Raw genomic sequence first — 57671 nt, forward strand, 5'->3', positions numbered from 1 at the left:
CTTTGCGACCGCTGGTACGCAGTGAGCGCTTTCAGGTGCAGATCAATGCTGCGTTTGACCAAGTAGTGGAAGGATGCGCGGCCCGTCCCCAAACCTGGATTAGCCCGCAGCTCAAGCAGATCTATAGGGCTTTGCATCGGGCGGGGTTTGCCCACAGCTTTGAAACTTGGCAGGGAGACACACTGGCGGGCGGGATCCTGGGCATCACGATTGGGGCGGCGTTTATCGGTGAGTCAATGTTCTACCGCATTCCCAATGGTTCCAAGGTGGCGATGGTGAAGCTGGTGCAACACTTGCGGGCGCGGGGGTTTCGTCTGTTCGATGCTCAGTTGATGAACCCCCACTTGGCCCGTTTTGGTGCCTTTGAAATGGATGGCCCAGCTTACTGGCAGCTGTTGCAACAGTGTATTGGGATCCCCTGTACCTTTGCCTAAACCTGTTATTCAGCCTGTTGCGAGGGAACCGCAAAATCCTCTTTATCTAGCGGGCGGATTGAGCTAATCTAAAGCTATTGTTAATTTCTCGCCTTCAAGCATCTTGATGTCGCAGCCTGTTTCTCCTGACACAGAGCCCAAGGCTTCCCCCACAGCTCCACAAATGAGCTATACCCGCTTGGCCATGCGCAATATGGTGCGGAAAGGCAAAACCTCTCTGCTGCACTTCGCCCTCACCTCGCTGGGTTTGATCGGCGTTTTGGTGGGGCTAGCCTTTGCCTTTCATTAGCTGCCCCAGCCAACAGGGAAAGGTGTTACTCGTTACACTTAATGACGCTCCTTAAGCTTTTCGTAAGGTTAGGTGTTAGCAAGGATAAAGAGGACGGATGAGGATGGGTTCTAATCCCAAGGGCACTACAATCCCTGTTGCTCAAACGCCAACCTCTAGCCCTTACGGATTTGGCCTATGCAAACTTCTTCGCTAGATCGAACCTCCACTCGCTCTGGCCTTCGCCTGTTGTTGTTCGCTAAGAGTCGAGCCAGTATCGCTGAACTTGCCGAGCAGTTGCGTCAACATATTCAAGGGTTAGCAGGTCAATACCCTGCCAAGTTGGAAGTGGTGTTGTTGGAGGATCACCCCTATCTGGCGGAGCATTACAAGCTGGTGGTTACCCCAGCCTTGGTGAAGGCTGAGCCCTTGCCTGCTCAGGTGCTGGCGGGAGAAGATTTGTCCACACAACTGGAGGTGTGGTGGCCCCGTTGGCAAGGACAAGCGGCTTTGGCTTCCAATCAGGAGGATGCCGGGCAGGATCCTACCCCTCCGCCCACGACAGAGGCCCTGTTGCAAATGTCAGAAGAGGTGTTTTTGCTGCGCCAGGAACGGGCACAGTTGCGGGAACAGCTTCATTTCAAAGACCGCATTTTGGCGATGTTGGTTCACGATTTGCGCAGCCCCCTCACCGCCACAGCCCTAGCGGTAGAAACCCTACAGCAGGGGCGCGAGGGATCCCTGGACAAAGAACTGGAGCAACAACTGTTCGACCATGCCCGCCAGCAACTGCGCAAAATGGATGGCATGATCACCGACATCTTGGAGTCCGCCCGGGGCACGACATCGGAGCTGACCATTCGGGCTGTGGAAACCCAGTTGCCTAGCCTTTGCCAATCGGTGATCGAGGAGCTGTGGCCCCGCATCCGCGGCAAACAGTTGCAGTTTCAATCGGATATTCCGACGGATTTGCCTTCCGTGCAGGTGGATGGCGACAAGATTCGCCAAGTTTTATTCAATTTGCTGGACAATGCCATCAAATATACCCCTGCCGGGGGATCCATCCGCCTCAATGTTTTACACCGCACCAGCCAAAAGGTTCAGGTCACCGTCAGCGATACGGGGCCAGGGATCCCGGCAGCCGACCAAGAGAACATCTTCTTCGACTTGGTACGCCTGTCGCGGGATCAACAGCAGGAAGGCTATGGCATTGGCCTATCCCTGTGTCGGCGGATTGTGCGGGCCCATTACGGGCAAATTTGGGTAGAGTCTACCCCCGGTAAGGGCAGTAGCTTCCATTTCACCCTGCCGGTGTATCGAGTTTAAGTCAGTTGGGCGGGATCCAACCCCATTGTTGGGTGGAGGCGAACCAATCCAGCTCATTCCCGGTAAGAGGGATCCTCTCGATCCAACTTGCGGATAAGGGCTTGCCATTCCCGTTGCCCAATCGGGCCACCCCCCCGCTCAAACTGCCTGGCGGTATGCTCACAAACAGAGGCGGGCGGAATGACTAGGTTAGCGCTGGCGGACTGGGCTGCGATCTGGATGCGGCAGGATTGCTCCAGGTAGTACATGCGCACAAACGCTTCCGGGATGGTGCGACCCACCGTCAGCAGGCCATGATTGCGCAGGATCAGACTGTGATGGGAGCCCAGATCGGCAATCAACCGTTCCCGCTCGGCCAAATCGAGGGCAATACCTTCATAGTCGTGGTAGGCGAGATGACCATAAAACTGCATCGCAAATTGGCTGATCGGCAACAAACCCTCTGGCAAAGCGGCGACCGCCATCCCGGCGGGGGTGTGGGTGTGCAGCACGCAGCAGATATCAGGACGGGCACTGTGGATGGCACTGTGAATCACAAAGCCGGCGGGGTTAATCGGCCAGTTACTGGGTTCCACAAGGGTTCCATTTATGTCGATCTTGACCAGATTGGAGGCAGTCACCTCCTCGAACAGCAAGCCAAAGGGGTTGATCAAAAAATGGTCTTCTGGCCCCGGCAGGCGCACCGAAATGTGGGTGTAAACCAGATCATCCATGCCAAAACGGGCGATTAACCGATAGCAGGCCGCCAACTGACAGCGCAGTTCCGCTTCCGTCAGACCTTGGGCCGTGGGAGATGAAGAAGTGGGGGATGAAGAAAGGACAGAGGAGGTCATGGCAGCACCCCAACAAAGACAGTAAAGCCCCCTAGATATAGCCCATTGCCGCTAGAGAATCCGTATCCCAGGTGATCTGTCCTCGCCGATCCCTACGTCCCAACACCGGGATCCCCAACTGAGTTTCCAGGTGTGTGGCCAGGGCCGAATCCCGTTCCTCCCAATCTTCTAGATCCGAAGACACGGGAAAGTCTGGCTGGGATCCCAGCCTTTCACCCGTAGCCGTTGCACGGTCAAATCCTGGCTCACCGAGCAAAACCCAGCCCAAACAGCGGGCCCGCGCCTGGTGCACCAACGCCGCAAAGGCAGCCGCTTGGCTGATTGCTCCCCTCCTTGGCAGCGTCAGCAGAACCGGTAAGTTCCAAGCTCGGGCCAGATCCGCCCAGGTTTGCCCCGCCCCAATCGGATCTGCAAGGCTACCCCTCAAGACCAATAGAGGTTCTGCCCTCCCTTCGTGATTTAAGGTCGAGATCTGCTGCCAAAGATCCCGCAGATGTGCTTCCGTTTGCGCAAGTGGGGCGTAGCCCATGGGATCCCCATTCAGCCAGTGGTAGGAATGCCGAGAGCAAGCGACCCAAGCCTGAGCCACCTCCGCAACACTGGGGATCCCTGGCCCTGCCCAAGTGGCTGCCACCATCACACTCATGCGTCTCCACCTAAAGTCTCTGCCTCCCACAGGGTCAAAAACTGCGGCTGGATCTCGAAACCAAACACCAAAGCCATATCCCGCAGCATGGAAACCGTTCGCGTCAGCGGAACCGAGTCCTTGTCCAACGGCTGCTGTTTCAGCCAGCGCATCAGCACGAATAGTTTTTGGTAAACAAAGATTTCCAGAGCCTCTGGGTTATAGATGATCCCTTCGCGGGGGTTAAAGTGATGGGGCACCAACATCGCCGCATAGCGGGCTAGCTCCCCCCGTCGCCAATCGAGAAAGTAGGGGAACCAGGGGTAAACCGTATCCCAGCGAATGAACCAGAGGCGTACCTCCGGGATTTCCGACAACTCCCGTGGATCGTCAGGGCTACGCGGGTAGTCAATCACGCATTGCACCTGTTGGGCAGCCCGAGCGGGATCCGCCATCACGGTTTGCATCAACTCATGTCCCGGAGTCAAATCCAGGGTTTGGATGGCTTTGGCAGATAGGTAAAGGGTGATCGGCACAATTTCACAGCTAGGCGAGCACACTTGAAACAAAGCCGGGGATGTTTCACCACGTGGCCTTCTGCAGCTTATCGCAGCTCTGGAGCACCGGGATCCCCCACCTGCTCCACCGGGATCCCTAGGCGGCTGATCTCCAGGGCAAAACCCGCCGTTACCAAAAAGACCTGATCCGCCACACCTGCGACTTTCTGGGTTAACTCCCCCAACCGATCCCGAAACAACCGACCCATCGGGTAGGCTGGCACAACCCCCCACCCCACCTCCTCCGCCACCACAATCACCCACCCCGTAAAGTTCTCCAGGCTGGCCAGAAAAGACTGCACCCAGGGATCCCATTCTGAGGGGAAATAGTCTAATCCCTGCGCCACCCAACCCCCCAAGGAATCTACCAGCACACAGCAAGGTTGAGGGAGATCCCGTAGGCTGAAATCCAGTCCTGTTTCCCGAGTTTGCCAACTGGAGGGGCGCCGCTGCTGATGCTGTTGAACCCGTTCTGCCCATTCCGAATCGCTTGCTGGATCAGGTTTAGGCCCAGTCGCCAGATACAGCACCGATAAACCCGAAACCGTCGCCAGCTTTTCGGCCAGACGACTTTTGCCAGAGCGAACCGGGCCACAAATCAGGACAATCGGCATGGGGGTTAGGATGGGAACACATTCACCTAGGGTAACGAGAGCCTTGCCATGCAAGACAGACAGGATATCCAAAAAGATTCGAAAAAAGCAGCCTCTCAGTTCCCTTCGGCTCTGGGGATTGATCTTGCCCTCAGCTTGATCACTGTCCCGATTTTGCTGGGTTTGGTTGTAGCGGATCAAGCCAGAAAATGGCTGGGATCCCTCACCTGGGAGGATCCCGGTTGGTGGTTGGGGGAGCGGCTTCCCAACTTAGACAACACCACCCTCCAGGCCCGTCAGCAACAGAGGCAAAACCCTGCTCCCCTTGACCTTCAGGATCCTTGACCTTTCGTATCATGGATAAAGCAGTCTGAGTAGCAGGAGCCCCGTCCGTTGAGGAGCCGAGCCACACCATCACGAGATCTCACCTCCACACTCTCTGGGGTGTTGCTCTGGTTGAGTGCGTTTCTCTTCACAGCTGTGTTGAGTGCTTGTCTAGGTTATCTGTTTGGCCAACGAGCCCTCTCAGGGGTTTCTTCACCCGTTACTGACTCTGGCAATGCTGCGACTTCTGGCGAAGTCCGGGATCCTCGCACAGTGCCCTTGGTTAACGAAGCGCAAGTGATTACTGAAGCTGAGGCCAAACTCAAACCTCCTCCCACCCCAACGCCTCTGGTCGCCGCTACCCCCCCTCCGACCCCAACGCCAACCCCGACCCCCACCCCCAGCCTTTCCCCGGAGCTGGCGGAGGCCCCCACGCCTCCACCGACGCCGGTTGCTGCTACTCCAACTCCACCCCCAACTCCAACACCCTCTCCAGTCATTCGCACCCCTCCGCCTCAGCAAATTGCTGCTAGCGGGCAGGTTTCTATGCAGGTACTCTCAGCTCGTCGAGAGGGAGGTCAGGTGGTTCTCAATGTGGCCATGCAAAACAACTCAGCGGAAACGGTGCGCTTCCTCTACAGCTTCATGAACATCACCGATGACAATGGACGGGCGATCAATGCCCTTACCCAGGGTCTGCCCGGGGAACTGCCCCCCAATAGTCAGGTGTTTCAGGGAACCATCCGTATCCCCGCTTCTAGCCTGGCCGGATCCCGGGCACTGTCGGTGAGCTTAGCGGATTACCCTAGCCGACGCCACCAGTTGAGAGTGAGTGGGATCCCTGTGCCGCAGTAGGCTTACAGCCCTTTTGCGAGTTTTCTACAACAATGCTTGTGTCCCTGACAGCTTTTGGAATGAGGGACTGGGTTACATATGTACCCTGTGCAGGGTGACTAGCATTGCCCCATGGGCCGCCATGACCCTCCGGGTCGTCCGTAGGACAATGACCCTCCCGTCCGTAGGACGAGAGGCGTTGGCAAAGCAGACAGACGCGCTAGCGTGCCCTGGGTGCAAAGGGCTATAACTCAGTGCAAAGCCATCGTCAGCAATCCCTGCTGTCCCAGCAAGATCTCCCGCAATAAAGTAACCAAGCCTACCCAAACGACCGGGGCCATATCTACTCCTCCCAAAGGGGGGATCAGCTTGCGAGTTGGCCGCAGCAGAAATTCCGTTGCCCCGATCACCCAGGAGTAGGGCAGACGGGAAGTATCCAGTTGTGGGTACCAAGAAAGAAAGATCCGCAGTACGAACAGCAGGGTGTAAATTGCCAGCAATGGGCTAAGCACCCAAGAGGTAATAATCGGCAGCATAGATTGCCCAGGCAACAGGTTTGCAGGTTGAGGTTCCTTCCATTGTGACAGCCTGCCGGGATCCCGCGATAGCCCTATACTCAGCAGGCAGGGCTCGGTCAGCACTCCAGAGGGGATCCCTGTCAAAACTGTTTTGGATTTTTCTTTAGGATCTCAACCCGACGGTTACCCTTAGACCGCTATGCCGAAGGGAAAATCCTCCGAAACCCTCAACTCTTTTGCCGGAAATGGCCCCAACTGCCCGAGTTTGGGATAGCACTGGGAAGACTAACGGCATAATGGTCGTATCTCGCTGGACTTTAGGCAGGGATCCCATGCAAGGGAAACTACAAGAGATCGATATCCGCAGTATCCTCCAGCTGATCGAGTTGGGCCAGCGCACCGGGGAGCTTTTCGTAGAGGCCAGCCCCTCCGCCTACTGGTTTGTGTTTTTCCTCAACGGGCGGATCATCTATGCTTCCGACACCGAAGGTAACATCACCCGCCTGCGAGACTACCTGCACCGGTTCAAGGTGGAAGCCGCCCTCGACCAAATCCAAATCCCCCACAAGGCCGCCGTCAACGCTCCCGAGTACAACCGCCTCTGGGCTTTGCTGGAAAACCACAAACTCAACCCCAACCAAGGCAAACAGATCCTCCTGAGCATGGTACGGGAAGTGCTCTTCGATCTGCTCAGCCTCCACCACGGTTCCTTTATTTTCGAGGCCGGATCCCCGTTAGCCCCCCAGCTCACCACCTTCCCCGTTACCCCGCTTCTGACGGAGATCGTGACGCAAGTGCAGGAATGGAAAAAGTTATACCCTTACATCCAAACCCCCAACCAAGCCCCCACCATCCTCAACCCCACCCCTTTGCAGCAAAACCTGCCTGCTCCTGTTTTCAAGGCCTTAAGCGAGTGGTCAAATGGGAAAACCAGTATCCGCCAAATGGGGCGTTACCTCGGTCGAGATACCCTGACTGTAGCCAAAGCCATCTACCCCTATGTTCGCCAAGGGGCCATTCAACTGTCGGAGCCTATCCTGATCGCAGAGCCTAAACCCAGTCGTCCTCTTAGCCTGAGCGGCAAACCCAGCCACATCCTCTGCATCGACGACTCTATGGCCATCCAAAAAAACGTGGAGTTTATCTTGCAAAACGAAGGTTATCAGGTGACCACCATTGGCAACCCCCTCAAGGCGCTCGGGCAGGTGTTTCTCCTCAATCCCGACATGATCCTCTGTGATGTGGCCATGCCCAAACTGGATGGCTACGAGCTGTGTGCCATGTTGCGCAAGTCCAGCCAATTTCGTCAAACCCCCATGATCATGCTGACTGGCAAAGATGGCTTCACCGACCGCATCAAAGCCCGCATGGCCGGAGCCAATGAATTCCTCAGCAAGCCTTTCTCGGAGAAGGAATTGTTGACCATTGTCGAATCTTATGTTGGCCCTCCTCCGAAACGGGGCCCCAGTGAGTAAGTGCCCGTCAGTAAGCGGCAGTGAGGCAAAGGGGTGGCAGCCAAACCCTCACAAAGGGGAAATACTGGACAGAGGGATAAACCCATCGAAACAATAGGGGTAGCACAGCCAACCTAAAATCAGGGAGCTGGGGTGAGGTTAGAGACCCATCTCAGTAGCTGCGGCGGTTGCTTGGGGGTACAACAAAAACAACAGGAGCAAGACAACGATGAAAGTGCTGGTGGTGGATGACAACCGTACCTACCTGGAGACCATTTCCAGTCTGCTTTCCGACAGTGGTTTGGAAGTCTCAACAGCTATGGATGGTGTAGAAGCCATGGATGCCATCCGTGAGCAAAAACCAGACTTAGTAGTGCTGGATGTGGTGATGCCGCGCATGAATGGCTACGAGGTGTGTCGAGAAGTGAAGGGGGATGAAAGTACCAAGCACATTCGCATCGTCATGTGCTCCACCAAAGATCAAGCCTTTGACATTGAGTGGGCGAAGCGCAACCAGGCGGATGCCTATGTCACCAAGCCCTTCAAACCTCAGGAATTGTTAGCGACTATCAAAAATCAGTTGCGGGAGATCAACCGGAAATGAGTCGTGTTTTGGTTGTAGAAGACAGCCAATCTCAGCGGGAGATGATCAGTAACTTGCTGAAGCAGAGCGGTCTAGAGGTGACCGTTGTTGCGGATGGATTGGAAGCTCTGGAAGCGGTGCAGGGCGAAAGGCCGGATTTAATCGTGTTGGATATTGTCATGCCACGCATGAATGGCTACGAAGTGTGCCGCCGCCTAAAAGCGGATCCCCTCACCCAAAAAACACCGATTGTGATGTGTTCATCCAAGGGGGAAGAATTTGATCGGTATTGGGGGATCCGGCAGGGGGCTGATGCCTATATTGCCAAACCCTTTCAGCCCCAAGAATTAGTGGGTACGATTAAACAATTGTTGAGAGGTTAAGAACTGCCCGTGACCCATCCCTTCCGGTGATGCCCGAAAGGTGTGCTGTATTCGAGCACTCTTGGAGAAGGGCAGGCTGACCACTCATATGCATCAAACCATCACGCGGGGGAGCGTCATGCTGGGGGATCTGGATTTATTAATGGGGGATGAGACCCAAGAATTGCAGGAGATAGAGGCCCCAGAAGGGGAGCTATTCCTGAAGTTCAAGGTGTCGACTGGAGAGCAATTTGCCCTGCCAGCAGTTTCGGTGGTGGAGGTGATGAGCATCGGGCCTGAGAAAATTACTCCCATGCCCAATGTGGCACCTGTTTTGCTCGGCACCCTCAATCTGCGGGGTGAAATTATTTGGGTTGCTGATCTCGGGCAGTTTTTGGGAATTAGCCCCCCCCTGAATGTGGATCGCACTGAGCTGCCAGTGGTGGCGATCATGGAGCAACAAGATTTGCTCATGGGCCTGGCTGTGGATTTAATTGTGGGCATGGAGTGGCTGAAAACCGAATCGGTACGGCCTGCTCTCACGGCCCCCGAAGCCATGGCTCCCTTTCTGCGGGGGGAATGGATGGTGGCCGAGACAGGGTTAACCTTGCCATTGCTGGATCAGTCAGCCATCCTGAGATCTAATCGTTGGGGTTGATGAAGCGTCGGCGGGGAGAGGGTGTATAGTTCGTATCAAACGATCCGATCGAACCCATTTTGGATGGGGAAAGCTGAGATACCCTTAACCCTTGACGGACAGTCACCCGGTTCTCTAGGGTGCCTCTTCCCGTAGCTTCCCCAAAGCAGAGGCTAGAGATTTGAAAGGCAGAGGCCGCAGACCCCACTGGGGAGATGACTCATATATACCACGAGGGGTTCTGAGGTATGGGTGTTGAGGAGAGTTCCGTTAAATCCGTGTTAGTGCGCGAACAGAGGTAACGAAGCAGTGAAGGGAGGATCCATGGTTTCGAGCGCGAACAATCAAAGAGACTACACCGATGCGGTGGCCGCATTTTGGCAAGGAGACTACGTCCAGGCGGTGCGGTTGTTCAACCAGGTGGTCGCTGCTCAGCCGCAAGATACTGCTGTCAAGCTGTTGCTGGCTTCTGCGCAAAGACAAGCGGGCCAGTTGCGAGAAGCCCGTCACACCTACGACACCATCCTGCAAACCTCCAGCAGCCCGGATGAGTTGCAGTCGGCCCAAAAAGGCTTGGAGGAGCTGTTGCAAATGGCACCGGAATTGGCGGATATGCCCTACCCAGGGGAAGAAGTGGAGGGCTTTCAGGAGGAGAATTTCCCCACGTCCGATCCCTTTTCCGATCCAGAGGGCTTTGACCTTGATCCGAATGGGTTTCCAGAAGCGGATCCCTTTCCGCAGTTTGAGACGATGGAAGCGGAATCGGAGGACTTTTCTGTGCCAGATCCCTTTGCCGACCCCTTTGCAGCGGATCCCTTCCCAATGGAGAGCGATGAGTTCGCTGGTGGGCAGGGGGGAAGCTTTGAGGATCCCTTCGAGACTGGGCTACAGATGCCGGATCCCTTCAGCGAAGCTTCTGAGCCAAAGCCCCTATTGACACCGCCGATTGTGGTGAGTCCAGAAGACCAGATTGTTGATGACGATTTTGCCTTCCTGAACGACTTTGATCAAGAACCCCTGGAAGCGATGGAGAGTGACTCCATCACTCAGGTGGCCGGCAGCGAAGATTTTCCAGATGAGATGGGTTTCTCGCTACCTGCTTTTGCAGATGAGGGATCCCCAGAAGAAAGCCTACCCACCGAATTGGCCGCCCCGATGAGCGAGCCGATCCCGGCCCCCGAGGAAGACACCGCCAGCCCTGGCCCCACCTTATTTGACATCGACGAGCTCGACAGCCTGGATCGAGAGATTGCCGATATGGACGGCGGTGAGCAGATGGATGCCTTCTACAGGGATGAAGGCGAAGCCAGCGGTATGACCTCGATGGCGGGGGTGAGTGTGGGGATGGCCTCCGGTTCGCAACCCCGGACACCCACTTCCTCCATGCCAGTTCCGACGGCCAAGGCAGGCGGGGTATTCTCTGGCCTCTCCAATCGACCGATTGCCGATCAACAGTTGGCCATGGCCCTGATTCAAGGGGCTGTCAGCTTGGCCGCTGGGTTGGTCATCGGCCTCGGGATCCCGGCCAATGGGGGTGCTCGCCTGATTGGAGGCGTGATTGGGGGTGGAGTGATCGGTACAGGGGCAGGGGTACTGCTCGGCGCTAACAATGCCAAGCAAATTCGCTCCAGCACCAATGAATTGGCCAGCCACTTTGCCGCTTTGGCCCAGGGGAATTATTCGGTACGAGCCACTGCCGGTGCCAACGATGAGTTGGGTCGCCTAGCCAACAGCTTCAACCAAATGGTGAGTGCTATTGAAGCCAACTTCACGGAGTTGAACCAACGGGCTACCGAGCAGGGACAAGCCAAAGAAGATCTCCAACGTCAGGTGATTCGTCTGTTGGACGATGTGGAAGGGGCAGCTCGAGGTGACCTCACGGTGCGAGCGGAAGTGACTGCTGATGTGCTTGGAGCCGTAGCGGACTCCTTTAACTTGACCATCCGTAGCCTGCGAGACATTGTTAGCCAGGTAAAACGCGCTGCCATCGCCGTGAATGATGCTGCTCTTCAAAATGAGGACTTTGCTCGCAGTCTTTCTGCGGATGCTTTGCGCCAGGCGGAGGATATTTCCACCTCCCTTAACTCCATTCAAGTGATGACGGATTCTATTCAAGAGGTGGCTAGCAATGCCCAAGAGGCAGCCAATGTGACCGCACAGGCAACAGAAGCGGCCTCCCGAGGGGGAGAAGCAGTGGATCGCACCGTGAGTGGCATCTTGGAGATCCGTGAAACGGTGGCGGAAACCACCCGTAAGGTAAAGCGCCTGGCGGAATCCTCCCAAGAAATTTCCAAAATCGTCGCCTTGATTTCGCAAATTGCCTCTCGCACCAACTTGCTCGCCTTGAACGCCAGTATTGAGGCTGCCCGAGCCGGGGAATCGGGGCGGGGCTTTGCTATCGTGGCGGATGAGGTGCGCCAACTGGCCGACCGAGCTGCCAAAGCCTCGAAAGAGATCGAGCAGATTGTGTTGCAGATCCAGTCAGAAACCAGCAACGTGATGACCGCTATGGAGGAAGGAACCCAGCTGGTGATCGAAGGTACACGACGGGCTGAGCAAGCCAAGAACAGCTTGGATGAGATTATCGGCGTCAGTCGGCAAATCGATGGGTTGGTGCGGGCAATTTCTCAGGCCACTGTGCAACAGACGGAAACCTCCCGCTCAGTGGCCCAGGTGATGCAGTCGGTGGAGCTGACTGCTAACGAGACCTCGAAGGAGTCTCAGAAGGTGGCCGCTTCGCTACAACAGTTGGTGAGTATCGCCCGTGAGCTGCAAACTTCGGTGGGTCGGTTCCGGGTTGGAGATGAATGAGCAAATCTACCTTTTTGAGGGCATTCTAGGGAAAAGGATCCTTATGCTAAGGAGGAGTCATTCCTCTTCATTTCAGCGGGATCCCTGTTGCAACTTGTAACGAGAGTCTCCGCATAGGCGAGCTTCAACCTGTCTGATCTGTTACTACTGATTAATACTTGTGGGCTGTAGGAAGGGCCTCCTGTCATGAACGAAGAAGCACAGAAGCGGATCCTAAGTTATTTCATTGAAGAAGCCCGCGATCACCTGGCAACGATCGAACAAGTGCTCCTCAGCCTACGGGATAGCATGAACGACCCGGAGCTGATCAACGAGCTGTTTCGAGCGGCCCACTCTATCAAAGGGGGATCCGCCATGCTCGGCCTCACCAGCATCCAGCGGACGGCCCACCGTATGGAGGATTTTTTCAACATCTTTCGCTCTCATCCGGGTGGAGTGCCGGTGGATCAGCACCTGGAAACCCTATTGTTGCGGGCTTTTGATAGCCTGTCGATGCTTTTAGAGGAGCTGCAAAGCCCGCGGGGCCTGACTGAAGAAGTGGGCAATGCAACCTTGGCGGAGTTGGAGCCTGTTTTTCAGGAAACCGAAAAGCACATTCAAAACCTCCTCGGCGAGGGATCCGTTCCTAGCCCTCCTCCCCGGATCCCGGCTCCTGTAGCCCCAGCGGCAGCCCGTACTCCCCAACAGGACATGACCGAGGTGGTGCCCCAACTGTTGCGGCAGATGTTGGATCTGTTCAAACAGCGGGATCAGCCTGGTATACGCGAGCGCTTGGCTCAAGTGAACAGGGCCTTGGCCGAGATTGGCCAGACCCATGCCCTCTCCAGCTGGCAGCAGCTCACAGAAACAGTGGGGCAAGCCATCCAAAACCCCGACACGGATCTGCGCAATTTGGCCTTGGTTGCTCTACGGGACTTGAAGCAGGGGCAGCAATTGATTTTAGAAGGCAAGCCTGAACAAGTGGCGGCTTCTGCAGAATTGCGACAGCTGGCCCAACCCGCAGCCCCCAGCGCCCCACTGGATCCCCTAGAGGTACTGGTGCAACAGCAGATCCCACCTTTGCTGCGCCAGATGTTGGATTGGTTCAAACGGCCCGACGACCCGGCAACCCGCCCGGCACTGCAAGCCTTGACGCAATCTTTGCACAATCTGGGACAGTCCTCAGCCGTAGATATGGGGGGATGGACATCTCTAACGGGCTTGATTGGTGAAATTTTGGCGGATCCCGGACAGGATCTGCGCCAGCTAGCTCTGCCGGTGTTGCGGGATCTCAAGCAGGCCCATCAAGCGCTGGCAAGGGGTGCGGCAAGCAGCATTGAGCCTTCCGCTGAGCTATTGGCCTTCCGTCCTGTTCCGGTAGTCCCTGAGGAGCCAGAAGGCCTTGCAGCCTTCGACCTTGGTCTCACCTGGGAGCCTGAGCCTGAAGCCACAGCAGAGCCAGAGCCTCTCCTCCCAGAACCCGACAGCATCGGTACACCGGAGGATTGGGCAGCGGCTGCCGGGATCCCCCCAGAAGATAGTTTCAGCCCTGACTTGAGCTGGGAACCTGAGCCTCGACCGGAGGAGGCCCTTGATACTCCCGTTCCTGCTGGCGGCGACTTGTCGCAGGGATCCTCCGAATGGGATTGGGTCGGAGAGAGTGGATTAGCGGAAACCGAGAGTGCAGAAGCCGCTTGGGACTTGTTGGCGGAACCCCCTTCTGCTGCAGAGTCGGAGTGGACTTTGGAAGAAGACGCTGCCGCAGACAACCTGTTCATCCCAGAAATGGGGGGAGAAGCAGAACTGGATCTGAGCTGGTCGGATGCGGCTGGAACTGGCGACGGATGGGATCCGGAAGTCTCTGCCCCTGCGGCGGCTGAGGATCCGTGGGGGAATTGGGAGCCCTCCTTGGATTCTGGGTTGGGCACAACCCCACCCGAACTGGCTAGTGAACCAGAAGCCAGCTTAGTCGAAGAACGGGTTCTGGAGGCTAGCCTAGCCGCTGCCTTAGAAGGCTTTGACCCCACCCCCTTGACTCTGGAAGAAGAAGCCTCTACCGCCTTTGATGACCTGTTTGCCAATGCCGAGGAACTATCGGGTATCGAAGCACCCCCGCTGGATCTGCTCGCTCCCTCCCCCGAGCCCATCCCAGAAGATCTGGAGGATCTAAGCCAACGGCTGGAGGAGGTGAAAGCAGAAGGGGATTTGGTGGATCTGTTTGCAGAAGTGATGGATGAAGCGGTGGCGCAGTCTTTACCGGCGGAACCCACCGAGCTGGAGTGGGCTGGGGAGCCCAGTTCGTCTTGGGATCTGTCCCCGTCGCCCGAGGTTGAGACGGTATCCACTTGGCCAGACCCCCCTGCTGAGGACTCTTCCCCGTCGGCACTGGATTTTCTCACCTATTCTGAGCCAACGCCCCCCGCTGAACCCGTTCCCGAAGGATCCGTCGAAGAAGCCGCACTGGAAGAAGCTTTTGACCTGTGGATGGGTGAGGTGTCCGGTTTCACCCCTGTAGCCGAGGACGCCAATGCCGGATCCCTGGGGGATCTGCTGTCAGAGTCCGTGGAACCTACTCCAGAAGGTGCGGCTGAAGAGACAAATCTGTTGGATTCGGAACCAACCGGTTTTGAATTTCCAGAGTTTGGAGCCGAGCTTTGGGGGACAGAGCCCTCAGAGACCTCAGATCTGGAATCAGATCTTGAAAATGCTGCCGTAGACGCTTTGGCCGAGCCTCCTCTGGAGCTGGATGATGTTTCTCCCCCTGCCGATCTAGCCGATTGGGGGGATTTGGCCTCTGACTTCTCACAACCGGCAGAGACGGGATCCCAAGAAGAGCCGGAGTCCTCCAATGCCCTAGTCTTCAATGCTGAAGAGGAGAGTCTAGAGAGTCTCTTTGCCACACCTGCAGGGGAAGTCGATTCTCTATTCGTCACGCCAGAATCGGCGGAGTCAGCCGAAGTTGGGGACTTCCTGGCCGATGAGCCTTTCCCCAGCCTGGATGAGTTTGCTGCAGCCCCAGACAGCCTGTGGACAGAAGCACCCATTGACTCTTCCGTTGAATTTGAAACAGCCGCCTTTGTCCCGACAGAGGACTCAACGCCGCTACCGTCCATAGCAGACACGGAAGCGGAACTTAGTTTTGGAGATCTCTTCTCCAGTGATGACCTAGAGGAGCCCCTGAGCCCAGAGACGGCTCTCGAGCTGCCTCCGTCAGAACGGTCAGAACAGCCTGAGGCTTGGGCTGGGAACGAACCCGAATCCCCGGCAGTAGAAGTTCCCGAACCAGCCAACGCGGATGCAGATTGGGGTCTGCTGGAGGAGATCTTCCCGACTCAAGAAGACCTGTCTGTAGAACCCCAATCCACCGATTTGGGAGGCATTGCCGCCTCTACCGAAGCCTCTTTTGACCGCCTTGACGCCCTCTTTACGGACGAGTCCGAGACGGAGGGCTTAAATCTGGAAGCCAATCGCTCCCTCTCGGCCATGGATGCAGATGGGGACGGACAAGTTGATCTGGACGAATTGAGTCAGTTCTTCGCTGAAGAAGAGACCCTTACGGGCTTTGGCGAAGCGATGAACAGCCCAGCAGAAGTGGATTTGGACAGTCAGTTGGCTGGACTCTTTGCCGAAGATGACTTCTTTGCCAGCCAGCCTAGCCTGGCGGAAGAAGTAGAGACAGAGACCTTAGATTCCGGCCCCCGCTTGGAGGATTTGGCCGCCCTCTTCGATGAAGGAGAGCCAACAGCCACCCTTGAGGAGACTGCTCCTACCCCAGAACCTGTTGTCACCGGTGATGTCGGGAGTGATTTCGAGGCGCAACTGGAATCTCTACTGGGAGACTTGGACACGCCTGCCAAAGTGCCGGTTACCCCATCGGTACCAACTCCCACCGTTGCTGCTCCGGTTACCGCACCAACCCCAATAGCCCCTAGCACTCGACGAACCTCTGCCTTTAATAACCCGGTGATGCGGGTAGAAGTGCGCCACCTCGACTCCATCAACAACTTGGTGGGAGAACTGGTGGTTAACCGCAACAGCATGGAGCAAAACCAAACCCGTCTGCGCCAGTTTCTGGATGGTCTTTTGGGTCGGGTACAGCAGCTTGGGGATTTGGGCCAGCAGATGCGGGATCAATACGACCGCTCGTTGTTGGAATCGGCTTTGTTTTCCAGCCGTAGCTCCACCTACAGCGGCGCCGTTACCGTTGGCTCCGGTCGCTATGGAGAAGACAGGCCAGGCCGATCCGGTAGAGGACACTCCTCAGGCCAAGATTTCGACAAGTTGGAGATGGATCAGTTCACCGCCTTCCATGCCTTGGCCCAAGAAATTATCGAATTAATCGTGCGGGTGCGGGAGTCTTCTTCGGATATTGAGTTTGCGGTGGACGAGGCAGAGCAGATCACGCGGCAGTTCCGTCAGGTGACCACTCAGCTACAGGAGGGCCTGAACCGGGCACGCATGGTGCCTTTCTCGCAAATTGCCGACCGACTGCCCCGTGCCATTCGGGATCTCTGCGTCAAAACCGGTAAGCAGGCGAATTTGGTGGTGGATGGGCGTGACACCCTAATTGACAAAGCGATTTTGGAAGAGCTGTATGACCCGATGACCCACCTGGTGAACAACGCCCTCGTGCATGGGATCGAACCTCCTGAGGAACGTCGTCGGGCCGGTAAATCACCAGAAGGCAAGATCACCATCAAAGCCTTCTACCAGGGCAACCAGACCATTATGGTTGTCTCCGATGATGGCGCTGGGATCCCGGTGGAAAAAGTGAGAACCAAAGCCCAGCGGCTGGGGCTTCTGTCGGAGCAAGCGGATGAAGACGAGGTGTTCAACGTCCTCTTCAACCCCGGCTTTAGTGTCCGTGACGAGGGGGAGGTGGACGATCTGGCCGGACGGGGTGTGGGGTTGGATGTGGTACGCCGCAACATTAGCGAACTGCGCGGCAGCATTCAAGTGGATTCTGTGCGCGGCAAAGGCACCACCTTTACCATTCGCCTGCCCCTGACCCTGAGCATTTCTAAGGCGATGGTGTGTGTTAGCGACAAAGCTCTGATAGCTTTCCCCCTTGATGGTGTGGAAGAGATGCTGGATATTCCTGCTGACGAAGTGCAAATGGATGAGCAGGGGCGGCCTTCTATTCCCTGGCGGGATCAGCGCCTGCATTTCCAACCCCTTTCGCAATTGTTGACCTACAGTCGCAGCCACAACCGCAGCCGTTCTGAGGTTTACAGCATCAGCCAGGATGAGGGCATCATCCCGATTGTCATTCTGCAAAGTGCTGGCCAGTACGTCGCCCTGCAAGTGGATAGCTTTGTGGAAGAGCAGGAAATTGTCATCAAGCAGTTGCGGGGGCCAGTAGCCAAGCCGCCGGGCATTTCCGGGGCAACGGTGTTGGGGAACGGGCGAGTGTTGCCGATTGCTGACATCATCGAGCTGGTGGATATGGCTCATGGTCGCCGTCGGGATCTGAACCGCTTCTGGCTGGATCACCGGGGCGATGAACCAACACCGGAAGAAGTGCATCAAACCACGGTGCTGATTGTGGATGACTCGATCACCGTGCGAGAGTTGCTCTCGATGTCCTTCCAGAAGGTGGGCTACCGGGTGGAGCAAGCCCGCGATGGCCAGGATGCCTGGGAAAAACTGCGGGGTGGTTTGCCCTGCGACCTAATCTTCTGTGACATCGAAATGCCGCGGATGGATGGATTGGAATTGTTGACCCGCCTGCGGGAAGACAGTAACCTCAAGCATATGCCGATTGCCATGCTCACCTCGCGGGGGGCCGAACGGCACCGTCAAACAGCGCGGGAATTAGGGGCAACGGCTTACTTCACCAAGCCCTACCTGGAAGAGGAGCTGCTCAGTGCTGCCGCCCGTATGTTGGAGGGAGAACAGTTGTTGTCACCCAGTCCAGCGTCCTAGGCTTGAGATCCAACCGCAAACCCACCTCAACGGGTGCCGAACAGGCGATCCCCGGCATCCCCTAAGCCGGGGAGAATATAGCCGTGCTCATCCAGCCCTTCATCCACAGCAGCCGTGTAGATCGGCACATCGGGGTGCTGCTCGTGGAAGTGTTGGATCCCTTCAGGGGCAGCCACCAAGCAGACAAAGCGGATCGACTTGGGGCAAGTTTGGCGCAAACGGAGAACGGCTGCGGTTGCCGAATGGCCTGTGGCCAGCATCGGATCCACCACCAACACATCCCGATCCTCAATATCGGTGGGTACCTTAAAGTAGTACTCGATGGGAATCAAGGTATGAGGATCCCGGTATAGGCCGATATGACCCACCCGTGCCGCCGGGATCAGCTCCAACATCCCTTCTAGGAGCCCTTGTCCGGCCCGCATAATCGAGACGAGCACCAACTTTTTCTCCGCCGCCAACATGGGTGCCAACATCGAGGCCATCGGGGTTTGGATGGGTTCCGGCTTCAGGGGTAAATCACGGGTGACTTCGTAGGCCATCAGCAAGCTGATCTCCCGCATCAAGGCCCGAAATTCGGCGGTGGTGGTCTCAACGCGGCGCATGAGGCTGAGTTTGTGCTGCACCAGGGGATGGTCGATGGTAATCACCTGACCGGTCATGCCTGTGCTCCTAGAGAAAACGGATCCCGAGAGGGATGGATGTCAGGATAGCAGAAGCGCTTGACTCTCCAGTCAACTGGAAGCTTTAGGATGGGTTGTCGGTTGTTGTCAATTGGAGATGTCCTATGCCCCTGTACAAAACTGCTCATGGACGGCTCTTGACCAGTTTGGTTGCCCTTGGATTTGTAGGGATTGGAATCGGTTTACGAGCAGAATCAGCTTCCCATGTGAAAACTGCCGATCACTCTGTCCATGCAGCTCACTCAATGAGTTTGGGCCCTGCGGATGAATCCTTTGATTTGCGGTTTATCGATGCGATGATTCCCCACCACGAGGGGGCTGTGATCATGGCCAAAGAGGCATTGGAAAAATCCCAACGGCCTGAAATTCGCCAGTTGGCGGAGGCTATTTTGGCGGCTCAAAGCGAAGAAATTGAGCAAATGCAGGCTTGGCGGCTGAGTTGGTACCCAGAGGCCCCCCGTTACCCGCTGATGTGGCATGAGGAGATGGGGCACATGATGGCCATGACACCGGAAACGCTCTCCGATATGCGCATGGATAGTGATTTGGGATCCGCCGACGACCAGTTTGACTTGCGGTTTATGGAGGCGATGATCCTCCACCACGAAGGAGCTGTGATCATGGCGGAGGAGGCTTTGCAGAAATCTCAGCGACCCGAAATCTTACAACTGGCCGAAGCCATCTTGGCCAGCCAACAGGCGGAGATTGACCAAATGCGAGCCTGGCAACAACAGTGGTATCCCCAGTAGAAGCACGCTTTAGTTCAACCAAGCTCTGATACCAAGCCCTAAACTGAGCCAAGGGATCCCAATCGGGCTGCTGAACTGGTGGGGATCTCGGGGATCTTACTGGATAACCCTCCATGCCCCAACCTATGGAGCAGCAGGTGAGAAGATGATGAAGCTGGATCAAGAACGTCCAACTGGGCAAAGACTGCTGCCTACAGAGCGTAAGCGATCGGATCGCTGGCTGATCCCAATCGCAATTGGGTTGCTCTGCCTGGGATCCCCCAATCGCTGGTTGCACTGGTTTCCAGGAGCCCTGCTGGGACTGGCACCGCTGTTTTATCTTTGCGAACGACAGCAAGGGTGGCGGCGACTGGGCTTGACCTATGGCCTTTGGTTCTGCGTTTGTCTCTATGCTTTTTGGGTGGATCCCTTTTCCGTCCAGGTGCTCAGTGCCTGGGAGATCCTCGGTGGATTTGTGGTGGCTCCCCTGATTCCGCTCTTTTTCACCACTGCCACGCTGCTTAGCCTTGACCTCAGCCGGCCTCTGCCGGATTGGGTGCGACCGCTGGGCATCGCCACGGTCTGGACAGGGTTGGATGGACTGTTGGGCTTGCTCTGGTCCCCGATTCCCTTTCATTGGGGATCCCTGTTGTTCGACTGGCCCCTCGGGATCCAAATAGCCGATGTGACCGGGATTTGGGGGGTTACGTTTTTTGCCGTGTTTGTGAATGGGGTGCTCTGGCAGTTGGTGGAGCAGGGCTGGCGGCTGTGGCCGACTAACCCTTCTACTGCATCTCCTGTTGTTGACCAGTCCCGTTTCTGGCCTACCTTCGCTTGTGGGCTGGGGTTGAGTGGGCTGGTCTTGGCCTATGGAGCGGTGCGTCTAGCCCATTTTGATGCTTTGGCTGCGGGCAATCGGGATCCCAATTTTCGGGTGGGGGCAGTGCAACAGGTGGCCTGGTTAGAGGCGGATCGCAGCTGGGACTATCGTATGGAGCGCTACCGGGAGCTGCATCAACTGTCTGCACAGGCGGTGGCAGAGGGAGCGGAGCTGGTGATCTGGCCGGAAGGGGCGCTGCGGGCGCGATTGCTCAATACTGGGCTAGAACCTTATGTAATCGAGCCGATGCAAGGGATCCTCCCGCCTACAGGGGCTTTGATTACGGGGGCGACAGAGCCGGATCCCCGCACAGCCCATCTCCCGGAGGAACAACAGCGTTTTTTTAATACTGCTCTCTTATTTGATGCAGAGGGCAACTTGCTGGATTTGTTCGGCAAGCAGTGGATCTTTCCCTACTTCGAGTCGGGGCGCTATGTGCCTTCCCCGGATGGCTATCGGCCTCTGGCGGGAGGAGAACGTTTCGGGCTGCTGGGGGTGATGGTTTGTTTGGAGAGTGTGTTGCCTGCTCCCAGCCGCACCTTGACTCGGAACGGAGCAGAGTCCTTGATCGTGATTTCGGATGATAGCTGGTTTGGCGATAGCCACTGGCCGATGCTGCACGGTAAGCTTTCGGTTTTCCGGGCCATTGAAAATCGGCGTAGCGTCGTGTTTGTGAACAATACCGGCGGCAATCTGGTGGTGGATCCCTCTGGTCGGCTACAGCAAACGGGGCCGATTTTTCAGCGAGGGGTGATTACGGGAGAGGTGATGCGGCGCTCAGAGCAAACCTTTTTCAGCCGTAGCGGCGATTGGATGGCATGGCTAACCCTGGCGCTGTCTTTAGGATTGTTGCGCTGGCGTTGGGGATCCCGTTCCAGGCGAGGATGAGATAGAATCGGTAAGCTCAATTAAGGGGAAGGACAAGAACCCCAGACTTAGTGCGCCTCGGGTTCTCTGAGCCTTTCAATGGTTGCAGCACATCCTGCTGATGTAGCTCAGTTGGTAGAGCAGCTCACTCGTAATGAGCAGGTCGTCGGTTCGAGTCCGATCATCAGCTTTGGAAACCCACCTTCACGAAAGTCGCTCAACCGGCATTTTTTTAGGCTGTGCAAGGGTTTCAGAAGATCCAAAGCAAGAGGATACTGGATCGGAATCGGATCTACTCCAATCAACAGGTCGTCGGGGAACTAAATCCACCTTGACCCACCAGGTAAAGTTCAGCAATAGCTTGTGAGGCCAAACAGCCGTTCCTTTAAGATAGGATCCCGACCATTCCAAAAGGCTAAGGCAAAGCAGAGATATTGTTGGTCATCAGAGATTCCGACCAGACCATCCTCTCCCCATAGATAGACTCTTGAGCAGGATTGATCATGGCTGAAATAATCCCAGGCATCCCCCATTTCGCTATAGTCTTCTCGAACCGTGCCCACTGTCGCTCGCTCAGGTAGGGGCTCTATCGTTTCCAGGGTTCAAGGGATCCCGATCCCATCCGTAATTCTTCTGCTGTCATGGCCAAGCTGAGCCCAACTCTGGCTGGGAGCATCGCATAACTTCCTTAAACCGATTTAGAACTGGGTTTGGCGATGAGATAGCCACACTGATGTTCCCCATTCACCTGCCAGTTGATGCGCTCCACCTGGCAATCGGGCAAGGCCGCTGCAAACATTTCCAGTTCATATCCACATACACTGGGAAAGGTCTGGGCAATTTGGGCAATGGCACAGTTGTGCTCAATTAAAATGTACTGCTCCGGTGGTTTTGTTGCAGACGGGTCAGCCAGTTCTCCGCAGTAAGGATGGTACTCGGCCATATAGCCTTCCGACTGGCGCAACTCCACCAAGCGCTCCACCCGTTCCCGCAGGGATCCGGAGCCAAGCTGAGACTGGTATTCCTGTGCCTTGCGCTGCCACTGGTGCTGCAAAATGGATCCCATCTGTTCAGATCCCACGGTTTCTGCCAAGGTGTTGAGGAGGCCAAGGGCAAAATCGTCATAGCTGGCGGGAAACTGCTCTTCTCCCAGTGGGCTGAGCTGATAAACATGCTGTGGGCGACCCAATCCGTTCTGTTGGGGAAGATGAGCGATTAACCCTTCCGCTTCTAGATCTTTGAGGTGGCGTCGAATTGCTTGTGGAGAAATTTGCAGGTATTCCGCCAGAGTTTGGGCATTGGCTTGGCCCGATTTGCGCAGATAAACCAAGATGGCCTGCTTGCTGGAAGCCTGCTGAGTGGTCTTGTGTGCGCTGTTCACCCTCGTCCCCCTGGTTGATTGGTTGCCGCTGTCAGGACAGCCCCTGCCTACTTTGACAACAGGATCATTGCTAAAGTAACCTGAGGATGAGTTAAACAACAACCCTGTTGCTTTAATCTCCGGTGTGCCTTAGTCGCGCCTTTCCCCGTCGCCCTTCAAGAGTTGAAATCCATGTCTACTAGCGTCCGCACCCTGGTTAATCAGCCCTACAAGTACGGGTTTGTGACCGATATTGCCTCCGACTCCATTGGTAAAGGGTTGAGCGAGGAGGTGATTCGGCTGATCTGGGCTAAAAAAGGTGAGCCGGATTTTATGCTGGATTTTCGCCTGCGGGCCTATCGGCAATGGTTGAAAATGAGCGAGCCCTCTTGGCCGAATGTCACCTATCCGCCCATCGACTATCAAGACATCGTCTACTACTCTGCCCCCAAGCTGAAAGAGAAGAAAAAAAGCTTGGACGAAGTGGATCCCGTTTTGCTGGAGACCTTTGAGAAATTAGGGATCCCTCTGTCGGAACAGAAGCGGCTCAGCAATGTGGCGGTGGATGCCATTTTTGATAGCGTTTCGGTGGCCACCACCTTCCGGGAGAAACTGGCCAAAGTTGGGGTGATCTTTTGCTCCATTTCCGAAGCCCTTAAAGAGTATCCCGATTTGGTACAGAAATACATGGGCAGTGTGGTTCCGGTTTCCGACAACTATTATGCCGCTTTGAACTCCGCAGTGTTTAGCGATGGCTCCTTTGTCTATATTCCCAAAGGGGTACAGTGCCCGATGGAGTTGTCTACCTATTTCCGCATTAACAATGGTGAATCGGGTCAGTTTGAGCGTACCTTGATCATCGCCGAGGAGGGATCCTCCGTCAGTTACCTGGAAGGGTGTACTGCCCCCATGTTTGATACCAACCAGCTCCATGCGGCGGTGGTGGAATTGATCGCCATGGACAATGCCGAAATTAAATACTCTACCGTACAGAACTGGTATGCAGGGGATGAGAACGGCAAGGGTGGCATCTACAACTTTGTCACCAAGCGCGGTCTCTGTCAGGGTGTGAATTCCAAAATTTCCTGGACACAAGTGGAAACGGGATCCGCCATTACCTGGAAGTACCCCAGTTGTGTATTGGTGGGGGAAAACTCTGTCGGTGAATTTTATTCCGTTGCCCTAACCAACAACTACCAGCAAGCGGATACCGGCACCAAAATGATCCACATTGGTCGCAACACCCGCAGCACGATCATTTCCAAAGGCATCTCGGCAGGGCATTCTAAAAATAGCTACCGGGGCTTGGTAAAAATGGGGCCAAAGGCGGAGGGAGCGCGCAATTTTTCTCAGTGCGATTCCATGTTGATCGGGGATCAATGCAGCGCCAATACATTCCCCTACATTCAGGTGCAGAACAACAGCGCCAAGGTGGAGCACGAAGCTTCAACCTCTAAAATTGGCGAAGAACAGTTGTTCTATTTCCAATCCCGTGGGATCAGCATGGAAGATGCTGTTTCCATGATCATCAGCGGCTTTTGTAAGGATGTGTTCAACCAGTTGCCGATGGAGTTTGCCGTCGAGGCTGATCGTCTGCTGAGCTTGAAGCTAGAGGGATCCGTTGGCTGAGATGGACATGACTTACCCTGAAAAAGTGCTCCGTACCGCTACCGCGGGTGAGATAATCGGTAAGGTTTTCATCCCCACTAGGTGCGAGGAGTTTTTCATGAGAGGGTTCCTAGAGGAGTTCAAACAATTCATTGACCGAGGCAATGTTTTAGACATAGCCATTGGCGTTGTGATTGGAGGTGCTTTCGGTAGGGTTGTTTCCTCTTTTGTGGCGGATTTGTTTACCCCAGTTTTGGGTCTGGTGATCGGTGGAGTCAGCTTTCAAGATTTGGTTTGGAGAATTGGGGGTACCCCTGAAGCTCCGGTCATGATCAACTACGGCAGCTTTCTGCAGGCGGTGTTTGATTTTGTCATCATCGCCTTTGCCATCTTCCTGCTGGTGAAAACGATCAACTCCATGCAACGAAAAAGAGACGCAGCTCCCGCCGTCCCTCCGCCGACCCCGCCAGAAGTGGTCTTGCTCACGGAGATTCGGGATATCCTCAGTCGCGGATCCCGTTAAAGCCACAACTATTGGGGATCCCCTGGCCCAAAACCTACCTTAAGGTTGCTGAGGGATCCCTTGCGCTGACAACCCTAGGCCCTAGTGATCAACCTTGGAATCCAACCATGATTAGCGAGAACAGTTCTTTGATTTTATCTGTGCAGGATCTCACAGCCGAGATTGAGGGAAAACCTATCCTAAAGGGACTCAATCTGGAAATTAAGTCCGGCGAGATCCACGCCATCATGGGACCCAACGGATCGGGCAAAAGCACCTTCTCAAAAATTCTGGCTGGTCACCCCGATTACACCGTCACAGGTGGCGAGATACTGTATTTGGGGCAAAACCTCTTGGAGATGGAGCCTGAGGAGCGGGCGCGAGCGGGTGTATTTTTGGCTTTTCAATACCCGGTTGAAATTCCAGGTGTGAGCAATGTTGATTTTTTACGGATTGCCTACAACGCTCGACAAAAGTATCGGGATCAACCGGAATTGGATGCTCTAGATTTTGATGATTTTGTGCGAGAAAAGTTGGGGATTGTCAAAATGGATCCCGCCTTCTTGGATCGCTCGGTGAATGAGGGGTTCTCAGGCGGGGAGAAAAAGCGCAATGAGATTTTGCAAATGGCGATTTTGGAGCCGACCCTAGCCATTTTGGACGAGACAGACTCAGGTTTGGACATCGATGCCCTGCGTACAGTAGCCAATGGCATCAATCATCTTGCCACTCCCGACAATGCCATGTTGCTGATTACCCACTACCAACGGTTGCTTGACTATGTCACTCCCGATTACGTGCATGTGATGGAGGGAGGCCGCATTGTGACCAGTGGGGATAAGACCCTAGCTCTGGAACTGGAAGAGCGAGGCTACGACTGGATTCGGGATCAGGATCCGGCAATCGCGGGATCCCCAACGCCGTAACCAAAAGAGAATGTGATGAGCTCCACCCTGCAAAAACCACTCCATGGCCGCCCATTCCTGGATCACCTCCTGGCCCAGATGCCGGATCCGCAGGATCCTTACGCCGCCCTTAGAGGCCAAGCCCGTGCCCAACTGGCGGAATTGGGGATCCCGACCACCCGTGACGAGGACTGGAAATACAGCGATCTCTCACCGCTGTTGGCCCATGACTTTCAGCTCAGTACGCCGTTGAGCACCCCGTTGGGATCTCTCCATCCCCCTGATGTAGAAGCCTACGTTTGGCCGGAGAGCTCTCACAGTTGTGTGGTTTTTGTCAATGGCTACTTTGCCCCTCAGCTTTCGGATTTGAGTGCTTTGCCAGAAGCTGTACAGGTTGAGTCTCTGGGGCAGGCGGAGGCGGGTTGGTTGACCAGCCAGTTGCAAACCATCGCCACAGAAGATGTTTTCACGACTCTGAACACGGCGCAGTTGGGGGATGTGGTCAGCATTCGGGTTCCCAAAAACCTTGAGGGTATGCCGCCATTACAGGTGCTGTTTCTGAGCCTAGCACCCGATACCCAGCCAATTTTGACCCAGCCCCGTTGTTGGGTATCTCTAGAAGCCCATAGCCACCTGACAATCATTGAGGATCATGTGTCGTTGGGGCCAGGGATCCCTTTTAGCAATGCCGTCACCGAGATCCACCTGGCCGACAATGCCCGCCTGCACCATGTGATTCTGCAAAGACAGGGATCCGCAGCCTTTCAGATTAGTAAAACAGCCGTTCGCCAGAGCCGCGATAGCCACTACCAGCAACACGCCCTCCAGTGGGGATCCCAGTTTTCCCGCCACAACCTAGAAATTACCCAGATCGGATCCCAGGCTCATACTGACTTGAAAGGGCTGACCTTGCTGCGGGGATCCCAGCACAGCGATACCCACTCCCGCCTTGTCCACCAAGTTCCCCAGGGCAGCAGCCGCCAACTGCACAAGTGCATTGTGGATGAGACCGCTCACGCCGTATTCCGAGGGCGAGTGTTGGTGTGCCAGGCGGCCCAACTGACGGATGCTGCCCAGTCCAACCGCAACCTGCTGCTGTCCCCAAAAGCGCGGGTCGATACCCAACCGCAACTGGAGATCTTCGCCGACAACGTTAAATGTGCCCATGGGGCCACCGTCAGCCAACTGGAAACAGAAGAGATCTTTTACCTGCAAAGCCGGGGAATCGCCCAGGAGCAAGCCCGACAACTGCTCACCTATGCCTTTGCAGCGGAAGTCTTGGCCGGGATCCCGTTGGCCGCCCTTTCCCAGAAGCTGCCTCAACTGAGCCTACCCAGCTGAGGAGCGATTTCCCGAAACCGTCGTTACCCTCAAGAGCTTTTCGACTTATCGGGTTAGAGATTCGGAGTTTTCCTTGTGGAGGCTATGGGGTTGCGCCTTGCTGCAAATCTTAGGTTGGAAAGGCTCAAATCATGGCAGAATAAGGGTTTCAGCCATTGTCTTCACTGAGGAAATAGCCAGAATAAAAGTAGCCATTGCTCAGGTAATGAGCATCACAAGAACTCGGTGAATGAACATGTTTTCCTCCCTTTTTACCCCACGTGCGGCTTGGACAGGGGTGGTTCTGTCCGGGGCTATGCTAGGCATTCACTGTCAGGTAGCCATGGCCGCTCCCTTCCGCGATACTTCGGGTCATTGGGCCCAAACTTACATTCAGGCTCTCTCCTCACAGGGGGTATTGAATGGTTTTCCCGACGGCACCTTTCGCCCCAACGAGCCGGTAACCCGCGCCCAATTTGCCACCATTGTCAATACAGCCTTTCGCCTCAGCAACACCTCTGGCACCTATATCGGCTTCCGGGATGTGCCCTATACCCATTGGGCTGCTAATGCCATTTCCACCGCTGCCGCCAACAATTTGATCGCTGGTTTTCCCGATGGTAGCTATCGCCCTGAGCAGCCCGTAACCCGCACAGAGTCTTTGGTGGTTCTCACCAACGCCATCGGCAATACCCAAGCTATCCCAGCTGCACAACCCAGCGATCTCTTCAGTCGGTACCGGGATGCGGCGGCCATTCCCAACTGGGCCCTTCCCCAAATTGCCGCTGCCCATCAGGCGGGCTTGATCGTGAACTATCCCGACCCAATGCTCTTGGAGCCCAACCGCGCTGCTACCCGAGCGGAGGTGGCCGCCTTTACCTACCAAGCTATGGTCAATCGGGGATCCCTGGTGGCGCAAAATCTGGGTAGCTTTAACCCCTACAACCCCACCCCCCAAGCAGGTTTCAACCTGCGTCTTTCTACACTGGCGGCGGGCACCCTCATACCAACCACTACCACCTTCAACGAGCGCCTCTACATCGCCCCCAACGAAACTCGTCCCATTTCTTTGATCGTCAACAATCCCATCCGCAATGCCCAAGGAGATATTGTGGTGCCCTACGGCTCTCGGGTGGATGGCCGCTTTGAACCGGCTCCGGGGGGAACTCGCTTTGTGGCTGAAAGTGTGATCGTCAACAATCAGTTGTTTCCTTTAGCAGCCCAATCGGATGTGATTCACGACGTTAAGGATCCCCGCTACACCACCTCTGGCAAAATCATCCAAGATGCGGCCATTGGTGCAGCTGCCGGAGCGATCCTTGGCTTGGTCACCGGAGACAACGCCATTGCTACAGAGGAAGTGCTGGGGGCGGGGGTTGCTGGCGCGGTGATCGGTAATGTGACGGCTCCGCAGGTGGTGGTGTTGGATCCCAATCAGGTGATCGAGCTACGTCTGACTCAGGATCTGGCTATAGCCCGACAATAGTTTCTGGGAGTTTCAATGGACTGCAAGGCAACAGCACGGGATCCCAGATGGGCATTTCCCAGGACAAGGTAGAGATGTCTATATCTGTCTTATATCTGTCTATATCTAGGGATCCCGCGAGGAGGTAAGGTAGTCCTTTCCTAATACTCCTGAAGATTTGGAAGAAACTGTTAAGAAATACAAACATGTGCCCCGCCTCTTCCCCGCTCTCCTCATCCCCTCCACCCTGGATTATGGGAGTCTTGAATGTAACCCCCGACAGCTTCTCTGACGGTGGACGATTCAAGGCTCCTGAGGTAGCTATTGCTACTGGACGAACCCTACTGGCGGAGGGTGCCCATCTCTTGGATATAGGGGGAGAATCTACAGCCCCTGGCCGTCAGCCTCTTGAAGCGGAAGAAGAGCTGGCCCGCATTGAGCCGGTGGTGCAGGCTTTGGCCGGTGAGGCTTTTCTCTCGATTGATACCTATCATTCCAAGACAGCCGCCCGCTGCTTGGCTCTGGGTGCCCGTATGATTAACGATACCTCTGCCTTACAGGCTGACCCGAAGCTGGCCGATGTGGTGCGGGAACATCAGGCGTTCCTGGTGTTGATGCATGCCAAAGATGCACCTTTGCCCCACGTCACTCCTACTGAGCGGCACTATCAGGATGTGGTTGGTGAAGTCGGGGATTTTCTCGCCCGGCGGGTTGATTATGCCTTAGCTCAAGGAATCCCGGTGGAGCGGCTGATACTGGATCCCGGTTGGGGAGCTTTTTTGAGCCATAACCCAGAGTATACGTTCGAACTGCTGCGCGGGTTGGAGAGGCTGGTAACCCGCTTTCACCCCATCCCCATTCTGGTAGCCATCTCCCGCAAGGGAGCCCTTAAAGTACCCCTAGCAGAACGGGATCCCCTCTCCCAATTGGTGGCTCTGATTGCTGTGGCTCGCGGGGCACTCTATGTGCGTACCCACGCCCCCAAAATGATGGCCCAGTTTCTAGAAGTAAGCCAGCAGTGCGGTTGGCCTCTGCCGGGACTTTCAAGCTTTCAAGAAAGAGTGAACCGGAGTTAAAGGGATCCCTAGCTTTGGGGGAGATTTGTTAAAAGTTCAGCAGCCGTCCGCCCCAGGATCGGGTGGCGCCAGTCCGGCCAAAGCTCACACAAAGGGCCGAGGACAAAATCTCGTTCGTGCATACGCGGGTGGGGAAGGATGGGACAGGCCGGTGGTAGACGCACCTTGTCTTCCATCGCCACAAGGTCGAGATCCAGAAGACGGGGCTGCCAAGGCAAAAGCTCGTGGCTGCGGTCACGACCCAGCGCTTGCTCGATACGGTGCAAGACACTTAGAAGGGCTTCTGGCTCAAGAGCTGTTGCCAAGATAACGACGCCATTGAGATAGGGCGGCTGCTCCCGCACGGGATCGCTCGGATGCACAAGCGCGGGCGTTGTAATCCAACGGGAACGGGCCAGGATTGGGCCAGCTTCCCGTTCCAGCAGGGCGAGTGCCGTTTCAAAAGCATGTCGCGGTCGGCCCAGATTGGCACCCAGGGCAACGATGGCGCGGCAGTCCACTGTACTGTGCTAATCCTCAGAATATGCTAATCCTCAGAATACAAGCCTACAGCCCTTTGCCCCAAGGGGCTGCCCTACGGCATGCCGTTGCTCCGCAACACTGTCGCAATGACAGGAAGGGGCCAACGGAACCTTCCCCGAACAACGCCTCTTGTCCTACGGAGAACCCAGAGGGTCAGGGCGGTAACTCCCCCGGAGCGACTCGCATCCACTCTTGGGCGTCTGGGTGGCGGATATATACCGGGTGATTGCTGATTTGCTGCTGCAGAAAGTGTTGTGCCCGTTTGAGGAGCGGCTTGTGCAAGAAACAGGAGAGGCCGGCATCCGTCTGCGGGGTTCGGTACACTGCCTACGGTGGTTTACCTGTGTGATGTTGGAAATGGGGTTTCCCTGGCAGATTGTGCAGCCTCAAGAACTGTGGCAGGAGGTGGAACAGTTACACCATCACCTTGGGCAAATGTTGGCCACTTCAAGAATTGACTCTGGTTAGCCATTCTCAGTACAGGAGAAGCTTACGAAAACCAGCGTAAAGCCCCCGGTTTCTAACCGGGGGATATAAGCGCACAGGCTGAATTGATTCAGCCGTGGTGTGGGTCGTTGATGTATTCCAACACCTTTCCAACCGAATGCCGATAATGCTTGTACTCTGTCATGTAGATAACGGCGAAGCATCTACAGGAATAGTACAATAGCCCCCATGAAACGGGTCACCACCACACTCAAGCTCAAGTTTCTTGATCTCAACGCGGTCAAAGCAGAGATGTTTGCCCAGACGGTTTGGGCGACAACCGCACTGGCAAACGAACTGCTCCGCATCAGTCCAAAGGAACGAAAAGCATTAACAACCGCCAAAGTGGTGACACCCCTCAAGTCGGCCCTCTCCAACCAGGTGATTCGTGTCCTGAAGGGGAAAGCCGGCCAGCGGGTCAAGCACTTCAAAGTGTTCTGGCCAGAGGTCAACAACCAAAACTGGAAGCTGCACAAAGTAGGTAGCACCTACTCAGTGAGCTTCCCCACGATTCAGGGTGACAAGCGGGTTCCCCTTGAGGTTGGCAGTTCCTACTATGCCGAGCGTCTTGAGCGCATCCTGGCCGAGCAGGATTGTGAACGGGGAACCTTGAAACTGATGCAAATACGTGGGGTTTGGTATGCTGTTCTGTCTATCACTTGGGATGTTCCCGAAGTGAAGAGTACGGAGCGGTTAGGTGTTGACCGGGGGCAGAACCGTTTGGCAGTGGCGGCCACCCGTTGGGGTCGGGCGGTGTTTTTTGGGGGTGGAGAGGTAGCCTATCGTCGTCGGCGTTTCCAGAAGCGTCGTGCCCAGTTGCAACAGGCGGGTAAATACCGAGCACTCAAGCGACTGGAGCGCAAAGAAGCCCGTTGGATGAGGGCAGTCAACCACACCGTTAGCCGCCGCATTGTGCGGTTTGCCAAGGCGGTGAATGCGGATGTGTGGATGGAAGACCTCTCGGGTATTCGCCAATCCAGACAGAGCCAGAAGGCGCGTTCGGATGCCGGGAAATCGCGCCATACCTGGTCGTACTACGACCTGGAGTGGAAGGTTGCCTACAAGCTGGAAATGGCGGGTAGGACGCTGCACAAGCGTCCGGCTGCCTACACATCCAAAATCGACCACCGCACGGGGTTATTGGGTAAACGAGTTGGGCATCTGTTCACCGGGCAGGACGGGTATTGCTGTGATGCCGACTGGAACGCGGCTATGAACCTAGCCCAGTGGGACGGATTCGCGTGTCCTCTGAGTCTAAAAGAAGCCGTATCTGTAATGGGTGCGGTCGGCTCAGGGGATGGGGTACTTGGCAATCCCCTGAACTCCATGAATACCTTGCGGCTTCAAGCTGTGGGGGGCTAGAAGGGAGAATCCCCCGGTTTCTAACCGGGGGAGTGTCAAAACCTGCTGCAAGAAATGGCCCAGTGCAGTTACACACTCCTGATCCTCAAAGAGGAGGTCTCGTCGCTGCTGAATCTGAGTAGCCATGTGGTGACGGAACTCTGGATTGGATCCCAGTTGTATGGCTAAATCCTCATAGCTTGAGAGGTCTGGGGCGATCAGAGCGGTCAAACCCATTCTTTTCAGCATGGCGTAGGTATGCCGACCTCGCATCAGTTTCCCAGGACAGGTAATCACAGGCAAACCCATCGCAATAGCCTCCAGAGTGGTGATCCCTCCCGACCAACCGTAGGAATCCAGCATCACGTCGGCACAGCGATTCAAATCCAAATAGGCTTCATAATCTAATTGGGGCAATATCAAGCAATGCTTATCTAAACTCAGCTCGTAAGCAGAGAAAACGTTGGCTAAACGCTGACGAAATTTCTCAGCAATAGCCCTATTGGGCAGGGCTAAAAAGACAAACTGGGCAGTCGGCACCCGCTTGGCAATAGCGGCAAATAGATAATCATACTGTGGAAGATACTTACCCAAATATTGGCAAGTCAGATAGACAACCGCATCTTTCCGTAAGCCAAAATCTGTACGGTAGCGATTTTGTTTTGGTAAAGCTGGCTTTTCAAAACAAGTTCCCAAATGGGGCAACCGGATCAATGTCTCACTGTAGTGCTCTTGCCCATTGTCTGGCTCCATTAAATCGCTGGAGAGAAAGTAGTCAATGGTAGAGAGACCGGAAGTTACTGGATGTGCCCAGGTGGAACATTGCACCGGAGCCAAGCGTAACGAAGCCAATTGCAAAATAAGAGGGGATAAGCCAATCTCCAGATACACCAGAACGTCTAACTGATCTTGCAAAACCTGGGTTGCTACTGCTTCAAGGCCGGCTGGGATATGACGAAAAGTATCAGCATATTGACGATACAACTCTGTCATGAAATCGGTTTTGGGATCCACATGGTAGGCAAAAATCTTAAATTTCCTATCAATCCTATCAGGGTTAGCCTGATTGGTGCTCAAATCCGCATTCAAATGAGCATTCAAGTACTTTACCCAGCCCAGGGACAGGCGACTGTAGGAACATGCTCGCATGGAGTCTGAAAGGAACCCTACCCGAATGGGATCCCCTTTGGAGCGAGACCTTGGAGGTGGCGGAGAACTCCATTCAGGATAACAGGCTTTTACAATGCTTTGAACAAAATTGGCATATTTTCTTTGTAGCTCAATGTCATTAAAGCCTTGATATTGTAAGTAATGATTGGTTCCTAAACCAGAAGCTGACAAGGCAGTTTTCTGTTGCTCTTGAGTCTCTAGAGGAGTTTCCTCAATCAAAATATCTAAATGTTTAATGAACCGTGAACGAAAGTACTCAAGTTCTTGTTCATTCTGATAGACAGCAGGTAGATAGAGATGATAAAACCATCTGGCTTGTGCTAGGTCGGGATCCAAAATCAGGGCTTGTTCAAGATGACTGAGGGCAACAGAATGTTCACCTTGATCCCGACAAGCAATCGCCAAATAGAGATGCACCTCTGCCAAAGGGATCCCGCTTTGTGATGGGTGATGACCTAACAGTGAGTTAAGCAGTGGGATTGCTTCTTCGCTTCGTCTTAGATTTAATAAGAGTTTACTTGCTTGAAAAGCTGATGTAAGAGCCTGAGGATTGAGTTGAAGACTTTTTTGATAACAAGACAAGGCATTCTCAAGTTGACCCAGAGACTCATAAACAACGCCCAAATTGTGGTGGTAGAGAGCAACTTGAGGGTTTTGCTCAATCGCCGATTCGATTAAAGAAGCGGCCAGCTCCAGTTCACCCAATGCCTGAGAGACTGTTCCCAACAGATGCAGAGCATCCGCCTGTTCAGGATATTCAGCCAAAATTTCTAGGTATATTGCTTCGGCCTGCTGGAGTTCCCCTGCTTGTTGCGCTTGGATGCCCTTGAGGAGCCTCTCTTGCACAGACGGAAGGGTAGGTTCTTGCATTCAGTCCTGGCCTAATATCCACCTTTAACAGGTTTACCCCAAATCCACAGCCACCCGATGGGCACAGGCAAACCCGGAGAAGGCCACCGCATTCAGCCCCTGGCCGGGAAAGGTGCTATCGCCCACACAGTACAAATCGGGGATCGCGGTACGGTTAAAGGGCATCCCCAACAACCCCCAGGGATCCTGACTGGGGATTGGGCCATAGGTACCGTTGACGCGGCCCAAAAAACGGCGGTGGCTGCGGGGGGTACCGACTTCCCTCAGCTCGATATGGGATCCCAACTGGGGCCAGATGCGTTCCAAGCGCTGGATTAAACGGTCTGCAGCCTGTTGCTTGCGCTGTTGGTATTCGGCTGGGCTTAGCCCTTGCCAAGTCTGCATCCAACTGGGGGTAAAGGCATGCACGATGTGCCGACCTGGGGGGGCTAGGTCAGGATCCAACAGGGTAGGGATGGAGACAAAAATTGTGCCCTGTTCCGCTTCCATGGAGTCCCAATCTTCCAACAGGATGTGGTGACAATCCCGCTCACCGGAAAGACCTTCTGCCCGCACCCCCAAGTGCAAACTTAAAAAGCTGGGGGACTGTTGATAGCGGCTTTGCCAGCGTTGTTCTGCCTTCGGCAGGGATCCCGGCCACAGCTGCTCAAAGGTATCCCAGCGGGTAGCATTGGAAATCACCTTACGGGCCAAGAGTTTCTCGCCAGTGGTTAGCTCCACCCCAATCGCCCGTCCTCGTTCCTCCAGAATCCGCCGTACTCGAGCTTTGTAACGAATTTGGCCGCCATGAGCCTCCAGCCCCTGCACCAACTTTTGGGCAATCTGCCCCACCCCTCCCTTCGGATAGTTGATGCCGCCGTAGTGCCGGTCGCAAAACACCATACCTCCATTGATCATGGGGGTGCGATCCGCCGGGACCACCGACCAGCAGTAGCACTCCATGTCGATAAAACGCAGCAAATTGGGATCCCGTAAGTAGCGCCGTGCCACCTGACCGACATTCACCGGCAAATACCGCGCCAAGATCAAGCAGCCTAGGGGATGACCCACAAACGACCGCCACAGGTAGCCTAGCTCTTCCAACGAGAGCAGCTCCATCGCGTTCAGGCTGTTGAAAATCGGCCACATGGCATCGTAAAAGCGGCGGATCCCGGCTCTCTCAGAGGGGAAATAGGCGGACAACTCCTGCAAAAACCGCTCGTAATCCCGATGCACCCGTGGATTCAACCCATGGGGCAGGTGATAGGCGATCTGCACCGGGTCGGGGACAGAATCCAACGATTGGCCCACCGCCGCCAGCGCCCGTGTCAGTAGGTTGGTGGTGCCCTGGCTGCCCAAACCAAAGATCATGGAAGCGCCGACATCAAAGCGGTAGGAGCCGTTGCCATTGGGATCCGGACGGTCAAAATAACCGGCACTCCCCCCCGGGATCAGATACTTTTCCAACACCAACACGCGGTATCCCTTGGCCGCCAACTGAGTGGCTGTGACCAAGCCGCCAATGCCAGAACCAATGACAAGGGCATCGAAAGAGGGTGGCTTTGGAGAGGAGGGGGAGCAATTCGGGATAGTGGGTTGCAAAGAGGTCTGAAGAGACATGGTTTGGGTCAAGGGATCCCTCAAAACTGGCACTGGTCGCGTCAGCAGGACGGAGTCCGCACCAACATTCTCAACCTACCAGATGTGCAAAGGCTCCTCCCCTCACCAACGGGATCCCTTTTGGCTGGGTCATCAGTCATGATCCCTATGGAGTTTTTTATGGAGTTCTTTTCTGCTGGTGAGGATGAACTAGGGATTGTGGCACGGGCTACGGAACCAAGTTCACGAATTTGCTACATAGGATGCAGCTCATTTTTTGTTGATCGTTCTGCCATGTTGGTGACTCAGCATCCTGTCTTTCGGCGCTTCTGGTACCCGGTGATGCCCCTGAGCCTGTTGAGGGAGGGATCCCCGCAACCTTTTGAACTTTTGGGGGAGAAGATTGTCCTTTGGCTGGATGAAGCCGGGCAACCGCAAGCCGCTGCGGATCGCTGTTGTCATCGATCGGCACAACTGTCTCGGGGGAGCGTCTGCGAGGGTCATATTCGCTGCCCTTACCATGGTTGGGAATTTGATGGCACGGGCGCTTGTGTCAAGGTGCCCCAATTGCAGGATCCCTCCCGTATCCCAGACAGCTATCGCATTCCCGCCTATCTCTGCCAGACCCGCTATGGCTATGCCTGGGTGTGTCTGCATCCCCAACCCCTACGCGGGATCCCGGTCATTCCGGAAGCGGAGGATCCCCGTTACCGTCTCATCCACGAGTTTTATGAGCGCTGGGAATGTGCGAGCTTGCGCATCTGTGAAAATGAGTTTGATGCCGCCCACATCAGCTTTGTGCATCAATACACCTTCGGCAGCAAGGAAGATTTAGTACCCAGCCAGTTTGAGATCGAGGAGCTGGACTACGGCATCCGCAACCACACGGTGATCGGGGTTACCAATCCAGAACTGCAGCAACACAACCTGGGCATTGCCTCCGCCAAAACCGAGCGCACCACCACCTTGATCTGGCATCTACCCTTCACCAACCACATCCACATCCGCTACCCGAATGGCCGCAGCCATGTGATTGTCAATACCCCCACCCCGATTAACGACCGCGCCTCACAGGTGGTGCAGTTTTGTCTGCGCAACGACACCGAAGCCGAGACCCCGGCGGCAGAGGTTATCCGTTTCGACCGCGCCGTTACCCTAGAAGACAAAGCCATCTTGGAAACAACGGATCCCGATGTCCCCCTTACCCTCAGCGCCGAACAGCATATGTTCACCGATAAGCCTGGGATCCTGATGCGCAAACAATTGGCTGCCCTGATCAAAGCCCACGGTTCATCCTCAAACCAGATCTTCTAGGCTGCGGCTGCCGGCATAGCGGCTGTAGGCATAGATCAGCCCCAGCGTCAGGCCGGTCACCAAAAAGCTCAGGGCCGCCCCAAAGGGATAGTCAAGGCTAGAGCCAAACTGCAACTGAATCACATTGCCGATAAGCAAGGTTTTGCTCCCCCCCAGCAAATCCGGCACCACAAACATGCCAAAGGCAGGGATCCCGACCAAAATCAGCCCCGAGGCCAACCCCGGCAACGTCTGCGGGAAGAGCACCCGCCAAAACACCTGCCAACCATTGGCATAGAGATCTCGTGCTGCTTCCGCCAGCCGCCAATCGATGCGCTCCACCGCCGTGTAGAGGGGCAGAACCATGTAGGGCAAAAACGTGTAGACCATGCCCAGATAAACCGCCAGCCAACTGGGGTAAAGCGCCGTTTGGGGAGGGATCCAGCCTATCCAGGCAGCCAAGCGAGCTGGCCATCCCTCTGGCCCCAACACCAGCATCCAGGCGTAGGTGCGAATCACCAAATTCGTCCAGAAGGGTACCACCACCAACGTCAGCAGCAGATCCCGTTGCCGGGGTGGGTGAGCAGCAATAAAAAAGGCCAGCGGGTAAGCCAACAGCACACAAAAGAAGGTGGTTACCGCTGCCACCAGCAGGCTGCGTCCCAAAATCTGCCAGTAGATCGGGGTCCAGCCCAAGGGGCCATAGCCGAGAATACGCAGGTAATTGTCCAAAGTCAGGGGCAGTTGAATCTGGCCAAAATCCCCCCGACTGAGGAAGCTATACACCACCAGCAACAACCCCGGCAGCACCAAAAAAAACATTACCCACAGCACCCCTGGCCCGACAAAAATCAGGCTGCGCCCCAGTTCTCCCAGGGGCGTGAGCATTTCCCCAAATCGAACCTGCCGCCGATCCCAACCTCCTTTGGATGGGTTCGCTCTTTGTGAACTTCGTCGAGAGCTTTGTTGCCCAGAGCTGGGATCCCCTGAATATTCAGTTGGAGCCGTTTTTCCCGTCACGGGAGATTCTGCCTCAAGCATCTAGGGATCCTCCATAGGGCTGGGTGGTAGAGGAGCAGGTTGCAAGCGGATGAGGCTTTTCGGGGGCAGATGGGCCACCAGCGCTTCACCAATTTCAAAGCCAAAGTCTTCATTGTCCATGTTGAGAGCCGTGGCCTTGAGGTGCTGCCCCTGGGCTGTGCGCAACAGGTACTGGTTCTCCGCCCCGGTGTAGATCAGGTTCTCCACCCGCACCGGCACTTGATTAGGCAACAGATCCCAACCTGTGCGAGAAAGCTGAATTTTTTCCGGTCGAATCGCCAGCTGCACCGGTTCATGGCTGGCCGGGATCCCCAACACCTTCAACTTCCCCAACGGGGTGTCCACACAGTCGGTACCACAGGCGGTACCCTGTAGCAGGTTGCTCGCCCCGAGGAACTCCGCCACAAAAGCCGTTGCCGGACGTTCGTAGACCTCATCGATCAAGCCCATTTGCTCAATGCGTCCCGCCCGCATCACCGCCACCCGGTCGCTGGTCACCAGGGCCTCCTCTTGGTCGTGGGTAACAAAAATAAACGTCATCCCCAAGCGGCGCTGCAACTCGCACAACTGCACCTGTAGCTGCTTGCGCAACTTGGCATCCAAAGCCGAGAGCGGCTCATCCAGCAACAGTACCTCCGGTTCGTTCACCAAAGCCCGTGCTAAAGCCACCCGCTGCTGTTGCCCACCGGACAACTCATGGGGTTTGCGCCCGGCAAAAGCCCCAATTTCCACCAACTCTAGAGCTGCCGCCACTTTCTTACGGACAGTCTCTCCCCGTAATCCCCGCATGCGCAAGCCAAACCCAACATTTTCCTCGACGGTCATGAAGGGGAAGAGGGCATAACTTTGAAACACAGTGTTGACATTGCGCTTGTGGGCCGGCAAGTGCCCCACCGGGCGACCCCGGATCACCACTGCCCCGGCATCGGCCATTTCCAGACCAGCCAAAATGCGCAGCAAGGTCGTTTTGCCACATCCTGAAGGCCCGAGCAAACCAAAAAACTCCCCCCGGCGAATTTGCAAATCAATGCCATCCAAGGCAACAAAATCCCCAAAACGCTTGTAGAGGCCCCTTAGTTCCACATCCCAGTCGGGATCCCGAGCACCAGAAATCACAGTTGACCAGTCAGACAACAACACTTACCCAGTATGCAAGCCTGAGACTGTGTTGAAGTTACGTTGGGCACAAGTTCCTCAGATCAACATTTGATGCAGGGTTCCCCGAGCATCAGGTGAACTCCAACCGGAGAACATTTCACCCGAAGTCCATCCCGAAGAATTTGGTAGCCGCAGATACGAGTTTGGCGAACAACCTGATTCAGGATAAATTCACGATTTGCCTGCATCTTTTCACAAGGGATCCCTGCCGTGCCGACCTACACCCTCCATGCCACCCCCAGCACCGTTCATTTGGGCGGGTTTTCTTCAACTCTGCCCCCGGCCTTGCGGGTGCAATCAGGGGATGTGGTGCAGGTGGAAACCTACTCAGGGTTTGCCCACTACGGCAAAGCACCGGATCGCTTTTTCACGCCGGAGTTCATCGAAATCTGTAAAACCCTACCTGCCGAGCGCCGCGTGGGGCCAGGGCCACATCTGTTAACCGGGCCGATCTATGTGGAGGGTGCAGAGCCAGGGGATGTGTTGGAGGTACGATTGCAGGCGATAACCCCGCGTCTACCGATTGGCTTCAATGCGATTCGTCCCGGTTGGGGAGCCCTACCTGGAGAGTTTGATCAACCTCGGCTGCGCTTTATCGATCTGGATCTGGAGCAAGGGGTGGCAGAGTTTCCCCCTGGCAGTGGCATTCGTGTTCCCATTCAACCCTTTTTCGGCATTCTGGGCGTGGCCACCGACGAAACCAGCCGTAACTCCGTACCGCCTGGGGCCTATGGTGGCAACATCGACAATCGCCAGCTGCAGGCGGGATCCCGTGTCTTTTTGCCGGTTTTCCTGCCCGGTGCCCTCTTCTCAGTGGGGGATGGCCACGCTGCTCAGGGGGATGGAGAAATTGATGTGACGGCGATCGAAACCTCCATGAACGGCACCCTGCAGCTGATCCTGCGCAAGGATTTGCATTTCCAGGCACCGATGGCGGAAACCCCTACGGATTTCATCACCCTGGGTTTTGCTGAAGATCTGGATACAGCCTTTGAACTGGCCCTGAAGCGGATGATCGATTTTCTGCACAAGTTTGTTGGCATCGAGCGGGAGGAAGCCTATGTGCTCTGTAGCATTGCCGTGAACTTTCACATCACTCAGGTGGTGAATAGCCCCATGAAGGGGGTACACGGACTGTTGCCCAAGGGAATCCTGCCGCAACCGGCCTTACTTTGAGACAACCCTCAATCCATGGGGGGATCCTCAGGGGAGATCTGAACCTCTGACGGCCAAACCCAATCCCGAATTTCTTCTGGCGGGATCCCTTCCGGCAAAAGCCCATAGCAGCGGGAGCGAAACAGACAACTGCTACAGCGTTCGGTGTAGGGTGTCAAGGGAAAGTCTTGCGCTTCTAGTTGTCGCAGATGGGTCAGGGTAGCTTTCAGATCAGCCAGACCTTGCTCATAGGCGGTAGTGCTGTAGTGCAAGTGGAAGGGTTGCTGCGGATGCTGGGCATACCAGAGGGTGAGCTGTACCTGCTCAGGGTGGAAAGGACTCTCTAAGGGCAGTTGCTCGGCCACCCCACAAAGCAACAAGGGATAAAGTCGCACCTGCCAGCTTTTGGGTAGATGTCTATCGAGAGGGCGATGGCGCTCAGTTTTCCAATCGACAATGTGCAGGGATCCGGGGGTAATCACCAGCCGATCCAAACGGGCGATCAGCTTAAACCCCTCTATCCGTTGCCACAGGGGCAACTCGGCAAATACCCGTCCCTGCGGATGGGCATGGGGACTGGCCAGAAACACTTGCCACCACTGCTGTACCTCCTCATCCAAGCTGGGCAAACGCGACTCCACCTCTCGTCCCTGGCTATACAACTCCACCAAACGATGAAACTGCCGCCCCTGTTGCTGCTCCCGTTCGTGCTCAAAAACATCAGCAGAAGGCCAAATCAATCGCTCCAGGTAGACATACCGAAACAGGCGTGGGCAGTGTTCAAGCAAAGTCAAAGAAGACGCAGAAAGGGTGACTTCCTCTAGAGTTAAGCTTCGAGGTTCCAATCTGGCTCGTTCAGAGAAAGGCAGTTTGGCCACAGGGATCCCAGACATGGCGGTAGTAGTGGGATAAGTTTGACTGCCCTCACAGTACCTGTTCCTAGCCTCCATCGGGAGACACCCGTATTGGCCTATATGTCTATCCAAACCCTTTTGCTTTCTCGTAGCCAAAATCAGATTCGTTCAAAAATTGAATAGGCTGCGGCTGGGGCATAGATGGCAGGAAAGACATTAGAGAAACTCTGTATCCGCTAGTGCTCAGTCCACGCGGTTGATCTCCTCCAACAACCAGGGATCCACGGGTTGCCCATCCAGGCGCTTTAGGTCAATACGAATCCACATCACTGCCGAGGAGCCGACCGGGGGTAGCTCCTGATGGAAGGAGATCTCGTAGTCGGAGGGGTTTTGATCATGTTGCCGCAGCCAGGTTTCCACTTTCGAGGGGGCAAAGTAGGACTGCCCTTGCTCGAACATGCGGGTGATTTCCATGCCAAAGCAAAGCGGGTTGAAACGGGCCATGGGAGTCAGTTAGGCAGCGTCTGCGGTTTGAGGGTTTTCGGCTTCGGGTGCAGCGGCCACCGGTTCGGGGGTGGATTCCGGCTCTGTCACCGATTCTGTGGGACTGTCTGCTGTAGCTACCGACTCGGTTTTGGGCTGAGCCTTGGCTGCCGCTTTGGATGCCTTGGGAGAGGTGGCGGCAACGGTTGTTGGGGTGCGAGTCGCTTTTTCCAGTTCTCGTGCCTCTTTGTTCAGTTGTGTCTCAAACTCTTTGGAGGCATCCTGCAAGCTGCGCAGGGTTTTGGCCAGTGTACGCCCGATTTCAGGCAGTTTGCGCGGCCCAAAGACCAAGAGAGCCACCGTAAAGATGACCAACATTTCCGGCAGTCCGACACCAAAAAAATTCATGAGCCCTGACAGAGTACGGTTATAAGGGATCCCTTCGATTCCCTAGACTGACATCTTCTCGATGCCAAACGCAAGCACACTTTCCTACTCTGATGGCTTTACTGTTTTATTCCCTAGTCGCATTGCTACCGATTTTTACTGTGTTTCTGTTGTTGGTGGTGGGGCGTCGTCCTGCCAGCCAAGCCATGCCGGCAGCCTTGGGGGTAACCTCGGGGGTGGCGTTGCTGATGTGGCAAGTGCCCTTGCGGCAGGTGATGGCTTCTTTGGTGCAGGGGCTGGTGATCGCAGCCGAAATTCTCTACATCGTGTTTGGGGCCATTCTGCTGTTGAATGTGTTGCGAGTCTCGGGAGCCATCAGTGTCATTCGGCAAAACCTCCTCAGTCTTTCAGAGGACCGACGGATCCAGGTGATCCTGATCGCCTGGTTGTTTGGCAGTTTTATCGAAGGGGCCTCCGGTTTTGGCACTCCGGCGGTGATTTGTGTGCCCTTGCTGGTGGCAGTGGGGTTCCCGGCTCTGGCGGCGGTGATGGCGGCCCTGATCATCCAAAGCACCCCTTCCACATTTGGGGCAGTGGGAACTCCAATTCTGTTTGGGGTAGCCACAGGATTGGGGGGATCCGAAACCGTTGAACGGGCTTTGGCTGACCAGAATGTCTCTTTTGCGGGGTTTCTGCTGCAGGTGGCGGCCCAAGCTGGGATCCTACACGCCTTGATCGGTAGTTTCATCCCCTTGATTTTGGTGTTGATCCTTACCCGCTTCTTTGGGGACCGGTGCTCCTGGTCAGAAGGATTACAAGTTTGGCCGTTTGCCCTCTTTGCGGGTGTGGCTTTTACGCTGCCCTATGCTCTCACGGCGGTCTTGTTAGGGCCAGAGTTCCCTTCTTTGATCGGGGGATTGGTGGGCTTAGGGCTAGTGGTTGCCGTGGTGCGGCGGGGTTGGTTAATGCCGGAGCAGAGCTGGGATTTTGCCCGCGAATGGCCCACGGAGTGGACGGGATCCCTGATGCCCCAACTACGAGCAGCTCCGGCAGCTATGACCGTGGTGAAAGCGTGGTTGCCCTACCTGTTGCTGGGGCTGTTGCTGGTGGTGTCTCGGCTGCAAGCTCTGCCGCTGCGGGGATGGCTACAAAGTGTGCGACTCAGTTGGCCCAACCTATTTGGCACAACCCTGACTATTTCTACACAACCCCTGTACCTACCGGCAACCTTATTTTTGGCGGTGGTGCTGCTCACCTATGGGTTGCACCAGATGAAACCGGCTGAACTCCAGGGAGCCATCACAGAGGCCATTCCCCTCTTAGGCAAAACCACCCTGGCTTTAGGGGCGGCAGTGCTGATGGCAAGGGTCTTTATCAACTCCGACGTGAATGCGGCGGGACTGCCCAGTATGCCCCTGGCGCTAGCGCAGGGAATGTCAGCGTTGGCGGGTCAAACTTGGCCCCTGTTTGCGCCAGTGGTGGGAATGATCGGCGCTTTTGTGGCCGGTAGTGTCACGGTGAGCAATATGATGTTTTCGCTGTTTCAGTTTGGGGTGGCAGAAGAAATTGGGGCCTCCACCAGCTGGATCATTGCTCTACAGAGCGTCGGGGCTTCGGCAGGAAATGTGATTTGTGTCTCCAACATTGTGGCAGCGGCAGCAACGGTGGAGTTGCTGGGGCGAGAAGGGCTACTGATGCAGCGGTTGTTGGTTCCTTTGCTGTATTACCTAGGATTGGCCGGGATCCTTGGGCGGGCTGGTGGTGCATTTGACGAGCTAGGTCTGACAGGAGTTTTGACCAGCAGATCGAGCTAGCTTAGCCTCTTCCTCGCCGAACTCAACCTGCCACGACCTTAACCATTAACCCACCCAATACAAATCTTGCCAAGGCCGTAAAAAGCTGGAGCCGAGAGAGTGCTTTGCGCAGCCCTATCTCAGATCCAGCTCAGAAGCCTTGGGTACTAGGTTACGAAGTGGACAATCGCTAAGTAAAGAGCCCGGGCCGAACTCAGGGAGCGTAGATCAGCGACCCCTCATCAAGATCAAGCCAGCTTGCAAATCCATCTACAGACTATCTATGAAGTATCTACAAGAAGAAGTCCGCAGACTAGGAATCATAGCAAGCCGATTTGGGAGAGGATCCCTTGGCCAGTCAGCAATTCAGTAGCTACGCCGATCACAAAGCCCAGCATCGCCAAACGACCGTTCCACTTTTCGGCGAAGGCGGTAAAGCCAAACTTAGCTTCTTGGTTTTCCATGGTTTCAACTCCATCAACTGGTGACATTTCCACTTTGGCTCAAGTGTTAAAAAGTGTCAAGTTTTATGTCAAGACTCTGAAGCATGGCAAATCCCTCTTGACATCAGCGTTTTTGGTATTGCAGCTCACCAAATAAAATCTGCCGCTCATCGTCACTCATGGTTTGACTGGGGGGACGGCGCACCTCTGCCAAGAGTTGCAATCCCTTCTGCACTGCGGGACGGGCCTCAATTGCTGCCAACCAACGCTTGACCTGGGGAAAATCCTCGATGTTCAGCCCCTGCCGTTCGTAGCCACGCATCCAGGGAAAACTGGCAATATCGGCAATGGAGTAATCTCCCGCCAGATATTCCGACTCTGCCAACACTCGCTCCACGACCCCAAACAGGCGCCCGGTCTCTTTGACATAGCGGTCGATGGCATAGGGGATCTTTTCCGGAGCGTAGTACTGGAAGTGGTTGGCCTGGCCCATCATCGGCCCTATGCCCCCCATTTGGAACATTAACCATTGAATGACGCGATAGCGGGATCCCATTTCTGTGGGCATTAGTTGCCCGGTTTTCTCTGCCAGATACATCAAGATTGCGCCCGACTCAAAGAGCGAATAGGGCTTGCCACCCGGGCCATCGGGATCCACAATGGCGGGCATTTTGTTGTTGGGGCTGATCTTGAGAAACTCGGGGTTGAACTGATCCCCTTTGCCGATATTGACGGGAATGACGTTGTAAGGGATCCCCACCTCCTCCAGCATGATCGAGACCTTGTAGGCATTTGGGGTGGGCCAAGCGTAAAGGTCGAGCATTGCCAAGGATCCTTAGGGCAGGTCGCTTAGCATTCTAACCTTCTCAACCCTGACAGCTAGCATGAAAAGAGTGGACGGGATCCCGTTGGGTTGGTTTAGCTGCTTTTTACCGTCGTCCAGAGGGCATCGATCAGACGCATTTCTTCCCCAGAGAGCACGCTGGAATAGGTAAGCTTAGCCAGAATCTCTTCGTCTGGGTAAATGGCGGGGTTTTCCAGATCTTCCGGCTCGATCATCGGTAACGCGGCGGCATTGGGGGTGGCAAAGCGGTTGTAGTTGCTCAGTTGAGCACCGATTTCAGGCTCCAAAATGAAGTTGATAAAGCGGTTGGCCAGCTCAGGGTTCGGAGCCCGTGCCGGAATCGCCAAGGTATCAAGCCAAATGTTGGCCCCTTCCTGCGGTACAAAGTAGCCAATTTCGGGAGTTTCTTCTGCTGCCTGTAGGGCATCGCCGCTGTAGACGATGGCCACATTGGCGGTACCCGATACCAGTTGATTTTTGCCCCCTACGCCCCCAATTAAGCCGGCACTGCGGCGCTTGGTCTCGATGAGCAACTGCTGGATTTGCCGAAGTTCCGAGGGAACTGTAGTGTTCATGTCGAAGCCCAGATAGATTGCAGCGGCCCCAATCATGGAGCGCATGTCGTCGATCATCACGAAGGGGCCGACCTGTTGCTCAGGATCAAAGATAAGTCCCCAAGAGCGCTCAAAATCTTCCGGTAGGCGATCCCGGCGATAGCCAATCCCTGTGGTGCCCCATTGGTAGGCAGCGGTGTAAGTATTCTCAGGATCGAAGGGCAAGCTAACAAATTTTTCGCCGAGGTTGCTGAAGTTGGGGATGAGGTCTTTGTTGAGGGGTTGCAACAGGCCCAGTTCCAGCATGTTGGGCACGATGTAGTCGGTTGGCACCACAATGTCGTACTGACTTACACCGCCCCCCTGCAACTTGGCCACCATATCTTCGTTGGATTCGTACAGGCTGACCACCACACGGCTGTTGGTTTCCGCTTCGAAGGCGGTGATGATGTCCGGGTCGATGTATTCTGACCAGATATAAAGGTTGAGGGTTTGTTGCTGGGCTGAGGTGGTCTTGGGCCAAAAGGTTCCCAAGGTGAGCAGGCAGCAGAGCAGCGTCGTAACCGAGGCAATCCACTTTTTCATCCTGTTTCCCCAAATACAGCGCGTCGAAGTTGGAGCCGGAGAGGTCAGAAGCCTGATCTCCTCAGGCTTTGGAGTCGTGCAAAGGCGGCGCAAGGTTCCGGTCGCGTCCGAGAAATGGGATCCCGACTTAACCTTTATGACCCAACCTTTATTTTCACTTATTTTCACGCCCCACCCATTGGAGCGCAAATGGACGGATCCCTGCTGTCTAGCCCGCTACACAGCTTCTGAGGCCTGAATGCTTTCTACCAAGGTGGGAGTCAGAAGCATCTGATAAAGCTGCCGCTGGTGTGCGGGGGTGAGGTTTCGCTGTTGGTGCAGTGGCCAGTCCTGCAGAGCCAGGGCTTGTTGGGCCTGTAAAATCGGTTTCAGATCTGATTGGGGATCCAAGTGCGCCTGCAAAACCTGTAAATCGTTAAAACGGCCCAGTTGATCCTGTAGGCTTTTCAAGCTTTCCAGCCATTCCTGAACATCAGTGCCGTAGAAGTTGGAGAAAAACTCCACCTGATAGCGCAGTCGCTTACCCGCTTTACGCAACTCATGCAACTGTTTGGTTTCGGATCCCTTGCAGGGAAGCGAGGGGATCCGCCATCCCGGTTGGAGGAGCCATTGGGCCAACAGTGGGGTGAGCAAATGGGGCAGGCTGTCTTGTAGAGGCAGTTGGGCTTGGGGAGTGTAGCGGGGTTGGGCTAGCCAGTGCTCGCAAGCCCCTTGGAATTCCAGAAAAGTGGGATCCTTCAAAAGGCGACGGGAACGGTCTTGGGCTTTGGCCCGCCGATGGGATAAGTCCGCCCTCAACTGTTCTAATTCCGCCTGTTGGGTTGGCGGGATCCCCCTCCAGCAGGGTTCTTGTAGGATCTCCAGCAGCACGTCCAGATCCCGTTGTTTGCCGAGGGCGCTGGCTAATTTTTGTATCCGTTTGAGCTGGAGGGGCTTAGGTAGCTTGAGGGATCCCTGAAAAACCTGCACCCAGGTGCCGACCCGCCGCAGCGCCACCCGAATTTGATGGAGGGATTCGGCAGCCTCTTCATGATGGGCAATGACCCGCGCCACATGCTTTTGCAACCGTTGCCACTGCCGCTGCAAAAGGTGGTGGGCTTCTGAGGCTAGGGTAGGTGTAGATGGGGGCGAGAGCAGGATCTTCTGTTCGGCAGCAACTGTGTTCATCGATGAGGCGTCCTTCCAGAACCCAACAGCACTAACTTCGGGCAACTAGCCTGTGGATTTGCACAACCTGGGAATTACCCAAGAGAGACTATCTTAACCGAACTTTAACCTTGAGGCTCGGGGCTGATGAAGCAGGGCTCTGGCAGTGGGTAGGGCAACTGTTCAACCCCTCCGTTGACCCTCCGGGTTCTGCGGAGCACAATACTCAGCCAAACGGCTCTTGACCACCGACCAAATGCGCTGGGCCACCTCTTGCGGGGATCCCTGGGCATCGATGCGCACAATCCGCTGGGGTTCTGTGGCAGCCAGCTCCTGAAAACCCTGGTATAGCCGTTGGTGGAAAGGCAGTTGTGCTTGTTCCATGCGGTCGGCAGAAGTGGACTGGAGGGCTCCTGCCTCGCTGAATCCAGCAGCTTGTCGGGAACGGGCCCGCCCCAACCCCACCTGCGGCGGCAAATCCAGCCAGAGAGTGAGGTGAGGCTGCAAGGTGCCGGTAGCCAATTGGTTCACCTGCCGAATCAGATCTAAGTCGAGGCCGCGCCCATAACCCTGATAGGCCAGTGTCGAGTCGGTGAAGCGGTCACAAACCACCACCTGCCCCGCCGCCAGAGCCGGCTGAATCCGGGTTTGCACATGCTCCGCTCGATCCGCTGCATACAAGAGCAACTCCGCCAGGGGTGAGATGGGATCCCCATGCAGCAGTAAAGCTCGCAGTTCTTTGCCAAGAGGTGTACCTCCCGGCTCACGGGTACACAGACAGGTGTACCCCTCCTGCTGCAGCCGCTCCGCCAAAAGAGCCTGTTGCGTGGTTTTGCCAGCTCCTTCTCCCCCCTCTAGAGTAATGAACACGCCCGACCGCATCCGTAAATAATTCAACGCAGGTTGAGCTGAGGCTGCAAATTAAAGGAGTGCCCCGGTACCATCACATACACATCCGGGATATTGGTGGCCTCGAGACTTTGCAGGGCCAGCCCTTCGATGTTCGACCTAAGAGCGCTGTTAATAGTGCTTTCCAGTTGGGATAACACCTGGGCTTCATTACCTTGGTTGGCCAGAGCGGGAAATTGGTTGTAGATGGCCCTTGCCAAACCGCTGGCCAGGGGAAGCTCAATCAAGGTGAGATTGGAGCCACCCAACTGAGGACCTAGAGTGTCTGCACGCCCCCGAATGCCAAGGGCTTGCAGCGCATTAGCAGTCTGGCTAACCGGAATCGTACAGGTATCCATTTTGTAGATGGGCACCGAAGCCATGGTCAAGGCGGAGACGCTAGTCAGCTCCACCACCGTAAATGAAGCCGTGCCGTTGTAGGCAAAGCAAAACTCCCGAAACGCCTCTGGTACATTGGCGGCTCGGATCGGGCGTTCATCATCGAAGCCCCCACTCTCTGCAAAGATGTTACGGATTGCAAAGCCACCAAAAAAGGCCAACAGCGCCACCAGAGCCACCACTGTCAGACCCGAAGGAGAAAGCCCTCCACGGGAACCCCCGGATCCTGCCCCTGTGCCGAAGCCCCCCCCGTCAACATAGCTGGAGGTGTACCCTGAAGCAGCAGAACGGCTGTAGTCACTGCGGTATCTGGATTCCCTTCGATAGGGGTTGGCATAGGTAGAACGAGCGGATTCGGATCCCTCATAGGCCCGGCTGCTCGGAGCAGGGCGGCGAGGCACTAGAGCTTGCCCGGAACGACTGGGGCTGGAGCGTTCGGTGGATCGAGGGGATCCGGATCCCATCGCGGTTTCTCGGGGTTCGCGGCCAGCACGGGGGGAAAAAGATTCCGTCCCACTGGCGCGAGAGGACTCTGTCCCGCTGGTGCGACCAGAATCAAGCCAATCGTCCGCGGAACCGCCAGCAGATCCAGTACGGCGACCTTCAGAGAGCGGATCTTGATGTGGATCTCGATCCGGTAGAGGGGGCGGGGTGCGACGGCCCTCCCCAGGAGTGAAGCCATCCCCACGGGAATAGGAAGGGGGACGCATCGCTCCCTCTCTTGTGGAATCGGACTTTCGTTCCTCTTCCCGATTGCCTGACGGCAGATTCGGATCCCGAGTGGAATCTTGATCCCCAGCAAAGGTCATCCTCTAAGCTCCCAACGCAAAACGGGTATCCACATAAACCCTGCCTACAACCTAGCCCAGACTGGCCCCCAAAATAAGCAACTGCTCCTTCAAAGCCCGTAAGGCTTGTCCGCGATGGCCCATTTCCTCTTTTTGGGCCGGGCTCATTTCCGCGAAGGTCAACCCCAACTCAGGCACCCAAAACAGCGGGTCGTAACCAAACCCTCCCTGTCCCCGTGGCTCGGTCAAGATCTGCCCCTGACACACCCCCTCCACCAAAGCGCGTACCTGCCCCTGCGGATCCACCAGCGCCACTGCACAGTGAAAGGTAGCTTCGCGGTGGGGGATCCCGTCCATTTCCTTGAGCAATCGTGCAACCCGGGCAGCATCAGTAGGAGCATAACGAGCAGAATGGATCCCGGGAGCACCCTTGAGAGCCACTACCGATAAACCTGAGTCATCGGCAATGGTCCATTCCCCTAGAGCTTTCGCCACCGTTGTTGCTTTAAGCAGGGCATTTTCCGCAAAAGTGGCTCCCGTTTCTTCCACCTCCAACTCCGCCGGTTTAAGGCGCAACTCCCACCCAGAAGCGCAGGCTTGAAAAAAAGCATTGAACTCCCGCAATTTGCCGGGGCTGCTGCTGGCCAAAATCAGAGGACGAGGCATGGGATCCGGAGCCAAACCAAAGGCTGCATCTGGCGTATCTTAGCGAAGATTGTCAATGGATCTCGAGCACCATATTGTGTAAGGCGGCATTGACCACAAGGGTAGGGCCACAGCGCTCAACTTTACCGCCATCCCAATGCATGTGTCCGCACAGGTAGTAGCGAGGTTGGAGTTGATCTAAGAGTGGACGCAGCGTTGGCATACGGCGGTGGTACCACTTACCCGCTTCATCCAAAAGTCCCCGGGGCGGAGCATGGGTAATCAGCAGGTCAATCGGGTAGGGGGGTCGCTCAAAAAGAGTTAGCAGCTCTTGTAAATGGCTAGAGGTGAGTTGCCAGCCCCAGCCACAGGGAGGAGTCCAGGGTACAGCCAAAACCCGTAACCCTATCCATTCAAAACAGCAGGACTCCGTGATGGCTCGCCCACACATTCCGGCCAAAGGCATCAGAACGGAAGCAGTCGGGTCATGGTTGCCCGGCAGGAAAAGCCAGGGCTTCTTGAGCCGATCCACAGCCTTTAGAAAGGATTGTAGGTGCTCAACTTCCGCTCGGGCGGCTGGATGGAACCCCTGAGTTGCTTTACGAGAGGGTTTTCCAGCTTTCGAGCAAAAATCGCCACAGTTAATGTAAGCATCGACCTGGGGCAAATGGGCCAGCGCCTGCTGAATCAGCTTGGGGCTGCCGTGGTAGTCGGATCCAAGAAGAAGTCTGATCCCCATGTCACTGAGTTGAGTGCAACCAAGCTGCGGTATGAGCCGTACTACGGAACAGCTTATGCACACTTTGAGTGCAAAGCTTTGAGCACAAAATGAGTGGTTGGCTGGGTTCTAGGAAAATGTCAGCCAACCAACTTGTGGCTAACAGGAACCGACAGCACTACCAGTAATGTAACTCAATGTAAATGTAACTCGATGTAACTTACAGCCCTTTGACGCTTCTTAGTTGCACCTTCGTGACAGCGGTGCGGAGCATTAAAGGGCTGTATCTTTAGACTATCTGCTTAGACTATCTGCCTCAGCAAAAAACCATAACCCTAGCCAGAGCATTATTCAAAGCTCCGTAAAACCACTATGGGCATTTCCCCTGAGAGAAAATTGCTTCTCTCGATCGAGTCCCGATGAAAAATACGTGATCTTCCGATGGTGGACAAAACCCATTTCAAGCATTCTAGAATTACTGTCTTGATAAATCCTTTTTCTATCCTTGCGAGGTTAAGATGTCCATTCACGAGATCATTCAAGAGGTTTTCCAATCCTCAATTTTAACGTTGCAACAGGAGTCGGCCATCAATCAAATCCTCTTGGAGCGGACTTACAACCCATCTGATCTGGATGCTCTAGACGAACTGATAGAGGCGATTGTACGTAAGGAGATCCAAACCTCATCTGACCATTACGGAACTCACGTAGCTGCCTGAAAGCATCCAAAAAGTATCCAATGGGAATGCTTTTATCACAGGTGGCATATCTTCACATCCATCAAAGACCTTGACTGGGTCGATCAACGCTGCACGGTCTACAGTCTGTGGCTAGGTGGCGAGAAATCTCCGCTTACAGCCCTTTCACGGGTTTGCTACAATAACAGTAATTTCCATAATCGCTTTCAAAAGGGCTAGAGTGCTCCACGCTGCTGGCACGAAAGGGATCGACCCCGTGCTAGGTGACTAGCGAAAGGGCTGTAGGGCAATCCCCGCAACTGGAGATCCCTTCTACCTACACCCACTCTTGTCAAGCCAGGCCAGGTTCTGCTAGCCAAAAAAGTATTACAGCCCTTTGCACCCAGGGCACGCTAGCCCGTAAGTCTCCGACGGGCCTTCCTTTACTGCAGGGGTGGCGCAGCCTGCTGTAGACATTTAGGCATTGTTGCCACGCAGTCGCGTAAGTGTTGCGGGGCGTTGAAGAGCTGTAGACTAACGTTGCAAGTTCGATCAAGCTGGATGTTGGAGGAGTGATATGCGCATTGCTCAGATCGCCCCTTTGCATGAAAGTGTGCCCCCCAAGTTTTACGGTGGCACTGAGCGAGTGGTCTCCTGGCTAACGGAAGAACTGGTGCGCCGCGGGCACGAGGTAACCTTGTTTGCCAGCGGAGATTCTCAAACGCAAGCGCAGTTGATCCCTTTTCGAGACCAGGCACTGCGACTGGATAAAAATGCCATCGATACGGTGGCTCCCCATATCTTGATGGTGGAAAAGGTGTTTCAAAAGGCAGATCAGTTTGATCTGATCCATGGTCATATCGACTACTACCCCTATGCTTTGGCTCGTCGCCATCCCGAAGTTGCCTTTGTAACCACTCTGCACGGGCGGTTGGATATCCCGGAGTTACAACCCCTCTACAGCGAATTCAGCGACATTCCCCTGGTTTCGATTTCTAATGCCCAGCGCAACCCTTTGCCTCAAGCGCGTTGGGCTGGAACGGTTTACCATGGCTTGCCCTTGGATCTGCATCCCTTTTATCCTGAGCAGGGGAATTACCTAGCCTTTTTAGGACGAGTATCGCCGGAAAAGGGTCTTGATACGGCTATTGAAATTGCCACCCAAGCGGGTATGCCCCTTAAAGCCTCTATCAAAATTGACCAGGTGGATCGTCAATATTACGAGTCCTACATTTACCCCATGATTCGGGATAATCCTCAGGTGGAGCTGTTGGGGGAGATTAACGAGCAGGAGAAAAGTGAGTTTCTGGGCAAGGCCTATGCGGTGCTGTTTCCCATTCGTTGGCCCGAACCCTTTGGCTTGGTGATGATTGAATCTATGGCCTGCGGTACTCCGGTTATTGCCACCCGCTTTGGCTCGGTGCCAGAGGTGATGGTGCATGGGGAAACGGGCTTTATCGTGGATTCGGTACCGGAGGCGGTGGAAGCTGTTTCTAAGGTGGGATCCCTGAGTCGACAAAGGGTACGGCAGGTGTTTGAAGAGCGCTTTAGTGTGGCCCGCATGGTGAGTGACTACGAGACCATCTATGCTCAGTTGCTGGAAAGCCGAGGGACTACCCCAGCCCAAGCCAAGATGACAGCGGCCTGAATGAGGATGGAGAGATGCCAGAAGATATCATCCAAATTCAGGAGCAATACTACATCCGGGCCAGTGTCTCCCTCGCAGAAACCCGCTCCCATGTGCTCAAGCACGACAATTGTTTTGCGGTATTTGATCGGCTAGGGAACATGCGACCCCTAGGGATCCGGGATCACGGCTTGTTCCGGGATGACACCCGCTTTTTGTCGCGGCTGGTGCTGGACTTGGAGGGAAAGCAGTTTTTGCTGCTTAGCTCGGAGGTGCGGGAGGACAAAGATGTTTTGGCGGTGGATTTGACCAATCCCGAATTCACCACTTCTGAAGGGCAGTTCATCGGACAGGATACCCTACACATTTTGCGCACCACTTTTTTGTGGAAAAATACTGCCTACGAGCGGATCCGGGTTCACAACTATGGTTCTGAGGCCTTTCGGGTGCCCATTACTCTTAGGTTTGAGGCGGACTTTGCTGATATTTTCGAGGTGCGTGGGATCCGGCGCAGCCAACGGGGAGAGTACCTTCCTCCGCGGGTGAGTGCAGATGCGGTGATCCTCAGCTATCGGGGGTTGGATGGGGTGGAGCGCCAGACCCATTTGCGGTTTTCGCCAGTACCGACGGTGATGGGCAAAGACTGGGTACGGTGGTGGGTGCCTCTGCAACCTCAGGAGGAGCGGGATCTGTGGCTGACGGTGGTCTGTAGCTATGCAGGGGAGGAGTGGGGATCCCTTGACTATGAGGGGGCCCTGCAGTTGGAGCGGGAGCAGCGGCAGTCGATTCGAGGGCAAGCCGCCCAGATCGATACTGGCAATGCCCAATTCAACGACTGGCTCAATGCCTCGCGGGATGATCTGGTGATGATGCTCACCCAGACTCCTCATGGGCTGTATCCCTACGCAGGGGTGCCTTGGTTTAGCACGGTCTTTGGGCGGGATGCTCTGATTACGGCTCTGGCCACCCTCTGGTGGTACCCCGATATTGCACGGGGCGTACTGCTCCACTTGGCCGCGCAACAGGCGCAGGAGGAGGATCCCAGTCGGGATGCTGAGCCGGGTAAAATCCTGCACGAGCAACGCCGCTGCGAGATGGCCAAAACCGGTGAGATCCCCTTCGGACAGTATTACGGCAGTATTGACTCAACTCCTCTGTTTGTGGTTCTGGCAGGCCGGTATATCCAGCGCAGCGGTGACCACGCCTTTCTCCAGCAGTTATGGCCCCACATCAAAGCAGCTTTGACTTGGATGGATACCTACGGGGATCCCGATGGGGATGGCTTTGTGGAGTACGTGCGTAAGGCCCACAGGGGGTTGCGCAACCAGGGCTGGAAGGATTCCGACGACTCAATTTTTTATCCGGATGGATCCCTGGCAGAACCCCCTCTTGCGTTGTGTGAGGTTCAGGGTTATGTCTACGAGGCCAAGAGGCTGGCTGCCGATATGGCTGAGGCTCTGGGCAATGCTGAGGAAGCTGACCGGCTGCGGCAACAAGCCAGGACTCTGCAGGAGCAGTTTCTGAAGCACTTTTGGTGTGAAGAGTTGCGGGGCTATGCCCTGGCCTTGGATGGGGAGAAAAAACCCTGCCGCGTGCGCAGCTCCAACATGGGCCACTGCCTGTTTTCGGGGATTGCGGATCCAGCCCATGCGGCCTGCATTGCCGAGCAGATGATGCAACCGGATTTTTTCACCGGCTGGGGGATCCGCACCGTACCGGAGGGAGAAGGCCGCTTCAACCCCATGGCCTACCACAATGGCTCCATTTGGCCCCACGACAATGCTCTGATTGCGGCGGGGTTGGCCCGTTATGGCTACAAGACAGAGGCGATGCGGGTGTTAACGGGTCTGTTTGATGCGACGCAGTTTTTGGAGCTGAAACGCTTGCCAGAACTCTTCTGCGGTTTTACCCGCCGGCAACGGGAGGGTCCCACACTTTATCCCGTAGCCTGTCTACCCCAAGCCTGGGCCTCTGCCAGTGTGTTTTTGCTGTTGCAAGCCTGCCTGGGTTTGGAGATCGATGGCCAGCACCAGCGGGTCAGCCTCACCCGGCCCATCCTCCCCCTGTGGCTACCCCATGTGACGCTCCGTCACATTGCTGTGGGAGAGGGATCCCTCGACCTTGGCCTTTATCTACAAGCCGATGGGGTGGGAATCAATGTCCTGGGCCATCTGGGGAATGTGGAGGTCGTGGTGAAATGAGAGGTCAAACCTTGACAGCCCAAGCCGCCGCTTCAGGCACTTAGGGGTTATCGCTCAAGGGAAGATGTCTTACGAAAAGCAGCGTAAAGCCCCCGGTTTCCAACCGGGGGATATAAGCGCACAGGCTGAATTTATTCAGCAACAGAAATAGTACATACAATAGTCCCCATGAAACGGGTCACCACGACACTCAAGCTCAAGTTTCTTGACCTCAATGCGGTCAAAGCAGAGATGTTTAACCAGACGGTTTGTGCGACAACCGAACTGGCAAACGAACTGCTCCGCATCAGTCCAAAGGAACGAAAAGCATTGACAACCGCCAAAGTGGTAACCCCACTCAAGTCGGCCCTCTCCAACCAGGTGATTCGTGTCCTGAAGGGGAAAGCCGGCCAGCGGGTCAAACACTTCAAAGTGTTCTGGCCAGAGGTCAACAACCAAAACTGGAAGCTGCACAAAGTAGGCAGCACCTACTCGGTGAGTTTTCCCACGATTCAGGGTGACAAGCGGGTTCCCCTTGAGGTTAGCAGTTCCTACTATGCCGAGCGTCTTGAGCGCATCCTGGCCGAACAGGATTGTGAACGGGGAACCTTGAAACTCATGAAGCTACGGGGCTGTTGGTACGCGGTTGTATCTATCACTTGGGAAGTTCCCGAAGTGAAGAGCACAGAGCGGCTGGGTGTTGACCGGGGGCAGAACCGTTTGGCGGTGGCGGCCACCCGTTGGGGTCGGGCGGTGTTTTTTGGGGGTGGAGAGGTAGCCTATCGTCGTCGTCGTTTCCAGAAGCGTCGTGCCCAGTTGCAACAGGCGGGTAAATACCGAGCACTCAAGCGACTGGAGCGCAAAGAAGCCCGTTGGATGAGGGCGGTCAACCACACCGTTAGCCGTCGCATTGTACGGTTTGCCAAGGCGGTAAATGCGGATGTGTGGATGGAAGACCTCTCGGGTATTCGCCAATCCAGACAGAGCCAGAAGGCGCGTTCGGATGCCGGGAAATCGCGCCATACCTGGTCGTACTACGACCTGGAGTGGAAGGTTGCCTACAAGCTGGAAATGGCGGGTAGGACGCTGCACAAGCGCCCTGCTGCCTACACATCCAAAACCGACCACAGGACGGGGCTGATCGGTAAAAGGAGTGGGCATTTGTTCACCGGGCAGGACGGGTATTGCTGTGACGCGGACTGGAATGCCGCAATCTTGCTACGCAAGACGCGGAGCGTCATGAACATTGCTCGGTGGGACGGGTTTTCGTGTCCTTTGAGTCTAAAAGAAGCCCTGCCCGTAATAGGCAGGGTCGGCTCAGGGGATGGGGTAGTTGGCAATCCCCTGAACTCCCTCGTGCTCTGCACGGCACGGAGTGCTATGAATCCCTCACAGCTTCAAGCTGTGGGGAGCTAGAAGGGAGAATCCCCCGGTTTCTAACCGGGGGAGTGTCAACCCGCCGTCCAAACTGGGGGCAGATGGCAGCAAAAAACCTAAAAACAAGCAGAAAACAAGCGGATAGCGGTTAGTCTAGGCAATGATTCTAAATAGTCTACTCTATTGAGAATTCTACCGAGATCAGAGCCTGTTAATGAACACTGCCGAAGCCCTCGAAATTCTCAACCTTCAGCCGGACGCAACCGAACGAGAAATCCGGGGACGGTTGTTTCAGGAATATCAAACCCTTAGCACCGCTTTGGCAGAGCTGGAGGATGAGCGGCAAAGGCCCTTGCTTGAGGTGCAACTGGCTCGGCTCAATGAGGCACGGGATGTGCTGCTTAGTGGGGCGCAACCTCAGGGATCCCGGTCGGAGAACGTCTTGTCATTAATTAGCCCGGAAGACTTGCCTGCGCAGGTGATTGTGCTGCTTTACCAAGCAAACGGACAGGAGGGGATCTGTACCCGCCAAGTCGGGGGGCAAGATATCGTCCTTGCCTTTGAAAGTTCTTTTGGGGCGAGAAAGTATGCGCAAAGGCTGGCCCAACAGGGACTTCCCAAGCCCGTGCCAGAGCGCTTCGATACGGAGGAGATCGTCGATTTTTGCCGCGGGGGGGGGTATGGCTTGATGGTGGTTCCGGCCAATGAAGCGCTAGAACCCCTCGAGGAAAGCACAGAATCTGCTCGAGATTGGCAAGGTAAGCCCTGATGCAACTCGACCCCCATCCACTTGTATTCATTGGTGCGCTCCATGATTGGTGCTGAACAGATCTCCGTGAACGAGTTTCGCCAGATCATGGCTGCGGATCTGGAGGCTTGTTGTGAGGCATTTGATCTGCGGGTGGAGTACCTGCGTTTGAAACAACAACGGTTACGGCTTTGGGGTGCGGCAGCCTTTTGTTTGCTGGCGCTCGCTCTAACCGTGTTCTTTGGGATTCGGGATCCCGCGCTTTGGATGCTCTACACGGCTGCTGCTGGGATCCTATGCATTGTCTTACTGGTGATCTTGAGGGCCAATCTGCAGTTGGAACGCGGGCTGCGCCGCATTCGTCAGCGATGGCAGGAGGCTCATTTGCTCAATAGCGCTCCCGAGATCATGAAGTTTGTCACCGACTTGGCCCGCAAGGTCAAAGAATATAACCATTGGGTGGA

General features: G+C 55.4%; 53 protein-coding genes, 1 tRNA gene and 1 pseudogene (2 of these 55 cut by a window edge). 31 read left to right on the forward strand and 24 right to left on the reverse strand.

The window, feature by feature from the left end; genetic code table 11:
• The 3 genes from aat to JX360_RS01740 form a co-directional block, all read left to right on the forward strand.
• A protein-coding gene (aat, locus tag JX360_RS01730; protein WP_341830515.1) for a leucyl/phenylalanyl-tRNA--protein transferase crosses the window boundary here: on the forward strand, positions 1-434 show its 3' portion. The gene continues 151 nt to the left of window position 1, outside the view; only the last 434 of its 585 coding nucleotides appear in the window; the start codon falls outside the window, past its left edge; its stop codon occupies positions 432-434.
• A gap of 106 nt (positions 435-540) precedes the next feature.
• Complete coding sequence (locus tag JX360_RS01735) at positions 541-723, forward strand: DUF3285 domain-containing protein (protein ID WP_244348758.1); 183 nt, start codon at positions 541-543, stop codon at positions 721-723.
• Positions 724-900: 177 nt separating this feature from the next.
• Positions 901-2028 carry a histidine kinase gene (locus JX360_RS01740; RefSeq protein WP_244348759.1) on the forward strand — a complete coding sequence of 376 codons (1128 nt, stop codon included), beginning with the start codon at positions 901-903 and terminating at the stop codon, positions 2026-2028.
• 53 nt (positions 2029-2081) lie between these two features.
• Here JX360_RS01740 and JX360_RS01745 read toward each other — a convergent pair whose 3' ends face one another.
• The 4 genes from JX360_RS01745 to cobU form a co-directional block, all read right to left on the reverse strand.
• The gene (locus JX360_RS01745; RefSeq protein ID WP_244348760.1) at positions 2082-2861 is read right to left on the reverse strand and encodes a class II aldolase/adducin family protein; all 780 of its coding nucleotides are present in this window, start codon (positions 2859-2861) and stop codon (positions 2082-2084) included.
• 31 nt (positions 2862-2892) lie between these two features.
• Complete coding sequence (locus JX360_RS01750; RefSeq protein ID WP_244348761.1) at positions 2893-3507, reverse strand: P-loop NTPase family protein; 615 nt, start codon at positions 3505-3507, stop codon at positions 2893-2895.
• The gene (locus JX360_RS01755; RefSeq protein WP_244348762.1) at positions 3504-4022 is read right to left on the reverse strand and encodes a CRR6 family NdhI maturation factor; all 519 of its coding nucleotides are present in this window, start codon (positions 4020-4022) and stop codon (positions 3504-3506) included. Before JX360_RS01755 ends, JX360_RS01750 begins: the two co-directional genes overlap by 4 nt.
• Positions 4023-4090: 68 nt before the next feature.
• A complete protein-coding gene (gene cobU / locus JX360_RS01760; protein ID WP_244348763.1) occupies positions 4091-4657 on the reverse strand; it encodes a bifunctional adenosylcobinamide kinase/adenosylcobinamide-phosphate guanylyltransferase in 567 nt (188 codons plus the stop codon).
• 48 nt (positions 4658-4705) lie between these two features.
• On the opposite strand from cobU, the gene JX360_RS01765 reads away from it, so the two are divergent.
• Positions 4706-4981 (forward strand): hypothetical protein, encoded by a 276-nt coding sequence (locus tag JX360_RS01765; RefSeq protein ID WP_244348764.1) that lies wholly within the window; start codon positions 4706-4708, stop codon positions 4979-4981.
• A 111-nt stretch (positions 4982-5092) separates the two neighbouring features.
• The gene (locus JX360_RS01770; RefSeq protein WP_244348765.1) at positions 5093-5815 is read left to right on the forward strand and encodes a hypothetical protein; all 723 of its coding nucleotides are present in this window, start codon (positions 5093-5095) and stop codon (positions 5813-5815) included.
• 230 nt (positions 5816-6045) lie between these two features.
• On the opposite strand, the gene JX360_RS01775 is transcribed toward JX360_RS01770, so the two are convergent.
• Entirely contained in the window at positions 6046-6330 is a 285-nt protein-coding gene (locus JX360_RS01775) for a YggT family protein (RefSeq protein WP_244348766.1), read from the reverse strand.
• A gap of 314 nt (positions 6331-6644) precedes the next feature.
• On the opposite strand from JX360_RS01775, the gene JX360_RS01780 reads away from it, so the two are divergent.
• From JX360_RS01780 to JX360_RS01805, 6 genes are all read left to right on the forward strand, one after another.
• Positions 6645-7787 (forward strand): response regulator, encoded by a 1143-nt coding sequence (locus JX360_RS01780; RefSeq protein WP_244348767.1) that lies wholly within the window; start codon positions 6645-6647, stop codon positions 7785-7787.
• 208 nt (positions 7788-7995) lie between these two features.
• Positions 7996-8370, forward strand: a complete 375-nt coding sequence (locus tag JX360_RS01785; protein WP_244348768.1) for a response regulator — start codon at positions 7996-7998, stop codon at positions 8368-8370.
• Positions 8367-8732 (forward strand): response regulator transcription factor, encoded by a 366-nt coding sequence (locus JX360_RS01790; RefSeq protein WP_244348769.1) that lies wholly within the window; start codon positions 8367-8369, stop codon positions 8730-8732. Before JX360_RS01785 ends, JX360_RS01790 begins: the two co-directional genes overlap by 4 nt.
• Before the next feature lie 118 nt (positions 8733-8850).
• On the forward strand, positions 8851-9369 hold the full coding sequence (locus JX360_RS01795) for a CheW domain-containing protein (protein ID WP_425244334.1): 519 nt from the start codon (positions 8851-8853) through the stop codon (positions 9367-9369).
• A 303-nt stretch (positions 9370-9672) separates the two neighbouring features.
• Positions 9673-12159 (forward strand): methyl-accepting chemotaxis protein, encoded by a 2487-nt coding sequence (locus JX360_RS01800; protein WP_244348771.1) that lies wholly within the window; start codon positions 9673-9675, stop codon positions 12157-12159.
• A 186-nt stretch (positions 12160-12345) separates the two neighbouring features.
• Positions 12346-18063, forward strand: a complete 5718-nt coding sequence (locus JX360_RS01805; RefSeq protein ID WP_244348772.1) for a response regulator — start codon at positions 12346-12348, stop codon at positions 18061-18063.
• Positions 18064-18089: 26 nt separating this feature from the next.
• Here the strand turns inward: JX360_RS01805 and upp are convergent, their stop codons facing one another.
• Entirely contained in the window at positions 18090-18725 is a 636-nt protein-coding gene (gene upp / locus JX360_RS01810) for a uracil phosphoribosyltransferase (RefSeq protein WP_244348773.1), read from the reverse strand.
• A 125-nt stretch (positions 18726-18850) separates the two neighbouring features.
• Here upp and JX360_RS01815 point away from each other — a divergent pair, with 125 nt between their 5' ends.
• The 3 genes from JX360_RS01815 (at position 18851) to JX360_RS01825 (ending at position 21411) form a co-directional block, all read left to right on the forward strand.
• Positions 18851-19495 (forward strand): DUF305 domain-containing protein, encoded by a 645-nt coding sequence (locus JX360_RS01815; protein ID WP_244348774.1) that lies wholly within the window; start codon positions 18851-18853, stop codon positions 19493-19495.
• Positions 19496-19640: 145 nt separating this feature from the next.
• Entirely contained in the window at positions 19641-21242 is a 1602-nt protein-coding gene (gene lnt, locus JX360_RS01820; protein ID WP_244348775.1) for an apolipoprotein N-acyltransferase, read from the forward strand.
• Positions 21243-21338: 96 nt separating this feature from the next.
• Positions 21339-21411 (forward strand) — tRNA-Thr (locus tag JX360_RS01825).
• A 169-nt stretch (positions 21412-21580) separates the two neighbouring features.
• Here JX360_RS01825 and JX360_RS17815 read toward each other — a convergent pair.
• Both JX360_RS17815 and sufR read right to left on the reverse strand, forming a co-directional pair.
• A pseudogene (locus tag JX360_RS17815) lies at positions 21581-21864 on the reverse strand (MGH1-like glycoside hydrolase domain-containing protein); the annotation flags it as partial.
• Positions 21865-21909: 45 nt separating this feature from the next.
• Positions 21910-22602 carry an iron-sulfur cluster biosynthesis transcriptional regulator SufR gene (gene sufR, locus JX360_RS01835; protein ID WP_244348776.1) on the reverse strand — a complete coding sequence of 231 codons (693 nt, stop codon included), beginning with the start codon at positions 22600-22602 and terminating at the stop codon, positions 21910-21912.
• A gap of 171 nt (positions 22603-22773) precedes the next feature.
• Here sufR and sufB point away from each other — a divergent pair, with 171 nt between their 5' ends.
• The 6 genes from sufB (at position 22774) to folP (ending at position 29457) form a co-directional block, all read left to right on the forward strand.
• The gene (gene sufB, locus JX360_RS01840; RefSeq protein ID WP_244348777.1) at positions 22774-24210 is read left to right on the forward strand and encodes a Fe-S cluster assembly protein SufB; all 1437 of its coding nucleotides are present in this window, start codon (positions 22774-22776) and stop codon (positions 24208-24210) included.
• Positions 24211-24307: 97 nt separating this feature from the next.
• On the forward strand, positions 24308-24712 hold the full coding sequence (mscL, locus tag JX360_RS01845) for a large-conductance mechanosensitive channel protein MscL (protein WP_244348778.1): 405 nt from the start codon (positions 24308-24310) through the stop codon (positions 24710-24712).
• 107 nt (positions 24713-24819) lie between these two features.
• Positions 24820-25617, forward strand: coding sequence for a Fe-S cluster assembly ATPase SufC (sufC, locus tag JX360_RS01850; protein ID WP_244348779.1), 798 nt, complete (start codon positions 24820-24822; stop codon positions 25615-25617).
• 15 nt (positions 25618-25632) lie between these two features.
• Positions 25633-26937 carry a Fe-S cluster assembly protein SufD gene (gene sufD / locus JX360_RS01855; RefSeq protein WP_244348780.1) on the forward strand — a complete coding sequence of 435 codons (1305 nt, stop codon included), beginning with the start codon at positions 25633-25635 and terminating at the stop codon, positions 26935-26937.
• A gap of 235 nt (positions 26938-27172) precedes the next feature.
• A complete protein-coding gene (locus tag JX360_RS01860; protein WP_244348781.1) occupies positions 27173-28402 on the forward strand; it encodes an S-layer homology domain-containing protein in 1230 nt (409 codons plus the stop codon).
• Positions 28403-28644: 242 nt separating this feature from the next.
• Positions 28645-29457, forward strand: coding sequence for a dihydropteroate synthase (gene folP, locus JX360_RS01865; RefSeq protein ID WP_244348782.1), 813 nt, complete (start codon positions 28645-28647; stop codon positions 29455-29457).
• An 8-nt stretch (positions 29458-29465) separates the two neighbouring features.
• Here folP and folK read toward each other — a convergent pair whose 3' ends face one another.
• Positions 29466-29957, reverse strand: coding sequence for a 2-amino-4-hydroxy-6-hydroxymethyldihydropteridine diphosphokinase (gene folK / locus JX360_RS01870; protein ID WP_244348783.1), 492 nt, complete (start codon positions 29955-29957; stop codon positions 29466-29468).
• 226 nt (positions 29958-30183) lie between these two features.
• Between folK and JX360_RS01875 the strand changes: the two genes are divergently transcribed.
• Together JX360_RS01875 and JX360_RS01880 are read left to right on the forward strand one after the other, a co-directional pair.
• Entirely contained in the window at positions 30184-30447 is a 264-nt protein-coding gene (locus tag JX360_RS01875; protein WP_244348784.1) for a hypothetical protein, read from the forward strand.
• Positions 30448-30654: 207 nt separating this feature from the next.
• Entirely contained in the window at positions 30655-31827 is a 1173-nt protein-coding gene (locus tag JX360_RS01880; protein ID WP_244348785.1) for an RNA-guided endonuclease TnpB family protein, read from the forward strand.
• Here JX360_RS01880 and JX360_RS01885 read toward each other — a convergent pair.
• Together JX360_RS01885 and crtH are read right to left on the reverse strand one after the other, a co-directional pair.
• Positions 31756-33846 carry an O-linked N-acetylglucosamine transferase, SPINDLY family protein gene (locus tag JX360_RS01885; protein ID WP_244348786.1) on the reverse strand — a complete coding sequence of 697 codons (2091 nt, stop codon included), beginning with the start codon at positions 33844-33846 and terminating at the stop codon, positions 31756-31758. The genes JX360_RS01880 and JX360_RS01885 overlap by 72 nt on opposite strands.
• Positions 33847-33879: 33 nt before the next feature.
• A complete protein-coding gene (crtH, locus tag JX360_RS01890) occupies positions 33880-35445 on the reverse strand; it encodes a carotenoid isomerase (RefSeq protein ID WP_244348787.1) in 1566 nt (521 codons plus the stop codon).
• Positions 35446-35718: 273 nt separating this feature from the next.
• Between crtH and JX360_RS01895 the strand changes: the two genes are divergently transcribed.
• Positions 35719-36738: an aromatic ring-hydroxylating dioxygenase subunit alpha gene (locus JX360_RS01895; RefSeq protein WP_244348788.1), complete on the forward strand. Its 1020-nt coding sequence runs from the start codon at positions 35719-35721 to the stop codon at positions 36736-36738.
• Here JX360_RS01895 and JX360_RS01900 read toward each other — a convergent pair.
• Both JX360_RS01900 and JX360_RS01905 read right to left on the reverse strand, forming a co-directional pair.
• A complete protein-coding gene (locus tag JX360_RS01900; protein ID WP_244348789.1) occupies positions 36721-37605 on the reverse strand; it encodes an ABC transporter permease in 885 nt (294 codons plus the stop codon). The genes JX360_RS01895 and JX360_RS01900 overlap by 18 nt on opposite strands.
• A gap of 153 nt (positions 37606-37758) precedes the next feature.
• A complete protein-coding gene (locus JX360_RS01905; RefSeq protein ID WP_244348790.1) occupies positions 37759-38898 on the reverse strand; it encodes an ABC transporter ATP-binding protein in 1140 nt (379 codons plus the stop codon).
• A 228-nt stretch (positions 38899-39126) separates the two neighbouring features.
• Here JX360_RS01905 and JX360_RS01910 point away from each other — a divergent pair, with 228 nt between their 5' ends.
• Positions 39127-40092 (forward strand): acetamidase/formamidase family protein, encoded by a 966-nt coding sequence (locus tag JX360_RS01910; protein WP_244348791.1) that lies wholly within the window; start codon positions 39127-39129, stop codon positions 40090-40092.
• 8 nt (positions 40093-40100) lie between these two features.
• Here JX360_RS01910 and JX360_RS01915 read toward each other — a convergent pair whose 3' ends face one another.
• From JX360_RS01915 to JX360_RS01925, 3 genes are all read right to left on the reverse strand, one after another.
• Positions 40101-40949 carry a PD-(D/E)XK nuclease family protein gene (locus tag JX360_RS01915; RefSeq protein WP_244348792.1) on the reverse strand — a complete coding sequence of 283 codons (849 nt, stop codon included), beginning with the start codon at positions 40947-40949 and terminating at the stop codon, positions 40101-40103.
• A gap of 219 nt (positions 40950-41168) precedes the next feature.
• Positions 41169-41429 (reverse strand): hypothetical protein, encoded by a 261-nt coding sequence (locus JX360_RS01920; RefSeq protein ID WP_244348793.1) that lies wholly within the window; start codon positions 41427-41429, stop codon positions 41169-41171.
• A 9-nt stretch (positions 41430-41438) separates the two neighbouring features.
• Complete coding sequence (locus tag JX360_RS01925; RefSeq protein WP_244348794.1) at positions 41439-41816, reverse strand: TatA/E family twin arginine-targeting protein translocase; 378 nt, start codon at positions 41814-41816, stop codon at positions 41439-41441.
• A gap of 92 nt (positions 41817-41908) precedes the next feature.
• On the opposite strand from JX360_RS01925, the gene JX360_RS01930 reads away from it, so the two are divergent.
• The gene (locus tag JX360_RS01930; protein WP_244348795.1) at positions 41909-43609 is read left to right on the forward strand and encodes an L-lactate permease; all 1701 of its coding nucleotides are present in this window, start codon (positions 41909-41911) and stop codon (positions 43607-43609) included.
• Between the two features lie 299 nt (positions 43610-43908).
• Here JX360_RS01930 and JX360_RS01935 read toward each other — a convergent pair whose 3' ends face one another.
• From JX360_RS01935 to JX360_RS01970, 8 genes are all read right to left on the reverse strand, one after another.
• Positions 43909-44052 carry a chlorophyll a/b-binding protein gene (locus tag JX360_RS01935; protein ID WP_279611163.1) on the reverse strand — a complete coding sequence of 48 codons (144 nt, stop codon included), beginning with the start codon at positions 44050-44052 and terminating at the stop codon, positions 43909-43911.
• A 103-nt stretch (positions 44053-44155) separates the two neighbouring features.
• Entirely contained in the window at positions 44156-44854 is a 699-nt protein-coding gene (locus JX360_RS01940; protein WP_244348797.1) for a glutathione S-transferase N-terminal domain-containing protein, read from the reverse strand.
• A 95-nt stretch (positions 44855-44949) separates the two neighbouring features.
• The gene (locus JX360_RS01945; protein WP_244348798.1) at positions 44950-46014 is read right to left on the reverse strand and encodes a polyamine ABC transporter substrate-binding protein; all 1065 of its coding nucleotides are present in this window, start codon (positions 46012-46014) and stop codon (positions 44950-44952) included.
• A 216-nt stretch (positions 46015-46230) separates the two neighbouring features.
• The gene (locus JX360_RS01950) at positions 46231-47181 is read right to left on the reverse strand and encodes a CHAD domain-containing protein (RefSeq protein WP_244348799.1); all 951 of its coding nucleotides are present in this window, start codon (positions 47179-47181) and stop codon (positions 46231-46233) included.
• 162 nt (positions 47182-47343) lie between these two features.
• A complete protein-coding gene (tmk, locus tag JX360_RS01955) occupies positions 47344-48030 on the reverse strand; it encodes a dTMP kinase (protein WP_341830516.1) in 687 nt (228 codons plus the stop codon).
• A gap of 23 nt (positions 48031-48053) precedes the next feature.
• Positions 48054-49256 (reverse strand): hypothetical protein, encoded by a 1203-nt coding sequence (locus JX360_RS01960; protein ID WP_244348801.1) that lies wholly within the window; start codon positions 49254-49256, stop codon positions 48054-48056.
• Between the two features lie 51 nt (positions 49257-49307).
• Complete coding sequence (gene rdgB / locus JX360_RS01965; protein WP_244348802.1) at positions 49308-49901, reverse strand: RdgB/HAM1 family non-canonical purine NTP pyrophosphatase; 594 nt, start codon at positions 49899-49901, stop codon at positions 49308-49310.
• 52 nt (positions 49902-49953) lie between these two features.
• On the reverse strand, positions 49954-50619 hold the full coding sequence (locus JX360_RS01970) for a metallophosphoesterase family protein (RefSeq protein WP_244348803.1): 666 nt from the start codon (positions 50617-50619) through the stop codon (positions 49954-49956).
• Between the two features lie 497 nt (positions 50620-51116).
• On the opposite strand from JX360_RS01970, the gene JX360_RS01975 reads away from it, so the two are divergent.
• From JX360_RS01975 to JX360_RS02000, 6 genes are all read left to right on the forward strand, one after another.
• A complete protein-coding gene (locus JX360_RS01975; RefSeq protein ID WP_244348804.1) occupies positions 51117-51317 on the forward strand; it encodes a hypothetical protein in 201 nt (66 codons plus the stop codon).
• 535 nt (positions 51318-51852) lie between these two features.
• Complete coding sequence (locus JX360_RS01980) at positions 51853-52923, forward strand: glycosyltransferase family 4 protein (protein WP_244348805.1); 1071 nt, start codon at positions 51853-51855, stop codon at positions 52921-52923.
• 14 nt (positions 52924-52937) lie between these two features.
• Positions 52938-55103 carry an amylo-alpha-1,6-glucosidase gene (locus JX360_RS01985; protein ID WP_244348806.1) on the forward strand — a complete coding sequence of 722 codons (2166 nt, stop codon included), beginning with the start codon at positions 52938-52940 and terminating at the stop codon, positions 55101-55103.
• A gap of 168 nt (positions 55104-55271) precedes the next feature.
• Positions 55272-56498 (forward strand): RNA-guided endonuclease TnpB family protein, encoded by a 1227-nt coding sequence (locus JX360_RS01990; RefSeq protein ID WP_244348807.1) that lies wholly within the window; start codon positions 55272-55274, stop codon positions 56496-56498.
• Positions 56499-56673: 175 nt separating this feature from the next.
• Positions 56674-57228 (forward strand): DUF3110 domain-containing protein, encoded by a 555-nt coding sequence (locus JX360_RS01995; RefSeq protein ID WP_244348808.1) that lies wholly within the window; start codon positions 56674-56676, stop codon positions 57226-57228.
• A gap of 42 nt (positions 57229-57270) precedes the next feature.
• Positions 57271-57671 carry the 5' portion of a hypothetical protein gene (locus JX360_RS02000; RefSeq protein ID WP_244348809.1) on the forward strand. 325 nt of this gene lie beyond the right edge of the window, so 401 of the gene's 726 nt are visible here — the first part of the coding sequence; it begins with the start codon at positions 57271-57273; its stop codon lies beyond the right edge, outside the window.

It is taken from the genome of Thermostichus vulcanus str. 'Rupite', assembly GCF_022848905.1.
In the GTDB taxonomy this organism is placed as follows: Bacteria; Cyanobacteriota; Cyanobacteriia; order Thermostichales; family Thermostichaceae; genus Thermostichus; species Thermostichus vulcanus_A.

Bases quoted from the DNA above. Each gene is read 5' to 3' on its own strand.
- JX360_RS01780 (WP_244348767.1), top strand. From the start codon at position 6,645: ATGCAAGGGAAACTACAAGAGATCGATATCCGCAGTATCCTCCAGCTG.
- sufB (WP_244348777.1), top strand. From the start codon at position 22,774: ATGTCTACTAGCGTCCGCACCCTGGTTAATCAGCCCTACAAGTACGGG.
- JX360_RS01800 (WP_244348771.1), top strand. From the start codon at position 9,673: ATGGTTTCGAGCGCGAACAATCAAAGAGACTACACCGATGCGGTGGCC.
- JX360_RS01920 (WP_244348793.1), bottom strand. From the start codon at position 41,429: ATGGCCCGTTTCAACCCGCTTTGCTTTGGCATGGAAATCACCCGCATG.
- JX360_RS01795 (WP_425244334.1), top strand. From the start codon at position 8,851: ATGCTGGGGGATCTGGATTTATTAATGGGGGATGAGACCCAAGAATTG.
- JX360_RS01740 (WP_244348759.1), top strand. From the start codon at position 901: ATGCAAACTTCTTCGCTAGATCGAACCTCCACTCGCTCTGGCCTTCGC.
- JX360_RS01985 (WP_244348806.1), top strand. From the start codon at position 52,938: ATGCCAGAAGATATCATCCAAATTCAGGAGCAATACTACATCCGGGCC.
- JX360_RS01880 (WP_244348785.1), top strand. From the start codon at position 30,655: ATGAAACGGGTCACCACCACACTCAAGCTCAAGTTTCTTGATCTCAAC.
- JX360_RS01735 (WP_244348758.1), top strand. From the start codon at position 541: ATGTCGCAGCCTGTTTCTCCTGACACAGAGCCCAAGGCTTCCCCCACA.
- JX360_RS01790 (WP_244348769.1), top strand. From the start codon at position 8,367: ATGAGTCGTGTTTTGGTTGTAGAAGACAGCCAATCTCAGCGGGAGATG.
- upp (WP_244348773.1), bottom strand. From the start codon at position 18,725: ATGACCGGTCAGGTGATTACCATCGACCATCCCCTGGTGCAGCACAAA.
- JX360_RS01960 (WP_244348801.1), bottom strand. From the start codon at position 49,256: ATGACCTTTGCTGGGGATCAAGATTCCACTCGGGATCCGAATCTGCCG.
- crtH (WP_244348787.1), bottom strand. From the start codon at position 35,445: ATGTCTCTTCAGACCTCTTTGCAACCCACTATCCCGAATTGCTCCCCC.
- JX360_RS01745 (WP_244348760.1), bottom strand. From the start codon at position 2,861: ATGACCTCCTCTGTCCTTTCTTCATCCCCCACTTCTTCATCTCCCACG.
- JX360_RS01950 (WP_244348799.1), bottom strand. From the start codon at position 47,181: ATGAACACAGTTGCTGCCGAACAGAAGATCCTGCTCTCGCCCCCATCT.
- JX360_RS01970 (WP_244348803.1), bottom strand. From the start codon at position 50,619: ATGGGGATCAGACTTCTTCTTGGATCCGACTACCACGGCAGCCCCAAG.
- JX360_RS01995 (WP_244348808.1), top strand. From the start codon at position 56,674: ATGAACACTGCCGAAGCCCTCGAAATTCTCAACCTTCAGCCGGACGCA.
- JX360_RS01775 (WP_244348766.1), bottom strand. From the start codon at position 6,330: ATGCTGCCGATTATTACCTCTTGGGTGCTTAGCCCATTGCTGGCAATT.
- JX360_RS01930 (WP_244348795.1), top strand. From the start codon at position 41,909: ATGGCTTTACTGTTTTATTCCCTAGTCGCATTGCTACCGATTTTTACT.
- lnt (WP_244348775.1), top strand. From the start codon at position 19,641: ATGATGAAGCTGGATCAAGAACGTCCAACTGGGCAAAGACTGCTGCCT.
- JX360_RS01925 (WP_244348794.1), bottom strand. From the start codon at position 41,816: ATGAATTTTTTTGGTGTCGGACTGCCGGAAATGTTGGTCATCTTTACG.
- mscL (WP_244348778.1), top strand. From the start codon at position 24,308: ATGAGAGGGTTCCTAGAGGAGTTCAAACAATTCATTGACCGAGGCAAT.
- JX360_RS01815 (WP_244348774.1), top strand. From the start codon at position 18,851: ATGCCCCTGTACAAAACTGCTCATGGACGGCTCTTGACCAGTTTGGTT.
- JX360_RS01805 (WP_244348772.1), top strand. From the start codon at position 12,346: ATGAACGAAGAAGCACAGAAGCGGATCCTAAGTTATTTCATTGAAGAA.
- JX360_RS01860 (WP_244348781.1), top strand. From the start codon at position 27,173: ATGTTTTCCTCCCTTTTTACCCCACGTGCGGCTTGGACAGGGGTGGTT.
- JX360_RS01895 (WP_244348788.1), top strand. From the start codon at position 35,719: ATGTTGGTGACTCAGCATCCTGTCTTTCGGCGCTTCTGGTACCCGGTG.
- JX360_RS01885 (WP_244348786.1), bottom strand. From the start codon at position 33,846: ATGCAAGAACCTACCCTTCCGTCTGTGCAAGAGAGGCTCCTCAAGGGC.
- JX360_RS01935 (WP_279611163.1), bottom strand. From the start codon at position 44,052: ATGGAAAACCAAGAAGCTAAGTTTGGCTTTACCGCCTTCGCCGAAAAG.
- JX360_RS01990 (WP_244348807.1), top strand. From the start codon at position 55,272: ATGAAACGGGTCACCACGACACTCAAGCTCAAGTTTCTTGACCTCAAT.
- JX360_RS01785 (WP_244348768.1), top strand. From the start codon at position 7,996: ATGAAAGTGCTGGTGGTGGATGACAACCGTACCTACCTGGAGACCATT.
- rdgB (WP_244348802.1), bottom strand. From the start codon at position 49,901: ATGCCTCGTCCTCTGATTTTGGCCAGCAGCAGCCCCGGCAAATTGCGG.
- JX360_RS01765 (WP_244348764.1), top strand. From the start codon at position 4,706: ATGCAAGACAGACAGGATATCCAAAAAGATTCGAAAAAAGCAGCCTCT.
- JX360_RS01975 (WP_244348804.1), top strand. From the start codon at position 51,117: ATGTCCATTCACGAGATCATTCAAGAGGTTTTCCAATCCTCAATTTTA.
- JX360_RS01940 (WP_244348797.1), bottom strand. From the start codon at position 44,854: ATGCTCGACCTTTACGCTTGGCCCACCCCAAATGCCTACAAGGTCTCG.
- JX360_RS01980 (WP_244348805.1), top strand. From the start codon at position 51,853: ATGCGCATTGCTCAGATCGCCCCTTTGCATGAAAGTGTGCCCCCCAAG.
- JX360_RS01750 (WP_244348761.1), bottom strand. From the start codon at position 3,507: ATGAGTGTGATGGTGGCAGCCACTTGGGCAGGGCCAGGGATCCCCAGT.
- JX360_RS01900 (WP_244348789.1), bottom strand. From the start codon at position 37,605: ATGCTCACGCCCCTGGGAGAACTGGGGCGCAGCCTGATTTTTGTCGGG.
- sufC (WP_244348779.1), top strand. From the start codon at position 24,820: ATGATTAGCGAGAACAGTTCTTTGATTTTATCTGTGCAGGATCTCACA.
- cobU (WP_244348763.1), bottom strand. From the start codon at position 4,657: ATGCCGATTGTCCTGATTTGTGGCCCGGTTCGCTCTGGCAAAAGTCGT.
- JX360_RS01945 (WP_244348798.1), bottom strand. From the start codon at position 46,014: ATGAAAAAGTGGATTGCCTCGGTTACGACGCTGCTCTGCTGCCTGCTC.
- sufD (WP_244348780.1), top strand. From the start codon at position 25,633: ATGAGCTCCACCCTGCAAAAACCACTCCATGGCCGCCCATTCCTGGAT.